Here is a 57671-nt window from a genome sequence, read left to right as displayed (position 1 = left end):
TTGCCGTTTTATCTTCAGATGTAGCTTCTGCGGCTTTTGCGGTCGTTGTCGGCTCGTAATACGTGCTGGCCTGGTCTAAACCTGTAACTCCGTTTACGCCCATATGAACTCCTTTTCTACGCCAAATGATCTGACGCCGATACGACTATGTATGCCTAGTGTTTTGTCTGGGTGACTTTTGATTTAATTACGAAGTATCATTCTCAATAGGCTAGGAATCTGAATGAGTCGTAGCGGTGGCTACGGCGATTGAAGATGACGAAGCGTATTGAGAATTAGACAAGTAATTTATCAAATTGTCATTCAGACAAGACACTAGACATACTTACAGTATTACTCATCTTATTTATCGTCTTATATCACTTTAACCTTAAGTAGTTTTTCCATACTTTTCAATTAAAAAAATATAAAATTAATGTTGCCTCTTTTCTTATAAATGTATCCTATAAATAATTTATAAACTCCGCCTGTTTTAACTATTTGGATCATTTTGTGCTATTATACAAACAGCTAAGATAATCTTTGGACATTAATTTTATACCTTTGCCGGGTATACTTTCTAATTAAAGATGCAGACCGGTCAAATATGGTTTCTTCTTTCCTAAGAAAAATTATGCCTTAGATGTCTTATCTGATCATGTTCTTATAATTAATGGAGGATAATAAATTTGATCACTAGAAACGCATATGCAAAAATCAACCTTGGCCTTGATGTCACAGGCAGGCGGGATGATGGTTATCACCTCGTAAGAATGATAATGCAAAGCATTGATCTATCTGATAAACTTAGTTTTTCTGAAAGAACAGACAGCAAAATAGTCATAGAAACTGATGATCCCAGGATTCCTACAGATGAGCATAATCTCATATGGAAAGCCGCTGACCAGCTAAGAAATTACTGCAATGTTCCGGACAAAGGCGCTACAATCCGTTTGGAAAAACATATTCCCATGGCAGCCGGAATGGCAGGTGGCAGTACAGATGCTGCTGCAACATATATCGCATTAAACGAGCTTTGGAATCTGTCACTTTCCATAGATCAGTTATGTGATCTTGCTATAAAAAAAGGTGCAGATATTCCCTACTGCATCAAGGGTGGCACAGCACTTTCTGAAGGAATCGGAGAAATTCTTACTCCGCTTAAAGACATGCCATCATGCCATATCGTTATAGCCAAGCCGGCGCTCGACGTTTCCACAGCCTGGGCTTATACAACCCTGGACTCCGCTCCTATTGAAGATCATCCTGATATAGACGGCATCAAAGATGCCATTGAAGCCCATGATCTTTCAGGGATAACAGCGCGTCTTGGCAATGTATTGGAGCCTATAACATCCGGAAAATATACTGTTATAGAAGAAATACGCCAAATTCTGCTTGCTAACGGAGCTATGGGGGCACGTATGAGCGGAAGTGGTCCTACAGTTTTTGGTATCTTCGATAATAAAGATCTTTCACATGCTGAAAATGCTGTAAAAGAACTGCAGAGCAAAGGTATTGCCCCGGAGTTATTCATCACAAAGCCACTTACAACAGTTTAATATATTAGAAAGGATTTACATGAACGGTACTATTAAAATAATTGGTGCCCACGACCACGGAACAGGAAAACCTGAAATCGTAAAACACGAGCAGAAGGCTTTCTGTGAATTTGATGGTTCAAATTATATAATTACTTATTCCGACAATAACGAGGAAGAGGATTCTGCCTCCGGCATATCAACTCACAGACTGGAGATTGGAGAAGGTTACCTGAGAATGGCACAAACAGGAGCCGTCACATCAGATCTTCTATTCAGACTTGGTGAGACATGGGATACTGATTATGAGACACCTTACGGATTAATGAAGATGACTGCTATAACCCGTAATCTCATGATGGAACTCAGTAAAAAGAAAATCACCGCCCATGTGCAATATGAACTGCAACTGGACGGTGAAAAGCTATCTGATTCCAAGGTACGTATATCATTTATGCCTGACATGACAGATTGACATTATTTAACTGCTCCTATCAGTTCGTTAATGTCATCAATTTTCTGTTCAGACATATATCTTTCTATTCCTTCAATTGTGTTTATGGTAGCATATGGATCATGAAAATTCATGGCACCAACAGCAATTGCAGTTGCTCCTGCAAGCAGGAATTCGATAGCATCCTCTGCATTAGCAATTCCTCCCATACCTATAATAGGTATATTTACAGCATGAGCCGCTTCATAGACCATTCTTACAGCTATTGGTTTAATTGCAGGACCGGATAATCCTCCGGTTCTGTTTGCAATTGCAAAGGTCTTCCTATAAATATCAATTTTCATTCCTGTGATTGTATTAATAAGTGAGATAGCATCGGAGCCTGCTGCCTCAGCTGCTTTCGCCATATCGGAAATACTTGTTACATTTGGGCTTAGCTTCATTATAATTGGCTTTTTGGAGTGCTTTTTTATCTCTTTTGTTATGTCATACAAAGCATCAGCATTTTGTCCAAAAGCTATTCCGCCTTCCTTAACATTTGGACATGATACATTGATTTCGAGCATATCCACAGAATCTTCATCAGAAAGACGTTCAACAACATCCACATAATCCTGAACACTTTTTCCGCATACATTAACTATAACTTTTGTATCAAAATCCTTTAAAAATTTCAGATCTCGCTCAATCATCACATCCACTCCGGGATTCTGAAGTCCTATAGCATTTAACATGCCTCCATAAACCTCTGCAACCCTTGGTGTTGGATTTCCTGGCCATGGCACATTTGCAACGCCCTTTGTAACGACGGCCCCAAGCCTGTTGAGATCAACAAATTCGGAGTATTCCATACCTGAACCAAAAGTTCCGGAAGCTGTCATAACCGGATTTTTAAATTCCACCCCTGCTATATTAACTGATGTTTTCATCGATTTTCACCTCATTATACTCTGTATCTATATTTTACCTGAATAATTTGAATCCGGACAAAGATCACAGTTCAAGATCATCTGCATCAAACACGGGTCCATCAGTACATATTCTTGCATTATTAACATGTGAATGCTCATCGACGTTTTTGGTCTTGCATACACATCCAAGACAGGCTCCAACACCACAGGCCATGCGTTCCTCAAGACTTAAATATGCCTTTGCAGATATTTCCTTTGCATAAGCTGCAATTCCTCTAAGCATTGGCATGGGACCACATGCGTAAATAACATCTGCCGTAATATTATTTTCTTTGCAGGCATCTATTACATTTCCTTTTGTTCCCACACTACCGTCTTCTGTTGCTATAAATAGCTCTCCATTATTCTTAAATTCATCCAAAAGAAACGTGTCTGAATTTCTATATCCCATAACCATGGTCACACTTTCAGCAGCATCATTTCCTTCTTTGCCTTTAAGCTCTTTTGCAAGTCCTAAAAGCGGCGGAACACCTATGCCTCCACCGATTATAAGCACTCTTTTGCCAGCTGCTTTATCAAGAGGAAACCCATTGCCTAAAATTCCTAACACATCTACGGATTCTCCCTGCCCGTATAGAGCAAACTCAGCAGTACCACTACCTGCTATTCTGTACACAAGCCTTAATATCTGCTCATTCTTATCATATTCGCAAATGCTGATAGGTCTTGGAAGAAGAGTTGATCTGTTATGTGTATAAACTCCTATAAACTGTCCTGGATTAGCATCCTCCGCAAGACAGGTCCTTAACCTTAAATCCATGATGTCGTTTGATAACATATGCTGGGATACAACCTCAGCAGTTATTTTTTTCTTTTTGGGCATGTTCTTCTTCCTTTCAATTCTTATAAACTATTTTTCCTGCACATATAGTGAAATGAATTTTCCCCGGTAATTCCTCTCCTATAAATGGTGAATTAGATGCTTTTGATGCAAAGCTTTCCACTTTCCAGGTTTCTTTGTCTGAAAAAATCACAATATCTGCCGGACCGCCTTCATATATTCTGCCAACCGGAAGTGCAAGATAGATATTCTCCATTGGATCCTCCATATCCGGTACAATGGCATTAAGGTTATAAATTTGGGCAGGCTGACAGGTCATTCTTGAAAGTAGTGTCATAATATCCATATGACCTTTACTTACAAGCTCTCTAAGGCCAAGCCCCAGAGATGTCTCAAGACCTATTATCCCGCTGGGAGCTTTTGTGATTTCTCTTTCCTTCTCCTCCTTTGTATGGGGAGCATGGTCAGTTGCAATGGTTTCGATAGTACCATCCACCAGACCTTCTATAATAGCCAGACGATCTGCCTCTTTTCTCAGTGGCGGATTCATCTTGGCCATGGTTTTATGCTCTATGACTGCAGAATCGGTAAGTGTGAAATGATGAGGTGTTGCCTCCGCATGTATCCCGGGATTAGTCTTTCTGGCTTCTCTTATCATCTCAACAGCTTCCCTTGTACTTATGTGCTGAATGGTAATCTCTGCGCCTGTCTCTTTAGCTATCTCAATATCCCTTTTTACCATTTCAATTTCAGCTTCTCTTGGAGATCCTTTTATTCCTAAGGCATCCGCAGCTTCTCCGGCATTGATACCGTTATCTGTAATAAAGGACGGATCCTCTTCATGAAGACTTAGAACTTTTCCCAGTTCCTTTGCCTTTAAACAAGCTTCTCTCATAAGTTTCTCGTCAATTACAGGCTTTCCATCATCAGTGAAAAGGACAACTCCTTCCTTTAAGAGAGCCTCCATATCCGTAAGTTCTTTTCCGTCCATCCCTTTAGTGATGTTTCCACAGGTAAAGACTCTGATACCTGTCTGTTCACCTTTTTTTAGTGCATATCTTATTGTCTCCGGATTATCCATGGACGGTTTTGTATTCCCCATCATTACAACAGATGTGAATCCACCTTTTTTTGCAGCTTCGGCTCCGGTATTTATATCCTCTTTATCGGTAAATCCGGGATCTCTGAAATGTACATGTGCATCTACAAGGCCTGGAGCAACAATCATTCCTCCTGCGTCTATTTCATCCAGCTTTGGTCCGCTAAAATTATCCGCATTAAACCGGTTATCTGCATTATCCTTATAACCTGCCTGCTCAATGCCCATCTGCATCATGCTAAGGTATGATAATGCTTCACTTGCCATGTCATCAAGTGTACCGCAAAACCCTATTTTGACAATTCTTCCATCGTTTATCAAAATGTCTCTGTAACCATCGATCCCACTTGCAGGGTCGATCAATCTTCCATTCTTTATTAGAAGCATATTGTTTTCCTTTTCTGAATTCTTATTCCTTATCGTATTGTGGTATAATATAACATCATACTATATGTTTGTCGGAGATTCATTCATGATACGTTTAATTTTAGTTTTTTTATTTTTGCTTGTATTTCTGCTTTGCAGTATTCTTATACAATTTGTTCTTTGGATAATTGGTAAGTTCAACATTGATATTAAGAAAAAAACATCCCTTCGCATAGTTAGTTGGGCTTTTAGATGTGTAGCATTCCTGGCAGGTGCCAAACTTACCGTAATAGGAGAAGAAAACGTTCCAAAGGATAAAGCAGTTCTATATGTAGGAAATCATAGAAGTTACTTCGATATTGTTCTTAGTTATTCCAGAGTCCCAAGACTTACAGGATATATAGCCAAAAAAGAAATCATCAAGGTTCCGGTTCTATCCCAATGGATGAAAAACATGGATTGCCTCTTCCTGGACAGATCTGATATAAGACAGGGACTCGAAGTTATCCTGTCTGCAATTGATAAGGTCAAGAATGGAATTTCAATCACAATATATCCTGAAGGAACACGAAACGGTACAGACGAGATGCTTCCATTCCATAAAGGAAGTTTTAAAATTGCTCAGAAAACCGGTTGTCCTATAATTCCTATGACCATAAATAATTCCAATGCGATCTTCGAGGATCATCTTCCTTTTATTAAGAGATCACATGTGGTTCTCGAATATGGAAAGCCTATATACATAGATGGCCTCTCTCCAGAGGACAAGAAGAATATCGAAACTTATTGTCACAATTTAATTCAGGAAACATATCAAAAAAATAAGGCGTTGGTATAACGCCTTATTTTTTCGCTCCTGGTATCTTGTCTTGATGACTTTTGATTTAATTACGAATCATCCAGCCAAGACACTCGTAAAGAAAATCACATTTTGCTTCCCTTAGAACCACCACCAAGCTTAACTCCTTCAAGAACGTTAGTCTCAAATGAGAATACAAGCTTATGGTTCTCACGATCCTGTTTAATTGCAATTTCTATCATATCATCAAGCAGCTGAGAATACTTCTTTCCAAGGGGCTCCCATAAATAGAAAGATAATGATCCCGGAATAGTATTGATCTCGTTGAGGTAGATTTTTCCTGTCTCCTCATCCAGCATAAAGTCTATTCTTGAAACTCCGCTGCAGCCAAGACACTTAAATGCATCTACAGCCATTCTGCGAACTTCAGATCTCTGCTCATCAGTTATATTTGCAGGTATTTTTCTCTTAAGGCTTGCCATACCCTTGGATCCGCCACTCTTTGCTCCGCCTGTCTTTGCTCCCTTTGAACCTGAGCCACCGATATATTTATCCTCAAATGATAAAATATCATCTGAATTTACAGGCTCTTCACATTCTGACGCCTCAGCATTTTCATAATCACCAAGGACTGAACAGTTGATTTCCTTAAGTTTAACGATAGCAGGCTCAACCAGAATTTTCTTTGAAAACTCAAATGCCAGCTCAAGAGCCTCGGTAAGCTGCTGTCTGTTTCCGGCCTTGGATATTCCGATACTTGAACCAAGATTTATAGGTTTAATGATCACAGGATACTTGAAATTCGATTCAATCTTATCCATCAAACCTTCAGCATCCTCATAATCTGTCCAGGTATAGCACTTGCAATCAAGAACAGATATTCCATTGTCCTTGAGCACTGTCTTCATTACATATTTATTCATTCCAACTGCTGAAGAAAGAACATCACAGCCAACAACAGGAAGTCCCAATGTCTGTAAAAATCCGGTAAGAACTCCGTCCTCTACGTTAGTTCCGTGTACGATAGGAAAAGCAATGTCCACGCTGGTAATGATATTATTACCAAACTTCTTCATTGGATAACGGACAAGATTGACTTTGTTTCCTTCTTTTATCCAGACAACCTTGGTGCTCTTGTTTAAAAGCTCCGGAATATGTGTATACTCCTCGATCTTATCCATGCTCTCACCAACATAGAAGTCATTATCCTTGGTCATGTATACCGGAATAACATCATACTTATCTCTATTTATATATCCTATAGCCTGAATAGCTGAGATGATGGAAATCTCATGCTCTGTACTTTTTCCTCCAAAGAGAACTGCAAGCTTTAATTTCAAAATTAACACTTCCTTTCAAAAACATCTTTTAAAGTCATACACCAAAAGTATAGACTTATCTGCAAAAATTTCAACTTCTTTTATTTTTAACCCCAGCCATGGCAAGTATGATCGGTGATGCGAATATCAGGCATAGCGCGTATCTACTGTAATTCATCGGACTGACAACCAAAAACAACACCGATACAAAAAGCGGTACCAAGATAATCAGCTCAGGTCGCTTTCTGCCATTTTTGTTTAGTACTTTTTCTCTAATAACCATATAATAAAATAAATAAACAGGTATCCAGAAGGAGTATAGTACCTGAGAGAAAAGCAGCCTTATTACCGGCAATAGTGAAATCTTATAATAAAGCGAGATCAGTCTGTCTCCCAATACTCTGGGTAATATATGATGTATTTCCCCAAAAACTCCTGCTGCCATAGGAATATCCCCAAAAACCTGTATTCCGGCTCCGGGAGAAAAGAAATTCCCACAGATAGAAAATGTAGCTCTCAGATATACTATAGGATGTCTCAGTCCCATCCTGAACCATAACTTTAAGTATTCACTTATGTCTCTGTCACTTGCACTGAGTTTAAATGTATCTTTTACAGGATCTGTAGCTTCAAAAGAGAAGTTCTCCTTTATTTTTTCATAATCCAGAACAGCATCAATAATTTTCTTATCTTCTTCTGTAAACTCCTCTTCGTTATCACGGACAAGTCTTGCAGTCTGATGGAAGATCGTTCCATAAAGTTCCTGCTTACCTCCCGGATAGACATTTAATGCAGGGTATACAACCTTTGGAAATATTACAAACCATACTACCATGCTGATCATTGAAACCAGAATTATTTTGTACCGGTTCCTGTCTTTAATAAAAAGTGTGGCAATGCCTGTAAATAGCACTACATAAACGCCGGTATTCAGAGTCACGCAAAGCATCAATAATATCAAAAGGAAAAGTATCCAGGATTTTGCTGGTTTACTATCCATCCCTGCAAAATATCTATAAAGACTATAGATGAAGAGAATAAACAGCAGACTATGCATAGTGTTTTTCAACATGCAGATCATGTACATCGGTATGAAAGGCATGAACATAAAAAATACTCTTACTGCTTTGATCAGATATCTTCCATTATTTGTCTCTGCATTATTGTACAAATCATCCAAAATACCGGAAATCAGAATTGCACCAAGTGCCATCTGACATAATATGTATAATAAAAATCCGGCTGTTGCGCTTCCGAAGAATCTCCCGATTCCTATAAAAAATGAAAAGATGAAAGTTGGAACTATCGGATGATGGGCATTAAGAAAGACATTTACAGTCTCCTGTCCTTCAATAAATCCAAACGGAACAGGTGCCACACCGTCAAAAAAGTCATTAACCTGATTTACTGTATCATAGTTCGCTACACCGGGAAGAAAAATTATAAGATATGGAACCCACGCCAAAAACATCATAACAGCCTGCTTTAAACGGGAGATCTCCACAGATGATGAAGCTGTTGCTTTTGATTTTTCATTACTAACCAGAAATTCTATTATTCTTACTGCCGCATAAAACATAGCTGTATACACAAAAAACAGGACTATATATCGACGTACAATAAACCTGTCCAGAAAAAGATGATCGTCTACAGCATTTTTGTTAAATACAGTTATCAGGGACATAATAACAGAAAAGGCAGCATCCAATGCTACCGCCTTTTCTCCTCCACCAAAGAGTGTCCTTTTTAAAATAAGACTTTTCTCCTGCTTCATTTTTATCCTTACTGTTCTAAAATTTTAGAGATAATTGTCCGGAAGATCATTTTCCAAAAGAATAACCTTTTGCTTACCTGCATCAATCTCATACATAAGATCTGTTGCTTCCTTAAGACCTTCCTTTACAAATAACTTATCTTCTGAAAAGCCTGCTTCCAAAGCGCCTTCCCTGATGGGCTTTGTGTGCTCACTGCCCACTAAGATTATATAGTCTGCGGCTTCTGCTGCCTGCTTTCCAAATTCCTTGTTGTATTCAGCTTCTTTTTCACCAAGTTCAACCATACCCGGTGTAACAAGAATCCTTACACTATCTTCAAATTTTGACAATGTGTCCAGAGCTCTCCTTGCTCCCATAGGATTTGAATTATATGCATCATCAATTATACTAATATTTCCATGCTTCTTAAGCTCTTGTCTGTGCGGAGCAGGTGTAATCCTTCGTACTGCCATTTTAAGTTTACCCATGGGAATCCCCATCGTATGTGCCATAGCAATAGCACCGGTAACATTTGTGACATTGTGCTCGCCTAAAAGCTTCATTGAAAAATCTGCCGTATCCCCGTTAGGAGCTGTAACGGTAAAGCTCGCGCCATCAGATGAATACTTAACATTCGTAGCCCTGTAATCACATACCTCACTAATACCGTAAAGGATGACATTTTTATGGCGAATGTTATTTCTTATCAGTTCATTATCACCATTAGCAAATTTTAATCCCTGGCTGCTCTTCTCCTGGACTGCGTCAAAAAGTTCGAGCTTCGTATCAACAATATTCTCTATAGAATGAAATGTCTCCAAATGCTGCGGTCCAATCGATGTAAGCATTCCATCGTCAGGATGAACTATGTCCGTGATTTCCTTTATATCATGAACATGTCTTGCTCCCATCTCACAGATAAATATTTCATGCATCGGTGTAAGCTGTTCACGTATAGTACGCACAACTCCCATGGGAGTGTTATAGCTCTCAGGAGTCATAAGAACTCTGAACCCCTCTGAAAGCAAAGTCCACAAGTAATACTTTACACTGGTCTTACCATAGCTACCGGTAATACCTATAATTCTGATACCGGGATGCTCTTTTAAAATTCTCTGAGCATCATGTATAAACCAGTCATTTACTTTCTTCTCAATTGGTTTGTTGATTAAATTAGCCAGCGCAACAACAAGCGGAAGAAGTCCGACATATATAGCAATAAGCAGGAAAGCCACTCCTCTTCTTCCATTCGTATCAAACGTGAAATTGGTCACACTATTCTTAGTCGCAATAAAGAAACCTGAAAGAGCTTCTTTTGATGTAACAAGAAGGAACACCGCTGATACTGCAAATATAATTAACAATACAGCATAAGTAACAAAAAGCCTCTGTACTCTTTTAGTAATCACAAACTTCTTCTTTGCCTTATGCGGAATATACTGGAATATAAGAAAGATCAGAAATACCAGCGACAGGATTCTTATTAATCTTGCAGTGCTGTTACTTCCCAGAAATCCGGCAATTATCGTAAGGAATAAAAATCCGACATGTAATCCGTATCGCTGCGGTTTTGACCTAAGATACCTGAAATATCCCTGAAACTGATAGGATGAAAGCTGTAGCATATGAGTATAATGTCTAAGTCCAAGTACTACCACTGCCAGATAGGCAACTAAATATATAACAGAAATAAAAATATTCATTTGTTTTCCTCGGTTCTACATTTCAATCTTCAGGAAGCTTCCCAAGATTTTGTTATACATATATTGATTATCTAAAAACGAATAATGCCCTGCTCCCGGTATAACGGCGAGCCCTGCTTCAGGCATAAGCTCCTCCATCTTCTTTCCATCAGAGAGAGGTGTTGCAGTATCCTGATCCCCCCAGATAAGTAAAGCCGGCATATTTACACTTGGCATATATTGGGTAAGGTCCTCATTAACAACCTTTACCAGACTTCCTCTCATCACAGGTGATGCAGCTGCATAGTCTGCTGATCCGAATTTCTTTTTCAGATTTTCCAATGTATTAGGGAATGCTTTGGCTATACCGGTTTTTATCAAAACATTTTTATAGAACTTATACCGTTTCGTTCTGCCTGACTGTTTTCCTGATGGTACAGGCTTTATACCTGCACTATCCGTAAGAATCACTCTCGGAATCCTAAATCCAAGCTCCTCTTCAGTCTTTGTTCCTATCATTTTTATTATGACTCTGCCGCCCATTGAATGGCCCAAAAACATTATTTCTTTCTCATCAGGGTAAAGCTTCTTAATAAAATGGATAACAAAAGTCACAAAATCGCTGACTTCCCATGAGTCTTTTGGCTCATCGCTTTTTCCAAAGCCTGGCATATCCATTCCAACTACATGGTATTTTTTTGAAGCAAATCTGAATATTCCGTCAAAAAGATCCACGTTTGAACCCCATCCATGTAGCAGAATAAGCAGCGGTCCCTCGCCTTCATCCCTGTAATATATTTTTAAACCATCTATTTCTGTGTTCATAATATTCCTCTGTGTATAAATAATATACCCTAAACGATATTGCAAAATCCGCGGATACAGCAGTTTTCATAAGAACATAATACAGTATTATTCTTTAATCACACTCAACATAAAAATAAATTTCGCATTAAGCAGCGGCTGGTTCATTATTCCCAGAGCTTCATCAGAGTCCTTATAGGTTCTCTCAGTAGTATCTGTTACATAATTAATAGCCTCGGGATTTCTACCCATAAGGTAATGCGCATGATTTTCTATAATAGTAGTATACTCATAATTATATATTATATGATCCGTAATTGTTATAGTTCTCATATCATCCAGAAGCTGCTCATGGTCTTCACTTGTTACCATATACTCAGAGCTCCTTGCAGCATCAACAATATCTGTGGTTTTTGCCATCAAAAGCTTCATTATTTTAGAACATACATCTACATTCACTTTCTGATTTGTAGAAATATAGGTTATGCCTCCAAGAAATATATCTTCATTACTTCTAAAAAGAGACTCAAATCCATCTGACCCAAAATAAGATGTAAGAACCTGCTCATAATTTGAAGCACCTGTGGCCCTATACAGCTGCGCTGCTGCATAAAAACCCTCAGCATTTTCTCTTACATTTTCTTTACCTGCATAAAGATTGTATGCTCTGTCAGCACATTTTAAACAATTGGTGGCAAAATCAGAATCATAGCTCTGATATAAATAACTAAAATCAGCCAACAGCGTGGCAAATCTTATTGTCGCTTCCATTGTAATGGGAGTTATCTCGACTTCTGCCTGCATTAAGTCATCAGATTCATCTCTTATAGTAAGGGCAGAGCCATAAACCCCGCCTGTTCTCTCATCCTGCATTTTGATGAGCCAGTCAACCTCATATTTTACCTCATCAAGAAGATCCGGTATTCCATTTCCACTTTCCGGTATTCCTGAATCATCTGTAATAGCATTTGGATTCATCTCATAAGCAAGAAGCAGATTTTGAGCTATCTTGCATCCAAGTACTGTATCTCTGTCAGCCTGAGAATTAAGGTGCCATCCCCCGGAAACATCCAGCTTCCTGGCCGGATTCTCCTGAAGATGAGCCTCTGTTGTATGGCATGCCGCATGTGCTTCTTCACCGCTAAATTCCTCAGAGATCAGCATCCCACATCTGTTTTTGTAATACTTTTTACAGGCTTCATTAAAAATGTCATCGTACAGATCATTCTGAATTCTAAAGGCATATGAACTTCCAATCTTATCAGCATAAATATAATAAGATCCATCCTCTATCAGGTCAGAAAAATAGCCTTCTTTAATTTCAACACCTTCATCATCGTGATTAGTTGTCCTCATCTGACCTGTATATTCAAGTTCATTATCCAGATTATAAACATAAAACTTATCAGGAAGATCATTACCTTTAAATATTACTGCCTTCTCGGCACCGGTTCTATAGCCGTTCTGATCCACTAAAGCACTTGGAATACTTACAGGAACATCATATACGACATTTAGAGCAGGCTCGCCTCCCTGCGTATCCTGCTCTGTCACCATTTTATCATTTTGATCAGCTTTGGCGCACCCACACAACAAAGCTGTCATCATCAGAGCCGCTAAAGGCCCTTTAATTCTATTAAAATTAATTCTTATCATTTCTTGCCTGCGCGATTGTAATTAATCAGACAGCCATCCAATATAATCTCGCGTTCGTTATCTGTAAGATCTCCAAGAGTCATTGTAAACTCTGTAAGCTTTCCTTCTGATACTGCTACTGCCTTGATCAATTCAGATTTTTCTTCAACCTCACTTCTGATATTCGGAAGGAATATGAAATCGAGATTTTTAAACGGAAGATCTCCTTCCTTAATAACCAGCGGAAGCATTCCCCAGTTGATAAGATTTGAACGATAGCGCTTTGTAGCATACTCATTAGCCACATTTGCCCATCCACCGAGAACCTTCTGGCAGGATGCTGCCTGTTCTCTTGCAGAACCATCACCGGGTTTTACAGCAAATATTGTTGATCCAATTCCTGTATTTGATGTAGCAACATCAGGATATGAAGCCAGTACAGCTTTTACAGCCTCTTGTACATCACTACTCATATCCTCAAAAGGAATATCCTTAAGTCTCTTCTCTTCCTGCTCATGAATTTCCTTTGCTCTTCCTACGTATTCAGGATCCTTTCTTGAGAGTGTAAACTCTGCAAGACCAATAGGATTAGATCTGTAGGATGATGTCTCTCCTGAAGGAATAAGCTCATCTGTTGTAGTAACAGGATCATGAATCTCAGAAACAACCTTAAGAAGAAGATTCTGAGGAAGCTCTGACATTTTAGGCCAATCCTTGATATTTGGTCCAAACTGCAGCTCTGCATTTGGATCTGCAACACCGTGAGAGTCAAATACACGGTTTGCATATATTTCCTTATCGAAATGATAAGTGTATTTGTTAAATTTACCGTCAAAAGCTGTAGCAGGTGTAAGAACGCCCTGATTTGCTGCTGTTGCGGCAATTGATCTGGCATCCATCAAAGCTACAGATGCAATCTGGCCATTCTGAACCTTGGATCCCTCACGGTTAGGGAAGTTTCTGGTTGAATGACGTATACTGAATGCGTTATTTGCAGGAGTATCGCCCGCACCGAAACATGGTCCGCAGAATGCAGTTTTTAATATTGCACCTGTTTCAAGAATCTTAGCAGCAACACCGTTCTTCACTATTTCCATGAATATAGGAGTGGAAGCCGGATATACGCTAAGTGTAAATCTGTCATTTCCCGTAAATCTGCCTTCGAGTATATCGGCAGCTGCACAAATGTTCTCAAAACCGCCGCCTGCACATCCGGCTATAACACCCTGATCAACCATAAATTTTCCGTTTCTGATCTTCTCTTTGAGTGAATACTGGATCTTGTCTCCAAAGCTTACTTTTGCACGCTTCTCAACATCTGCAATAATATCCTCAAGATTAGCATTTACTTCATCGATCTCATAGGTATTGCTGGGATGGAAAGGCATAGCTATCATTGGTTTGATTGTAGAAAGATCAACCTCTACAACTCCATCATAATATGCAACTTCTCCGGGCTTAAGTTCTTTGAAATCGCCGCTTCTTCCGTGAATTTCATAGAAATTCTTAATCTCATCATCTGTTTGCCAGATAGATGAAAGGCATGTTGTCTCAGTCGTCATAACGTCGATTCCAATACGGAAATCAGCGCTGAGATTTTTCACACCGGGACCTACAAATTCCATTACCTTGTTTTTAACATAACCATCGCCAAAAACTTTTCCGATAATAGCAAGTGCCACATCCTGAGGTCCTACCCCATGCATCGGTTCACCGCTAAGATAGATAGCAACAACACCGGGCATTGAAATATCATATGTCTGGCTAAGAAGCTGCTTTACAAGTTCCGGTCCGCCTTCACCCATGGCCATTGTTCCAAGTGCACCATACCTTGTATGTGAGTCGGAACCAAGTATCATCCCGCCTCCTGTCGCAAGCATCTCTCTTGCGAACTGATGAATTACTGCCTGATGAGGCGGTACATAAATTCCGCCGTATTTCTGGGCAGCTGTAAGACCATACATGTGGTCATCTTCATTTATTGTTCCACCAACTGCACAAAGAGAATTGTGACAGTTAGTAAGCACATATGGAATAGGAAATTTCTCCAGTCCTGACGCACGCGCTGTCTGAATAATGCCTACGTAAGTAATATCATGGCTTGTAAGCTTATCAAATTTGATTTCAAGCTTATCCATGTTTCCTGATGTGTTATGCTTTTGTAAAATACCATAAGCAATTGTGTTTTTCTTTGCTTCTGCCTTATCAATCTGCTTACCAAGCTTTGCGCTAACAGCTGCTCCGGCACCATCTGTATCCGGTATCAGATCCGTTCCGTTAACTAAAAATGCGCCAGTTTCATACGTCTTAACCATTAAATCTCCTACCTTTCTGCTTAAATTATCTACTCCCACGTATTATACTTTAATATGCTAAATTTGTGTACTTTTTTATTACTGTAGTGTCATGGTTTCTGTTCATAAAGCTATGAGCACCGTAAGGTGTGAACAGCCTTACCAGGTACTCTAAAAAGAATTAAGCCGGCTGGATAACCAACCGGCTTATTTTACCCTTTGTTTCAGCTCTTTGATAAATCAAGCTTATCAATGTGCCAGATTTCATCAACATACTCCTGAATTGTTCTGTCAGAAGAGAATTTTCCACATGATGCAGTATTAAGTATTGCCATCTTAGCCCATTTTTTCGTATCTCTGTAAGCTTCAGAAATTGCTCTCTGGGCTTCGATATATGACTCGAAATCCTTGAGGATAAAGTACTGATCAGCCTTGTTTGAATTATAGGTATTCAGAAGTGAGTTAAACAAAGGTCTGAAAAGTTCTCTATCATTTGAGAACGTCCCGTCAACCAAATGATCCAATGTCTTCTTTATATTTGGATCTCTTTCATAAATCTCTCCGGGATTGTATCCTCCATTCTTTTCAAATGCAATTACTTCTTCTGATGTGAGACCGAAGATAAACATGTTCTCATCTCCAACCTCCTCAAGCATCTCTACATTTGCTCCATCAAGCGTTCCAAGTGTAATGGCGCCATTTAACATCATCTTCATGTTACCTGTTCCGGAAGCTTCCTTACTTGCGGTAGAAATTTGCTCTGAAATATCAGCTGCAGCAAATATCAGTTCAGCATTTGATACTCTGTAATCCTCTATAAATACAACTTTCAGCTTGCCATTTATTGAAGGATCGTTATTAATTACATCTGCAACAGAATTTATAAGCTTGATCGTGAGCTTCGCAGTCTGATACCCAGCTGCTGCCTTGGCTCCAAATATATATGTCTTTGGAGTGTAATCCATATCAGGATGTTTTTTAAGCGTATCATACACATACATAACATGAAGTATATTAAGAAGCTGTCGCTTATACTCATGAAGTCTCTTAACCTGCACATCGAATATAGAATTGGGGTCAACATCTATACCGTTGTGCTCCTTAATATATTTAGCCAGACGTATCTTATTGGCATGCTTGATCTCCATGAATTCCTTCTGGGCTTTTTTATCATTTGCAATATCCTTAAGCCCCTCAATAAGTGATAAATCTGTAATCCAGTTTTCACCTATTTTCTCAGTAACCCAATCCGCAAGGAGAGGATTTGCATGCATAAGGAAACGTCTCTGGGTAATACCGTTTGTCTTATTGTTGAACTTTTCGGGATACATCTCATAGAAATCCTTAAGTTCTCTCTTTTTCAGGATTTCTGTATGGAGTCTTGCAACACCATTTACCGAATGTCCGCCCACAATGGCAAGGTGAGCCATCTTTACCTGATTATCATACAAAATGGCCATACTTCTAATCTTACCCTGCACATCGATGCTTGGAAGATTTGAATACTGTCTCATGATCTGATCCACAAATCTTCTGTTTATCTCATCAACAATCTGATAAATTCTTGGAAGCAGTCTCTGGAAAAGGTCTATCGGCCATTTCTCCAATGCCTCAGCCATAATAGTGTGGTTAGTATAGCAGCAGGTTTTCATTGTAACGTCCCATGCTGTATCCCATGAAAGGAAATACTCATCCATAAGAAGTCTCATAAGCTCTGCAACTGCCACAGTCGGGTGAGTATCATTTAACTGGAAAACTGCTTTTTCATAGAACTTGCTGATATCATCATGGCGTCTCAAATATCTCTTAAGTGCAGTCTGAACTGATGCAGAAATAAAGAAATACTGCTGCTTAAGTCTCAGTTCTTTTCCGGCTATATGATTGTCATTGGGGTAAAGAACCTCGCAGAGCTGACTGGCAAGATTTTCCTGCTCAACCGCTTTCTGATAATCGCCCTTGTCAAAGGAATCAAGCTCGAAGCAGTTGATTGGCTCAGCATCCCATATTCTCAAGGTATCAACCACACCATTGCCATAACCAACTATAGGAAGATCGTAAGGAATCGCACGTACTGACTGATAACCTTCCTGCCTGAATACATTTCTGCCCCTGTCATCAACGAAAACATTTACATACCCGCCAAATTTTACTTCCTTGGCATATTCAGGTCTTCTCAGTTCAAACGGATTACCATTTTCAAGCCAGTTATCAGGCGCTTCAACCTGATATCCATCTATGATCTTCTGTTTAAACATTCCATATTTATAACGTATTCCACAGCCATAAGCCATATATCCCAGTGAAGCAAGGGAATCCAGGAAGCATGCTGCAAGTCTGCCAAGACCGCCATTGCCAAGTGCCGGATCAGGTTCCTGATCTTCAATAACATTAATATCAACCCCCAGCTCATCAAGAGCTTCCTTAACCGGTTTGTATGCCTGCAAATTGATGAGGTTATTACCAAGTGCGCGTCCCATCAAAAATTCCATTGACATATAGTAAACAATCTTTGGATCCTGTTCGTTTGCCGCCTTCTGGGTTGTCATCCAATGATCAACAATCGCATCTTTAATTGCATAGGCAGATGCCTGGAAAATTTCCTGAGGTGAAGCCTCTTCGATAGTTTTACGATACAACGTTTTTACATTATATAAAACGCTTCTCTTGAATAATTCTTTGTCGAATGCTAATGGTTTTTTCTTCATCATTTCCCTCCTCTAAGAAAAGAACAATACATTGACATTATAACGTAATATCGCTCACTGGTGTAGTTGTTTTTACATTTTCCTGAATATATTGCTCATATATAACTAATTATCTTTTGCATTATCATGCTTACAGTGTAAGGCAGATAGTACAAAAAATCATAGTGCAACTTGTGAAAAATATAATATATGATTATAATGTAATTTAGGATTGTATGTTTTCTTGCATACAATGATTCTAATGTTTAGTTTTTATTTAAAGAAAGGGAGAAAAACATTATGAAGAAGTTACTTGCAATGGTGCTTACAGCATCACTTACTTTCAGCCTTGTTGCTTGTGGCGGATCTGCTTCCACTACAACCGATACAGCTGAAACCGCTGTAGAAGAGACATCTACAGAAGAGACAACAGAGGCAGCTGCTGAGGAAGAATCTACAGAAGCTACTGAAGAAACTGCTGAGACTGCTGACACAGCAGACACATCTGACAAGAAAATCGCAATGATCACAGACTCAGGAGACATCACAGATATGTCTTTCAACCAGACAACATATGAAGCTTCAAAGGCATTTGCAGAAGCTAATGGTGTTGATTATCAGTACTACAAGCCCACAGAAGATTCTGATGAAGCTCGTATCGCAGCTTTCAACAACGCTGTAGCTGATGGCTACAATGTAATCATCGTTCCCGGCTATCTTTTCGCTGGCATGATTGCTAACGTTGCAGAAGCTAACCCTGATGTAACAATTATCGCTCTTGACTGCTCAGAGTTCGATTTCACAGACGCTGGAATGCCTTCACTTCCTGAGAACGTTTGCTCATTCACATATCAGGAAGAGCTCGCAGGCTACATGGCTGGTTATGCTGTAGTTAAGGAAGGCTACAAGAAGCTTGGCTTCCTTGGCGGAATGGCTGTTCCCGCTGTTATCCGTTATGGTTTTGGTTTCGTACAGGGTGCTAACGATGCTGCTAAGGATCTTGGCAACACTGATGAAGTAGAAGTTAACTATGTATATGGTGGTCAGTTCTACGGTGACGAATCCATCACAGCTACAATGGATACATGGTATCAGGGTGGTACAGAAATCGTATTCGCTTGCGGTGGCGGTATCTTCTCATCTGCTTGCGAAGCTGCTATCAAGGAAGGCGTCAACGGCAAGGTTGTTGGTGTTGACGTTGATCAGTCAGGTACAATCGAAAGCCAGTACGGCGTTGAAGGTCTCTGCGTAACATCAGCTATGAAGGGTCTTGGTGCAACAGTTAATTCTACACTTACAGATCTCTTTGCTGGCGACTGGTCTAAGCACGCTGGTAAGATTGAGAACCTTGGTCTTATCTCAGGTGATGATGTTTCTGTTAACTATGTACAGCTTCCTACAGAGACATGGTCAATGACAAACTTCACAGTTGATGATTATAAGACACTTGTTGCTTCTATGTATGCTGGTGATATCACTGTTTCAAGCGATATCGAGGCTATGCCTGCAACAGATATCAAGGTTACTGAGTTTGATAACATCCACTAATATATAGAATTTCTTAATTTTCTTAGAGATTCCATCTTATAAAATAACCGACTATTATTTTTGGAGCTGACGTACGAAAATACGTCAGCTTCTTTTTTTCTATAAGCAGTATTTAATTTTAAAAAAACTTGCAGTAAAATATAGTTTCGGCCATGAAGTCATAGCAACCTAAATGTACTACTTAAGCGTGTTTTATGGTATTATAAGACTGTAAATTAATTACTTTAATAGAAAGGTGTGCCACTATGGAAGATTATGTAATTGAAATGTTGCATATCACTAAAGAATTCCCCGGCATAATTGCAAATGACGATATTACGTTGCAATTGAAACGCGGCGAAATCCATGCACTGCTTGGAGAGAACGGCGCAGGGAAATCCACTCTTATGAGTGTACTTTTTGGTCACTATACACCTGAAAAGGGTGTAATTAAAAAAGATGGCAAAGAAGTAAAAATCAGCAATCCAAATGATGCGACCGCACTTGGTATAGGAATGGTTCACCAGCACTTTATGTTGGTTGATATCTTTTCTGTACTTGACAATATCATTTTGGGTTCAGAGCCAAATAAATTTGGCTTTCTTACAAAGGCAGCTGCCAGAAAAAAGGTATTGGATCTGTCAAACAAATACAATCTCAAGGTTGATCCCGATGCTTTGATTGAGGATATCACTGTTGGAATGCAGCAGCGAGTTGAGATTCTCAAGATGCTCTACAGAGAAAATGAAATCCTTATCTTTGATGAGCCAACTGCTGTTTTAACTCCTCAGGAGATCGACGAGCTCATGAAAATCATGAAAGAGCTCGCAGCAGAGGGTAAATCCATTCTTTTTATCACACACAAGCTTAATGAGATTATGGCTGTCGCTGACAGATGCTCAATTCTCAGAAAGGGCAAATATATCGGAACAGTAGATGTAAAGAACACTACAAAAGAAGAGCTTTCTTCCATGATGGTAGGCCGTAACGTAAAATTTGCTGTTGATAAAGCACCTGCACAGCCAAAAGAAGAAATCCTTAAGGTTGAAAATGTTTGTGTAAAGAGCAAACTTCACAACAACGATTCTGTCCACAATGTTTCATTCAATGTACGTGCCGGCGAGATCGTATGTATAGCAGGTATCGACGGAAATGGTCAGACAGAATTTGTAGGAGCTCTGACAGGTCTTGATGATATCGAGAGCGGCAAAATATCTCTTTGCGGCGAAGATATAACCAAGAAGTCCATCCGATATAAGAGCACACATGGCATGAGCCATATTCCTGAAGACAGACATAAACACGGCCTAGTACTTGATTACACCCTTGAGGAGAACATGATACTCCAAAGATACTTTGAGCCTCAGTTTTCAAAGAATGGAATTTTGAAAAAGGGTGAAATGAGAAAATACTCAGACAAACTTGCTGCTGCCTTTGATGTCCGCTCAGGTCAGGGGGCTACCACAATAGTTCGCGCAATGTCCGGTGGTAATCAGCAAAAAGCTATTGCTGCCAGAGAAATGGACAGAGATCACAAGCTTCTGATTGCTGTTCAGCCAACCAGAGGTCTTGATGTAGGTGCCATAGAGAATATCCATGAAGCAATCGTTAAGGAACGTGACGCAGGAAACGCTATCCTGCTTGTTTCATTGGAACTGGATGAGGTAATGAACCTCTCCGACAGAATTCTTGTAATGTATGAGGGTGAAATTGTCGGTGAAGTTGATCCCAAAACTACTACCCTTCAGGAACTTGGACTATATATGTCCGGCGCTAAACGCGATACGAGAAAGGAGGCATAATTGTGAAGGAGAAAAAAAGTCTTTTTCAAAATCCCGGATTTCAAACACTTTTAGCTTCTATTCTCTGCGCAGTTTTTGGAATAATTCTTGGTTTTATCATTCTTTTACTGATGAATCCGGAACATGCGACTGAAGGAATGTTTGCTATCCTCAAAAACTTTTTCAAATATGCAAATAATAAAACTAATCTGATGTATTACTTCGGATCTACACTTGTAAAGTCAGTTCCCGTAATACTTTGTGCAGAAGCCATCCTCTTTGCATATAAAACCGGTCTTTTCAACATTGGTTGTGCCGGTCAGTATACAGTAGGCATCATTGCAAGTCTATATACTGCCCTCGCCCTTCATTGGAACTGGTTTTTCTGCCTCTTATCAGCTATTGTGGCAGGTGCTGTATGGGGTGCAATCTGCGGATTCTTTAAAGCATATTGCAATGTTAATGAAGTTATTGCAGGTATCATGCTTAACTGGATTTCGCTCTACATCTGTAACATTGTACTTGGTAATAAGATTTGCATGAATACCACAAAGTCTGAAACCTATGACATAGCAGGTAAAAATCCTTCCGGTATACTTCCGGCATTTCTTGCAGACTTTTTTGGTCAGAATAAATATGTTACTATTGCCGTTCCGCTGACAGTTATAGTTGCCATATGTATTCTTTTTGTTCTTAACAAAACAACTTTTGGTTATGAATTAAAAGCAACCGGTCACAGCAAGGATGCTGCTAAATACGCAGGAATGAATGCAAAAAGAAATATCATACTCAGCCTTGTAATTTCCGGTGCAATCGCCGGTCTTGCAGCTGGTCTGTACTATCTGACAGGAATTGAGCATTACAAGATTGCTTCCTCAGTACCCGGCATGGGCTTCTCAGGAATAGCTGTTGCATTCCTTGGAGGACTTAACCCTATTGGTTCAATATTTGCAGGCTTCTTTGTAGAATACATAACACTTGGTGGTCAGTATCTCAACACTAACTACTATAATCCTCAGGTTGCGGATCTGATGATCGCTATCATCATTTACCTTTGCGGTTTTGTTCTTTTCTTCAAGACAATAATGACAAAGCCGGTAAGCAAGCTGGGTACAGCACCATCACCCACACCTGACAAAAAAACTGATGCAGCTGACAATACAGCTGACAAGAAGGAGGTGTGAGTATGGGATTACTTATTCAGTACACACTAATTTTCTCCGCTGTATTAATACTGGTTGCACTTGGAGGTATGTTTTCCGAACGAAGCGGAATCATCAATCTGGGACTTGAAGGTATAATGGTATTTGGAGCCATGTCAGGCGCTATGGTAATGGTACTACTTCCTGCAGATGCTTCAAAAATAACTGTTATCTTCCTGACATTGCTTGCTGCTGCCGCAGCCGGAATGGTTTCATCCCTACTGATTGCAGTCGCTTGTATTCATTTTAATGCGGATCAGACACTTATTGGAACCGCTCTTAACATGCTTGCAACTGCAGCAGCTACAGTTATTGTAAAAGCATTTAACACAGCACGCTCAAATGGCACTGATTTCTCAGCAAAACTTGATTATGTCAAAGGTCATGATGCTTTTGTCTTCAACGCTTTTGGCATTCAGCTCAGCTGGTTTATTATAGTAGCCGCATTATTACTGATAATCTCTATCGTAATGTTCTATAAAACCAAGTTTGCTCTTCGTCTGCGCGCCTGCGGTGAGCATCCTCAGGCTGCTGAGTCTGTTGGTATCAGTGTATATGCAATGAGATATTCCGGCGTACTGATCTCAGGATTTTTAGCTGGTATTGGTGGAATTATTTACATTGCTGCAGCAAACTCAACATGGCATTTCGACTATGGTGTTGCAGGTGCAGGTTTCCTCTCACTGGCAGTTATGATCTTTGGTCAGTGGAAACCTGAAAGAATTGCCTGGTCTGCAGTACTTTTTGCAGTATTCAGATCACTTTCTAACGTATATATGGGTATTGATTTCTTACATGCTCTGCCCATATCCGGAACTGTATACAACATCATGCCTTATGTGATTTCACTCCTTGTACTTGCATTTACTTCCAAGAATTCCAGAGCACCTAAGGCAGAAGGAATTCCTTATGATAAGGGACAAAGATAATTTGAAAGGATATAATTATGGATATTAAAGAAATTCTCAATCATTGCGATCACACACTTTTAAAGCAGGAGGCAACCTGGGATCAGATAAAAGAGATTGCTGATGATGCTATTAAATACAACACAGCTTCTATTTGTATTCCTCCATGCTATATAAAGAGAGCTAAGGAATATGTTGGTAATAAGGTTCAGCTTTGCACAGTTATAGGTTTCCCCAATGGAAACATGACAACAGCTACCAAAGTATTCGAGACAAAGGATGCTTTAGAAAACGGAGCTGATGAAATTGATATGGTAATCAATATCGGTGAGTTAAGAGCTAAGAACTATGACTATGTACTCAATGAGATAAAAGAGATCAAAGCTGCATGCGGCGACAAAATCCTAAAGGTAATCATTGAAACCTGCCTACTTACTGACGAAGAGAAGATTAAGATGTGTGAGCTTGTTACAGAAGCAAAAGCTGACTACATCAAAACATCCACTGGTTTCTCTACTGCAGGTGCTACTTTTGATGACATCGCATTATTTGCAAAGCACATCGGTCCCGATGTTAAAATGAAAGCAGCCGGCGGAATCGGAAGCATTGCAGATGCTGAAAAATTCATGGAGCTTGGCGCTGACAGACTCGGAACAAGCCGTATCGTAAAAATAGTCAAAGACGAAAACCTTCTTTAAAAACATAAAGCTGATGGATGATCATTACTTCATCCATCAGCTTTTAAATTACTGGAAAAAAATAGTTAATTACCGAATAACACTAATTGCCTCTGTACTGTCTTTATCAGACTCTTCTACAAGACCGAATTCATCAACCTTTTTAATTATCTGATTCACAGTATAATTCCAGAGTCTTACTGTCGGATTTGGAACATAGTGAACACCATTATTATCTCTGGCAGCTATATGCTTCTTAGTATAAGAATACAGATTTATGGTTTCAACATCATTCTTCTTTGCCCATTTATTAAGTCCCTGGTTAAATCTCTGCATGATTCCATCATTATAATAGAGACAGTCTCCAAGGTCTCCAAGCTTGCTGTTATCAGAGTAGCCAATGGTACATAGAACCAAATGCAGATCTTTCTTCTTGTTCAGCTTTTTATAATATGAAGAATACTTTGAGAAATCGCCATGATCATTGGCACCCATCCAGGATACTACTACATCAAAATTATTCAGATTGACTTTTTTCAATGTGGATTTCATATATCCATATGTAGCACCGTCTTTAGCATAAACAGTAATATTGTTATATACTTTACCTTTGATCTCACTCTTTTTGGCACTAAACATGTCCACTGTTCTTGAATCTCCAATGAACAATACCCTGACACTATCATCTATACAAGTTTCACAATACTTATCAGAATGTGCTGCTTTTGAAACAAGCGCAAAATCTGCATCTAGTACAACGAAAGAGCTTGCAAGCATAATAATAGATAAAAAAATAGATACTTTTTCCCTGATCTTTGAAATAGAACTGTTCTTACTCATATATCTTCTCTCCCACCACTTAGAAAACCGCAAATAGACCATTTGCTATGAATAATTACTCTAATAAAAGTGTATAGGATAAAAGTGAAGATATACTTTACATACCCTAAAGTATCAATTAAAGATAATAAAATCTTTTTGAACAAAAATAAATATTAAGTTTATGTTTTATCCAATTTCTTAATATATACATATATGAAGAGTATTGCCATCAAATATCAGCTGTTCATCTGAATAAGTATCCCAATTTAAGCTACCAAAATAATCCGTCAGCTCCGACTTTGGTTCTCCTTCTGTGTAATCAGTTCCAAGATAATAGTTCAAAGAATATGTCCTGCTCCAGCCGGTAGCCTGGGCTCTTGTACTGCTTTCGGTTTTTTCAAAGCCTGTATCCTGCCAGGTCCTTGCCATATCGCTGTAATAACATAAAGTATCTACAGTATTTCCCGTCGCTGTTTCGTACTCTTTAATTTTCTCGCCTATTATATTGCACAGATACAAATCTGCCTGATTGCATCTATATCTCTCAATAAAACACTTATGGAAAATAGTGTATTCTGATATGCAGATTATCCCTATTAAAGCAAATGAAAAAACTTTAATCGCATAATTCAGTCTGTCTTGTCGCTCACCCTTCTTTAACTCTGCAATAACATAGATAATGATGATACCAAACAGTGATGCATAAGTATAAACAACCCTTGGTGATATTTCAGAGTCATTAAGGAATACTATGGCAAAACTCATTACAATACAGCCAATCGTCTCATATGTAATAAGTAAAAAGTGCCTTATAAAGTCTCTTCTTTCGTAGACAAGAAAAAGCACAATGATCACCGCAAGTATCATCAGCCAGGTGCTAAAGGAGCCTCCTCCCAGATATGAAAACTTTTCAGTGCTTACACTTTTAATTGATCTGAAAAAGGCTGAAAATGACTCTGATAAACTACCTCTTTGAGATAATCGCTCTACCGGAAAAACGAATTTAGCCAACAGGAATGCAATCATCATCGGGATCAGATACATACATGCAACATATATGTTCTTTTTAATGAATTCTTTTGTATTAAGAGCAATAAAGGCCAGACAAAGCACCACATATAAGGCTATCAGTGTCTGATACATTAAAACCGATATCAGCAATGATATGAGAACCAGCACCGACCGACCAGCATTTCTTCCGGTTAAAAGGCCTTCCGAATCATCCCTGTCCCCACGAAAGATCCTTTCTGTCAAATACAAAGCATATACATTCAATAAAATGACAAAACAGAACATTCCTTTTTCAATAAACAGAAAAAACTCCACAAAGAACGGATTTACAATAGTCACAAACGCTGTGACAACAGAAAGAATGTCATTCTCAAAATATCTGTTAATGACACGTGAAAGGAGGAAAATTGAAAATCCCAAAAATATAAATGCAGATAAATAGGATATCTGATACTTTATTCCTGAGGACAAATGTAATTGCTCAATCAGATAATACAGTGCTCCCTGAAGAACTCTTCCATTGTCATATATCTTCACTTTCCAGTTATCATCCATCATGAGAGCTGCATAAGAATCTGTTGCATATTCTATTGTTCTGTCTATTCCAAAATAAATCAGCACTAATAAATATGAGCATATAATACCAACTCTGGAATTTTTAACTGCTTTTATAAAATCCATAAATCCTCCCATTGCGAACAAAACTGTTTACCATGTACCTGATTGTAAAATGAAAACACTATTTACGGTTTTCTTAAGAACATGCTTCATAATATTTTGTAACACAATACCTCTATAAATAACAAATGATCCCTTCCTGTACTTAACATTTGTTTCATACAAAAAGAGATCATTTGTATTAATTAAAGTTTTTCAACACCGATTGTAACTTTTTCGCCGTTGATATCCCATTCCTTGGCATTTGCAACATCACTGTCATAAACAATTTCAGTAGCAAGTACCTTTGTTGAAATGGATTCAGCATTATCTTTTACGATAGCTGCAATCTTGTCGTTACCATTTATTGATAACTTGATGTGATCCATTACTTCAAATCCGGAATCCTTACGCATTGTCTGAACCTTACTGATAACTTCATACATGAAGCCTTCGTTTAAGAGTTCCTCAGACAGATTTGTATCAAGAACTACTGTAATTCCATGATCCTCTGTGCTCTCAAAGCCTTCCTTCTGAGCCATATCGATAAGAAGATCATCCTCAGTAAGCTCTACCGCTACGCCATTAACTTCGAACTTGAGTGCTCCATTAGCCTTGAGCTCATCCATAGCATTATTTCCATCGAGACTGCCTAAGTATTCTTTTATTCCGCCGAGTACTTTACCATACTTAGGTCCTACTGTCTTGAGCTGGGGCTTAAAGGTATATGTTGTGAAGTCTCTTACATCATCTGCAAAGATAACCTTCTTAACATTAAGCTCTTCCTCAATTATCTCCTGATAGAACTCAGATACAGACTTTTCAGCTTTAACGTACATCTGTCCGATAGGCTGACGATTCTTGATTGCAGCTGCGTTACGGCATGCACGACCAAGCACAACTATCTGAAGTACCTCATCCATGTTCTCCTCAAGATCCTTATCAATAAAGCTCTCATCAACAGCAGGGAAATCACAAAGGTGAATTGACTCCGGTGCTGATGCATCACTGGTTCTGACAAGATTCTGATAGATAGACTCTGTCATGAAAGGAACCATGGGAGCTGCTGCCTTACATACATTTACAAGAGCTGTGTAAAGTGTCATATATGCAGAAATCTTATCCTGCTCCATTCCTTTAGCCCAGAAACGCTCACGGCTTCTTCTTACATACCAGTTAGAAAGATCATCAACAAAAGCATCCAGTGCCTTTCCTGCTTCAGGTATTCTGTAGTTCTCAAGGTTCTTATCCACTTCACCGATCATGGTATTCATCTTGGAAAGAATCCACTTATCCATTACAGTAAGCTTATCCTTTTCAAGGGTATACTTGGAAGCATCAAAACCATCAATATTTGCATAAAGCACGAAGAATGCATAGGTATTCCAAAGAGTTCCAAGGAATTTTCTCTGTCCTTCCTGTACTGTCTTTCCTGCAAATCTTGAAGGAAGCCAGGGGGCACTGTTTGTATAGAAATACCATCTGATAGCATCTGCTCCGTATTTCTCAAGAGCTTCGAAAGGATCAACCGCATTACCCTTTGACTTACTCATCTTCTGTCCGTTTTCATCCTGCACAAGTCCAAGAACTATAACATTTTTAAATGCAGGCTTGTTGAAAAGAAGTGTTGCTTCAGCATGAAGTGAGTAGAACCATCCTCTGGTCTGATCCACAGCCTCTGAAATAAACTGAGCAGGGAACTGCTTCTCAAAAAGCTCCTTATTCTCAAAAGGATAGTGGAGCTGTGCAAAAGGCATTGCTCCTGAATCGAACCAGCAGTCGATAACTTCCTTAACTCTGTGCATCTTCTTGCCACACTTAGGACATGTGATCTCATACTTATCAATATAAGGTCTGTGAAGCTCACAGGTCTCTGCTGAAGGATCTCCTGAAAGCTCAGCCAGCTCTTTTCTTGATCCTACGGAAAGCTGATGTCCACAGTCATCACATTCCCAAATATTAAGAGGTGTTCCCCAATATCTGTCACGGGAAATTCCCCAATCCTGAATGTTCTCAAGCCAGTCACCGAAACGTCCCTTACCAATTGATTCAGGAACCCAGTTGATCTCCTTGTTATTTCTTATAAGATCATCCTTAACTTCTGTTACCTTGATGAACCATGAAGAACGTGCATAGTAAAGAAGCGGTGTTCCACATCTCCAGCAGTGAGGATAATCATGTTCCATCTTAGGAGCTGAGAAAAGGAGCTGTCTTGAATCCAGATCCTTAAGTACTACGGGATCCGCACTTATAGCACCTTCGTCCATCTCCTTCTGTGTAGGTTTGCAACGCATTCCTGCAAACGGAGTCTCAGGCTTAAGTCTGCCTTCACCATCAACCATCTGTACAAGAGGAGCATCATATTTTCTACCAACACGGGCATCATCTTCACCAAATGCAGGAGCAATATGTACGATACCTGTACCATCTGACATGGTTACGTAGTTATCACAATAGATAAAGAATGCCTTTTTATGCTGCTTCTCAGTCTCATCAGCTGCACACTGGTAAAGAGGCTCATACTCTTTGTATTCAAGATCTGTTCCAACATAGGACTCAAGTACTTCGTAGGGCTTTTCTCCCTCTTCCTTAGCAAGTCCGCCAAGAACTGTATCAGCAAGTGCCTCTGCAAGATAATATGTATATCCGTCAGCTGCCTTAACTTTAATATACTTTTCATCGGGATTCACACAAAGTCCGATGTTAGAAGGAAGTGTCCAGGGAGTTGTTGTCCATGCAAGGAAATATGCATCCTCACCCTTAACCTTGAACCTTACAACCGCTGTGCGCTCCTTAAGTGTCTTATATCCCTGTGCGACTTCATGAGATGAAAGAGGTGTGCCACAACGAGGACAATAAGGAACTACCTTGAATCCCTTATAAAGAAGACCCTTCTTCCAGATTTCATTAAGAGCCCACCATTCTGACTCTATGAAATTATCATCATATGTGATGTAAGGATGATCCATATCTGCCCAGAAACCAACTGTGCCTGAAAAATCCTCCCACATTCCTTTATATTTCCATACAGATTCCTTACATTTTTTAATGAAGGGCTCCATACCGTATTCTTCGATCTGCTCCTTGCCATCAAGACCAAGAAGTTTCTCAACTTCAAGCTCTACAGGAAGACCATGAGTATCCCATCCGGCTTTACGTGGAACTGTGTAACCTTTCATAGTGCGATATCTCGGAATCATATCCTTTATGGCACGTGTAAGCACATGTCCGATATGAGGCTTTCCGTTAGCTGTCGGCGGTCCATCATAGAACATATACATATCGCCCTTGCTTCTGGTGTCTACACTCTTCTGGAAGATATCCTGATCTTTCCAGAATTTCTCGACTTCTTTTTCACGAGCGACAAAATTCATGTCTGTATCAACCTTCTTATACATAATTACTCCTTTCAGGAAAAATAAAAGCCCGTCCTTTGTAAAAAGGACGAGCCACAACTCGCTATACCACCTGTTTACACATACTCCCCTTTTCAGGTTTTATATGTTTCTCCATTACGGGGAGATTCCGACACAACTTACTTATCTGCCAAATTCAATCGACATACTTCTTTCAGTCATGCAGCTCAGAAGTGATTTTCTGTGTTCTGTACTTGCACCTGTTCGCACCACACACAGGCTCTCTGTAGCGTTCCAAAAATACATACTGTCTTCGTCATAGCTTTTATTATGCAATTTAAAAATAATTTTATTCACACAAATATAAAAAGTCAATAGGTTACCATAATTTTTAATATCTCAGTTCTATACATTGTACAATTTGAAAACAGAAGGAATGAGCCATAATAACCTATAATTAAGCTTTCTTTTTATTCACCAGTTTAAAAGCCAGAGGATACACTCCAAACATCACAAAAATTATTATTGCATACCTTAAAAATCTTACCACAAAGGCACCCATGGTGTATGATTCAAGAAATTCTTTTGAAAACGGCAGCTTAAGCAGCATATTTAAAACCAGATATATTAAGAAGCCGCCTGCGAATCTCATGACTATACTCAGTGGCTTTTTTGTCCCTTCAAATTTTACATATCGCTTTTCAAACTCTATCGCTGGGAAAAAACCTGCCATCAACCCCATTCCTGTATAATAATCGGTAGTTTTACAAAAGAAAAATCCGGTTGCAAACACTACGAAAATAATAAAATTAACGAGTGTCCTTTTCTCCTCACCGGCCTTTTCATATATAAATGGAAGAAGAAAAACTAAAATTGCTCCAACTCCCCATCCAAACATAACATCTGAAGGATAATGAACACCTACCACAATCCTTGAGATACCAATAAGAAACGGAAGAAGAAATGCTAAAATCGTAAAAATCCGGCCTTTTGTATATCTTGCAAGTGAACCATATATAATCGTCGAATTCATCGAATGTGCACTGGGAAAAGAATACCCCTGTGCTGCAACATCATAAATATCAGCACTTTTATCCTGCGGTCTGTAGCATACGATCTCTTTGTGAACTATATATGGTCGCAGCCTTAATGCGATATTCTTAATAAAGCCGTTAAACACAACTCCTGTTATCACATTAGTAGCTATATAAATTCCAAACTGCTTATCATAGCACCAATAAAGAAAGCCTATTATCACAATAGCTACTGCCTCTTCGCCTAAAGCGGATAGATGTGAAATAGCCAGCGCCCCTTTTTCTCCAAGCATATTTTGTAACCAGATCATTAAATGTGGCTCGAATTCAAAATAAAAAGCATTCCCCATAACATCCCCCTTAGAATAAATGTAAGTCTATATATTTTAGCAAATACTCCCATGTTTTACCATGTTGCAACCTACCTGATAACCTGTCAGAAACAATTATGTTATACTTTTTAAATCAATACTATTGGAGAAAAGATATGATACATATAAGAAATACTGATTCCTTAGACACTGCTGAGCTTTCTATATATAATGAGCAGTCAGAAGTACAGCTTTACCGTATAAATGAGCCAGAACCCGGAATTTTCATAGCCGAGAGTCCAAAAGTAATAGAAAGAGCATTAAATGCCGGATATGAACCTATTTCTCTACTTATAGAGAATAGCCAGATAAAAGGCGAAGCTGCTGAATTACTTGCGAAATTTGACTCTTTTCCAGAAGAAGTTCCGGTGTTTTCAGCAGATGACAACCTTCTGACATCAATCACAGGTTTCCATCTGACACGTGGCGTACTCTGTGCGATGAAAAGAAAGCCTCTACCTTCAGTATCTGATGTATGTGCAAATGCAAAAAGAATTGCTGTTTTGGAAAATGTTACCAATCCAACAAATGTCGGCGCAATAGTCAGAAGCGCTGCTGCACTTTCGATAGATGCCATACTTTTTTCTCATGGATGCACTGATCCGCTCTATAGAAGAGCAATACGCGTTAGTATGGGAAATATTTTTCAAATTCCCTGGACATTCCTTCCCAAAAACTCAGGCACTGATTTGCTCAAAGATATGGGATTTTCTACCGTAGCCATGGCTCTTAGAGACGATTCAAGATCCATAGATGATCCGGAAATTTCTTCATCCGACAAAATTGCAATTTATCTTGGAGCAGAAGGTGACGGTCTCTTGGCAGAAACAATTGACAGCTGTGATTTTTGCGTAAAAATCCCCATGTCTCATGACGTGGATTCTCTTAACGTAGCTGCTGCCAGCGCTGTAGCATTCTACGCCATCTCACATTAGATTTAACTGAAAAAACTCGCTAAGTACTCAAACAAAATAGCCTTCTGTTTTTCTGTTTATTGTATTCAGGACATTCTTTTTGTTCAGGCTCCAAAGTGGTTCTACCAAAAGCTTCCTTGGTCCATCTCCGGTCAACCTGTGCACAACAATACTCTCCGGAAGAATACGAAGGCTCTCCACCAAAAGATCGGAATACTCTTCAAGACTAAGAATATGAAATTTATTTCTTTCATATTCTTCATACATCTTAGTCCCTCTCAAAATCTGCAGATTCTGAAGCTTTATTCCATCAAGCGGAGGCTCAAGCTTTGACAGATAATCTATAGTACGAAGCATATCCTCCCTTGATTCATGCGGAAGGCCAAAAATCACATGTACAATTACATCTACCCCTATCGCCTTCAGCTTACTGTATGCTTCCTCAAAAACATCAAGAGCATAACCTCTGTGAAAATTCAGTGCCGTTTTTTCATGAATTGTCTGCAAACCAAGTTCAATCCATACAGGCTTTATTGCCCGAAGCTCCTTTATCATTTCCACTGCTTCATCACTTAGACAGTCAGGCCTTGTCCCCAGTGAAAGAATAGCGATATCATCTCTTTTTATCGCCTCAAGATAGAGTTTTTTTAATCTGTCTATATCACCATATGTATTTGTATAAGACTGAAAATAGGCAATAAACCGTTTTGCATCAGTTTTGCCCTGTATCCGCCTTTTGGCATCCTCTATCTGAACATCTATTGGAGCGATATCTGCGGCAAATTCTCCGGATCCTCCCTCTGAGCAAAAAGTACACCCCCCTGTAATCGGAGTTCCATCAGGAAACCTCACACTTCCATCTCTGTTAGGGCATGTACACCCGGAAGATAAAGATAGCCGGTAAACCTTCTCACCATATTCTTTTTTCAAATACTCCGATAGCCTTATTGCCATGTAAATACCTTTCAAATAAGCAAGCCTAATTCGGCGCTGTAAACGACATCAGGCAAAACCTAATGCCGTTACGATAACTCATTTCACAAAATATTTGCTTTAGATTACACTTAATTCCAAAATAGTTCATCCAATGTCTTGTCCAGTGCCTTGCAAATAGCAATACATAAATTAATTGTGGGATTATAATCCCCCTTCTCTATAGCACTGATAGTTTGGCGTGATACATCACAAAGCTTTGCCAGATCCTCCTGTGACAAATCTTTTGCTGCACGGGCGGACTTCATTCTCAGATTTTTCATAATGTCCACCTCATTCCTTACTTGCAATATTTCTTCTTATAAAAATTAAAAGCGAAAGACCTGCAAAATATATTCCCATCAGAATGTAGAAAAGTTCGCCCTCAAATACTTTGATTCCTTCCTCTAAGGCTTTAAGATCATCAATAACACGATATACTCCGGTCAGCAGATATATAGTTCCTAATACGCCCCATGTTAAGCAAAATCTCTTCCAGCGATTCTCATTTGACAAGTCGAAATATGAATCATGTAAAACTGCGTAAAACGTATCTACAATAAGTCCTACATAAATAACCAGTATAACAATGGAAGAAGTATCCGGTGAAAAGGGCAAAGGAATATCTAAGGCATCTATTACAAACCATGCAGACAATAATAACATAATTGAATAGAACCCATACCTGTCCCCTCTAAGCCTGTACAACTCCTGCATTTCATCATAATGCTGTTCACTACTACTCTTTTTTGCCATAAAAACAAATATGGCAATGAATAATATCATAACTAAAATATTCATAACTGATGATGTTGACATAATTGTTCCCTCCTTATCTATAAGTGACCGCCGGTTACCTCTTCATTCCCACCGTCCTTATAGCATCATTATATCTGTTGATTTTATAATAGAATCGAATATGAATTATGTCAAGTATATTTGACATAATTCTATAGACTTTTGTATGGTATATTTTACATATCGACTTTATAAATTTTGATAAAATTCTTGTTGACAATAAATATATCTTTGTGTAATATATTTATTGCGTTGTTAAATAATTTATAACTTTGCGATAGTAGCTTAGTTGGTAAAGCGCCACCTTGCCAAGGTGGAGACCGCGGGTTCGAGCCCCGTCTATCGCTCTTTGAAACCCCAGATGTTTTCTGGGGTTTCAGTTGTTTTAGGCAAAAATAAGTGGTCTTTTAGTGGTCTTTTTGGTCTTTTAAGCAAAGCATTCCCTGATTTTCTCAGCCTGTGTGTCACTCTGAACCGCTCTGATATAGTGCAGAGTAGTGTTCTTATCAACATGTCCTGCTGCATACATCACCGTCTGAATATCTCCTCCAGTTGCCCTTGCAAGGGCTGTAACACTCCAGAACCTGATCTTGTGACTTGAAAGATAGGGAATACCTACTGCTTCCGTTACCTTTTTCAGGTGCTTATTAAATTTGTTTCCGTCAAGTGGACTTCCGGCTGCGTTGCAACAGATGTGATCTGATACAACCTGCTGTTCCCTTAACGTTTTCAGTGCTTTTTCAGCCCTTTCAGATAAAGGAAGTACTCTCGCTCCATGTTCGCCGCCTTTGGTGTGATTAACTTCAATGAAATGGTTCTTTCCATCATCACCCTTTCGGAGAACTATCTCTCTTGAGATTGAAATCGTATGTTTTCTGAAATCTACATCCGACCATCTGAGAGCTCTCAGCTCACCGATTCTCACACAGAGGCAGAACATAAGCTCAATACCGTATTCATAACCCGTCTTTTCTGCAAGTCCATCAAGATAGGCTAGTATCTTGTCTCTGTCTTCATCCGTATATCTGATGTTTTCATTGTCCACAGCCTTGAATTTTAAGTCCTTGCAGCTGATATTTCTGCTCAGATTGCTTGTAACAATGTCATTATCAACAGCTATATCGAAGACTACATTGAAGATACTCTTGATATTGACGAAGTTCTTTCTGCTCATGACGCGACCAGCGGTTAGATCCTTGAAGAACTGCTTAAGGTCTGATGCCTTGATCTCTGATATAGACATATCTGCAAGCGGAGCATCTTCATAATACTTGTTCCAGATCTGGCGGTATCTCGATACTGTAAGAGAAGATGTGTCAGCATCATGTTCCTTGTTGTTCATTACCTCTTCGAACAGTGACCTTACTGTATATCTGTCATCTCCAAACAGATATATATACATCCTCTCATAGACTTCCTGCTCACTCTTGGCAGTAATCTTACTTCTGTCATCGTTCCTGAGCGCCTTGGGAATCCTTATCTTGTAACTTTTGTTGGTCTTGTCATAGACGACGATCTTACTTCCTTCCCTTGTATAAGGTAGAAAAGCCTCCTTTACTCTTAAAACACGTTTCCGTGCCAAATACTGCATCTTCATATTTGCAATCTCGGCACTCTCCTCTAGGAAAAGTGTAGCACCGCCGTAATCTGACTGTAAAGCAAATAGCGATCTGTTTCTGTTGTCTTTCCCCATATTCTCCTCATAAAAAGAGCCGGCAGCGAAGTGTAAACGCACCTCGTAAACCGACTCTAAAACTTTATTCTTATATCCTTTCTGTGATTATTTTTTTATTTCTTCCGTTTACCGTTTATCCGTTTATAGATAAAGATCAGGTAAAAGGTATTTCCATCTGTTCAGGAACAGGGACAAATCCGTCCGGATCCTCGACCACTGGCGGAGTACCTTCCCTTCTCCATGCCCTCTGTTTGCCATACTCAAAGAAGTTGTGAGATGAGACATATTCCCATCCTGGCATGTTGTTCATGATTTCAGCGATTATCTTCGATTCACCCATCTTTGGTCTGTCAAAGAGCTTGCTGTGACCAAGTGCTTCGTAATAGAGCATGTTTCCACAGACATAGTTCTCTTTGGTAGCATCAAGAAAGTCTCTTATTGATGTTTCCATGGGATCCTCAGGTACAAAGTCTTTCTGAAGCTCCTCCAGCTCATTCTCCATTTCTTCTGAAAGCGTCAAAGAGAAATCACCGCTTCTGTAGACAACCATCATTTCAGCCCACATCTGCTCGATATACTTTCTTGACGACTCCTCATCTTTGAGGATGTGAACCTCCGCCAGATAAGCATTGCACTCAACAGGGATAAATCGTCTGTTGCCTGATTTGTCAGGTGGTAGGAACTGCTTTTTATTTGAAGTTCCTGCAAACACACACTTTCTCGGATGTTCGGAAGAAAACTTATCATAGCGGATTCTGTAAACATCAACCTGTCTTGTAATGAAAGCCTTTATTTCCTCTTCATTAGCAGCTCTTATGGCAGCTATCATCTCAGCCATTTCTACGATCAAATGTCCCTGAAGCTTTTCAAAGACATCCTCACCATCCAGCTTTTTTACATCATCGGTAAAATATCTGTCCCTGACTGCCAGGAATCTTAGGAAAGTTGACTTTCCGGCACCCTGACCGCCAACAAGGCAGAGCATATAGTCAAACTTGTGACCTGGATCATAGACTCTTGATATTATTCCAAGCATGAACAGCTTCAATGCCTGATAGTTTAGCTCTGTTAATGACGCTCCAAGGAAATGGTGCAGTGCATATCTGACCCTTTCTTTGCCATCCCAGACCAGTGACTCCCAGTATTCTTTGACAGGGTGGTAGGGATTATCAAATGACACAGTCTTTATTGCCCTTTCTATCATCCTGTCAACCTTAAGCCCGTAATAGGTCTCAAGGTAGGTGATAAGATTAGCCTCATCCACATCAGTCAGTGGCTCGGAAGTTCTTCTCCATGGCATGGGCTTTATGATATCTATTCTTTCATTTAGCTCATTGTATCTGATGGCATCCTTTAGAACAGGATCCTCTCTAAGTGCTATCTTACAGTTGATATTGGACTGCTTAAGATTTCCCTTCATATCTGTTTCAAGCATTCCTCTTACAAGCTCACGCTGTCTTGTGACTTCATCCGTGGCTTCAGTGGACTCATTTTCTTTGTTTGCTGCGTACTGCTTGGCAAGTTCGTTCATGAATCCTGATTCTATAAGGACCTGCGCCATCTTTGACAGTTCATCATTATTCAAAGTTTTTAATTCGTTCCCCAATACTCTTTATCTCCTCTCCATAAATCTCCAACACCTCGATCTGCTTGCTTCTTTCTCCAAAGCAAAGGTCATCAAGAAGCTCATTTATAAGATCAAGTTTGTTTAATGCCTCCACGAAAAAGGGATGCCAGTCGGCATCCCCCATATCTTTTGGTTCATATTCCTTTTTCCAATCCCATAAAAGCCTGTGATACTTTGACAGGGTATTGATTGCATCCCGTCTCAGAATATCGAAAGCTTTGACTACCTCTCGACTGAATTCCAGTTTCTTTTCCTGACGGATCTGCTCTGGTGTTTTTGCTAAAGATTTGCTATCATATCCAAACTGTATTCCTAAGAAGAAATCTTCATTCAGCTTCTTTGCTGACTCTATAGCGGACAGTCCGTAATAGTTGGATACAAAATCAATAGCATCACCATCAGCCCCGCATCCGAAACAGTGATATCTGGTATCGACTTTCATGCTGGGATTTTTGTCATTATGGAAAGGACAGCAGCACATTCCTTTGCTGCCTACCTTTATTCCATAGTGGGTAATTACATCCAAAGCAGTTACTTTTTCCTTTATCTCATTGAATACACTCATCCTGATACCTCCCTCACAGGCACTGCTCGTGCCTTTTGTTTCTTGCAGGAATTTCCAGAGTCTTTTCCTTTTTATCCCTCTGTATAGCATCATTTTTAAGATGAAGAGCTTCCAAAAGGCTGGGCTTAGCTTCCTCTTTAATCTTTTCAATGAGCCGTTCTCTCTTGGCTGTAGATGAAAAGGTCTTCTTTAGTGTGTCCACAACATTTCTCTTAACACCATGAAGCCTCTGCTGAAGTTTTGTAAGCTGATCCACCGCAAACTTACCAAGAGTCTTGGTTATCAGGTTATCAGATTCTGTGATCTCACTTTTGAGCTTGCCTATCTCTTTTGATTCTTCTTTCCGCATGATTTCGGCAACTTCATCAATGACTGTCACACAGGCTTTGTCGTATATAATTTCGGTCACATCACTTATAAACTCATCTACAGAAGCAAGTTTTATCTCTTTCTTAAGCTTTTCATCATCCAGCTTTTCGATATCGCAGGTAAGTTCCTGCTTCTGTTCTATAAGAGCACTGTTATTAAAAAGTAACTGAGTGTTTTCCGTCCGAAGCACCTGGTTCTTTTCGTTGATCTGACTATTGATATACTCCTGCTTCTCAAGATATTTTCTTCCGCCATATATGGGTTCCATCTCAATCTGTAGACCGTGCTCTTTGCAGATTTCAATGAAGATTTTTCTGCATTCTGCATCGAAGCTCATCTTTCGATTGTTATATTTTCCTTCTTTTTTGTTCGGATCCGGCAGCTCAAATCCGAGCTCCCTAAGTGCCTGTTCCTGCTTTGGCTGCCTTTCGCCATACTGATTGATTACATCGAAGACATGTCTTTCATGAATGTGGGGAGTCGCCTCATCAAGATGGAGCGCCCAGTTTAAGGTATGGTAATGATCACCATACCTTTCATGGATTGTTTCAAAAAACTCCGTTGCACACTCCAGCAGCACATCCGAATCAACAGTTCCATTGATATTACCGATCTGATACAGACTTTCTTCAGGACAGGTCTTTTTGCTTTCACGAAGCTGATCCATAGTCCTGCATCTTTCCTTATGCCTTGCTTCAATGTTCCGCTTATTCTGACCGTCAAGGTAATCCTTGTATGCATTCTCATAGAAAATTTTCTCCACCTCAGTAAAGGAGATGCTGTCATCGTCCCTTTCACCATGACGGACTATTTCCTGGTCAATGCAGTTCCAGTAAACATTCTCATCTGTCATTTCTTTGTTTAGTTCTTCATTTTTATCAAGATCAAACTCTCTGTCATTATGCTTGGGATTATAACTTCCACATTTACCAGAGCGTCCGTTGTGTCTTGAACATCTCATCATTTAAAAAACCTCCATTTGTGAAAATCATTTTTAGTTTCGCTTCTTTTAAAGAAGTTTCAGCCGGGGAGCACCGCCTTCAAAGGCATTTAAGTGCCATAAGCGACTAAAAATACCCAGTACGATGTGTCGCACACGACCACATCTACTGGGCGGGGTTTCACCCTCGACCTGACAAAGGAGCTTCGCCCCCTTGACCCCCTTTCCGCGAAAATGCGTGCACTCATTTTCGCTGGCATCTGCTTTTGGCAGCTGCATGCCTTTCCAAGCTTTGCTGTTTGCCCTCATCAAAGTTTGGAAAAGCAAATGTCTTTGTTCCTGCGCATGGAACAAAGTCCATAATGGGCAAATCAAAAGTCACCAGCCTGATATAGATAAACTGGTGACCATTCATTTGCTCATTATCAAAAGATAATCCGAGCTTGCTTCTTTTTGTTTCTTTCTCACTTAAGCATTTGCTTAAGGTGTCGTCTCACCGCCTGAGTTCCTGACAAGTCCTCTCTAGATCCATGTTAGCCATTTAGACTTTTTTGAGCTTTGTCGTTTTCTACCCTTGGCCCGCTCCACCTGTTGGTATCATCGCTTGGCTTCCCCGAAATAGTATTCATTTGGAACGCTCATTCACTTTTTCTATACTGATTGTCGCAAAATGAGCCTTTCCATCCCGTATATCCAAAAGGTTGGAAATTTTATCGCAACGATACTTTTTCCACTTTCTTGGAAAGAACTATTTAAGTCTCTATGCTAATTGGATGCTTACTTTATTTCAGAAAGTCGTTATACTTATAATTGATTTTTAAATGATTGGGAGATCTAAGATATGAGGTGCAATCTTACTACACAGGAGAAGTTAAGAGACCTGCGTGCAAAACTTGGATACAAGCTGCAGCAGGTAGAAATGGAGTCAGGTGTTTCCAGCTCCACCATAAGCAACTATGAAAATGATGATACGAAAGACTTTCAGGTAGGAACACTGAAAGCTTTGGCGAAATACTATAATGTATCTCTTGGTTATCTGCTTGGTCTTACTGATAATCTGACAGAGAACGGAACTCCTATTGACGAACTCCATCTTGATGATGAGACCATAAAGATCCTTAAGAGCCAGAAGCTTAACAATAGACTTTTATGTGAAATGATCAAGCATCCTGAGTTTGAAAACCTGCTATGTGATATGGAAATATATGTGGATAACCATGCAGGTACCATGATCCATCAAGTGAACAGCTATGTGACAGGACTTAGACGCCTCATCATGGAAAAAGCAAATGTTCCGGCAGATTATATTTATATGAGGACATTTGAAAAAGCAGTGATCGATGACTCCGCATACTTTGGCGATCTGATGGAACGAAGCCTTAAAACTATCGCAAAGGATATAAGAGAAGCTCACAAAGATGATTGGGATACGGGAGATGAAGAGAGTATTGCAGATAAATACATTGAATCAATAAAAGAACTTGCAGAAAATCTGAAGAAAGGTGATTCAACACCTACCCCAACCATAGAAAGCGAAGATGATGAAATGTCCATTGTAGATAAGGCTACAGTTATTCAGTGGGGAAAGAAACTGGATATCAATTTTGCCAAGCTATCTCCAGAAGAAACAAGAACCTTAATGAATTTAGTTACAAAAGCTTCTCGTAATCCTCTTATCAGGCAGCCTTCAAAAGGAAGAGGGAAGAAGAAATAACTCTAAAAATGAACGCCATCATATCTCTCTAAATTAGATATGATGACGTTTTTGTGTATAACTTATCTTATTTCTGATTTACGATATATCTGATAAATAATAGGTATCATAAGACATACAATTATAGGATATGAGATAAACAAGATTGGCAATGCGCCAAAAACCTTACTTCCAATTTCATATGTATTAAATAATCTGACTGCCACTCCTATCTGCAATAATTGATCCGGAAAAAGCCCTAGAAATTCTGAAAGACGATCAATACCCCCGACAAATGATGGCAGAAACAATATTACAAATGGAAACGTGATTGAAATAACAGCAGATCTGGTGATTACTGACAACAACATTTCTGCAAACAGAATAGCCAGATTACCAATATATCCACCTATGATTGTAAATAAATAGTCCTCAAAAAAGGTAATGTTATAAAGGCTCTTCCAGCCATATAGGCTAGTTTGTATAGGACAATTCCAACCACTTGTACCTAAAATGCCTAATACTACTAACGAGTATATAATTACCATTCCCCAATATACTATGGTTATCATTACAAGTCCTGCCAGTATTTTGGCTCTGATTCCTTTTCTTCTGCCCTCAGCAGTGGAAAAGAATACTGCATCAGCCTTTAGTTGATATTCTCCCGAAAAAATGCCACACACAAGAAAGCTTAAGATTAACATGGTCAACATTATAATTGTCTGCGAATATTCCAGCAAAGCTTTCCATCCATCAGCATCTTCGTAGTATAAAGGAGTATCCAACTCTTGATATTTTTCCAGAAAAAATTCTTTTTGACTGGCAGAATACCTGTCTTTAGCTTCATCCGAATTAAGCCACTCCTGAAGAGTCGAAATTCTTCTCTGATAAACATATTTAGAATCATCTACGTTTGCACCGTCAATCAAATAGTAATTGTATTCCCTAAAAGAACTGAGGGAGCTGTTAATAATATCACGTATATCAGAAAAACCTTGTTTCTTTGCATACGCTTTATTATTTTCGTGGAAATCCTTAGACTTTGCTTCGGGAGTAGCTTCAATGGCTGCATTTTCTTTTATGACTGCAGCAAATACATCTTCTGTAAGATATCCGCTCCATTCACTTTTTCGTTCTCTTAGCAATCTTACGGCTTGAAACCCATAAGTATTATTTCCATTTTCATCTGTGTAATCCACATATCTAACAGCAAAAACACTAACTATTACCAATATTATAAAAAGAAGCAGAAGAGCAAGCTTACCTCCGGCTCTTGAAAAGATTTTCTTAACCTCAAATCTAACCATCTATGTCACCTGCTTTCTCTCCAAATTCATATAGGAACAGATCTTCCAAAGTCATTATTTCTTCACAAGCCTCTGGGCAAGGTCTTTCTTCCGAAACTATGCGTAATTCTACTCCGCCACGTATTACTCTGCGATTGGAAACACAAAAACGATTTTGTATTATATCAGCTTCATTTGTTGACAGCGTACATTCCCATGCCTTTGCTGGGGTAGCCTCAAGCAATTCATCTGCCGTTCCCGATAATTCAATTCTGCCATCCCTCATGAAAAAAATCTGGCTTGCCACGCTTTCGATATCTGAAACTATATGCGTTGAAAGAAGAACCAGTCTGTCCTGTGACAGTTCACTTATTAAGTTTCTAAATCGTATCCTCTCATTTGGATCAAGTCCTGCTGTAGGTTCGTCCAACACTAAAATCTTAGGATCATTTAGCATAGCTTGCGCAATGCCGACTCTTCTCTTCATTCCACCAGAAAGCTTTTTCATTTTTTTGTTTTTGCTTTTTTCCATTCCAACCTGCTGCAAAACATCATTTATACGCTTTCTTGCAAGTGCAGATGACAGCCCCTTGATTGAGGCAATATACCTCAAATAGTCAAATACTGAAAAGTCAGGATAAAACCCAAATTCTTGTGGAAGATACCCCAGCAGCTTTCTGTATTCTCCATCCATTTCAAAAATATCTTTTCCATCACAGAAGATTTTACCTTTTGTTGGGTGTATAAGTGTGCAGATCATCCTCATAAGTGTAGTCTTTCCTGCTCCATTTACCCCCAGAAGACCATACACTCCATTATTCATTTCAAGGTTGACATTGTCTACCGCTTTAAATCCGCTATAATCCTTTTCTACACTTGATATTACAAGTTCCATATCACATTTCCCCCATAAAGTTGTAAGCCAGAATTCTCCCAGAATCTTTCATAATTCTGTATATGCAGTAACATAGGTAAGAAACCGATATTACCAACAATAATCCCCAGGCAAAACCAGATACACGAGTAAAAACATCTTCTCTCAAAACAATAAATAGCCATATTGTCATCCATAAAAGACTTACTGTAATTGACGGCACAATTCCTCTCAAAAGCCTTCCAGAAAATGCCCTGAAGCAAATACAAGATGTAATCAGCATAGGCAATAGAAACTGAACTATAAGATCCGTCATTGGCACTTCGGTAGAAGATACGCTTACAATTACAAATATAGTTAACATCATAAGATCTACTAACCCGAACACTATCATCCTGGCTGCCATTATCTTTTGAAATGAATAATAAGACGCTCCTTCTATTTCAATTGATCTGTTACTGACATTTTTCCAAAGCTCCGGCAGCACCAGAATTATAAATATAGGCGCAAGAATTCCCATGCATCTTTCTGAATAAGGACCACTTCCTGAAACCTTAAGAAGAATCCATATAGCAAATAGCACACCAAATTGTATTAACCACCATGTTTTTCTAATATAGAACAACTGTTGGTACATAAATTCCATCCATGATATACATCTTGAGGATTCTTCATCCCAATATGCATCTTTTGCTGTTTTTATAGTAGATAAAACAGCCTCTTCCCTGGGGATTACTGTATTATTATCATGTGAACATAACATCTTATCTAAATTCATAGATCCTCCTTACCAAGGATACCTTTAAGCAAAGTTCGTCCTCGTTTCAAGCGGTATTTTACTAATGGAAGGCTTATACCTTCAGCCTCAGATATTTCTTCAAGTTTCATTCCAAGGAAAAAATGCATCCAGATGACTTCCCTTATTTCCTTTGGCAGTTCCATCACTGCTGTTTCAATATCCATTTTTTCAGTAACATCACACTCAACTGGCATATTCTTAATTGTTTCTGTCAGTTCTACCTTTTGTATTTTTTGTTCAACCTTCCAATAGTCTCTACAAAGATTGCCTGCTATTGAATAAAGATAATTTACAAGCTTTCCTCTATGGTTATATGTCTCGAAAGCCCTGAAAAACCTATAAAAAGTTTCCTGTGTCAAATCCTCTGCTTGCTGAACATCCTGAAGCCGATACTCACAATAAGAGAGAACTTTTGCGTAATACTTTCTTACAAACGCTTCAATAGCCGCTTCATCCCCAGCTCTAATTCTATGGATCAAAATCAAATCTGAATCCATTTCATCTCCTCCAATCAGATCCTTATAATATGTATAACGATGTTGACCCTAAAAAAGATAGTACCCTTTTTAATAAATAAAAAAACCGTAGGATTCAGTCCGGCATAATGGGCTGTAATTCTACGGTTTGCATATTCTCTTGTCCAATATTATTAGTACAATTCATCAATCAGAGTTACAAGTTCATGTACTGGATAATCTTTATAATTACGAGTGATAAGCTTAGCATTAAGGCATTTTGCCACATCAAAGAATACCCTATCCTTTTCATCGCGCATTTCCACGTAATCATTTGTTGATGGCCTTGGTTCAATATAATAGCCATGCTTCTCAACAAGAGCTATTACAGCATCTGCATCTTCAGGATTGATATTCAAATGCGGTCTGTGCAAAACATCCCGGTATTCCCTTACTATCTCAGATGACAAACCAATTTCATACTTTCCTCTGAAAACATCTTCCAAAAGCAGAACCGATTTGGCATCATCATTTTGGGATTTCAAGGCATTAACAAGTATATTAGTATCAATTACGATTTGTTGCATAAAGCTCCTTCCTGGCTTCAGCAACCTCTGCCTCGACTTCGTCCTCTGTCATTGGATTTTGAGATGTCCTCTTTCTAATCTGTCTGAATGTCTCAAGATCATTATTAGTATCCTGTGATACGCTCAGTCTATCAATCAGACTTACGATCATGTTAAAGTCTTGTTCATTAAGTGAATCCAGTTTGCGGAGTGTTTCAGCTGTAGCTGTCATATCGCTCACCTCCTCAATACGTATATCGGTTGTTACTTCTAACTGTATTATAAAATATCACTCCAGCCTTTTACAAGCCACTTCATAGAAGTGAAAATCTGTGGTCTTGGAAGTGGTCTTTTTTAGAATTCTCAATATTAGAAGTGGTCTTGAAGTGGTCTTTTTTGAAGAGGAGAGTGCCGAAAACCTCCTTTCTATGCGGTTTTCAAAACGGGCTATTACTTCGAGCCCCGTCTATCGCTCTAACCTTTAGATTCCGAAATGTCTAGTATTTATAGGCTTTTCGGAATTTTTATTTGTCCAAAATTCACGATTTTGGTGTGTGTATATGTGTGAATGGTACTAGTGTCTTGTCTGAATGACAATTTGATAAATTACTTGTCTAATTCTCAATACGCTTCGTCATCTTCAATCGCCGTAGCCACCGCTACGACTCATTCAAAAAATCCTAGCGATCTTTCAAAATTTGCAGTTTTTCTTTGATTCAGTGATAGAAAATCTAAAAATGTAAGCAAATTCAATAAAACATCCGCGAGGCGACTTACAATCAGTAAATGATTGTAAGCCCCTTTTTAGTCGGGTATAATCTAAATTATCCTCTCAACCAACGGTTGTTTCGATAACTCAACCAATGGTTCGTGTTCAAATTCCACAAATAGAAATAAGCTATGCATGAAGGAGGCATATTTAATGGATCAGATAAAGACAGGAAAATTCATTGCCGGTTTGAGAAAAGAGAAAGGTTTAACTCAGGCACAGATTGCTGAAATGTTAAACATAACCGACAGAGCAATTTCCAAATGGGAGACTGGTAAAAGCATGCCGGATTCATCTATTATGCTTGAGCTTTGCGGTATTTTGGGAATTACGGTAAACGAACTATTAAGTGGAGAGAGGATTGAAATGAAAGATTTTGAGAACAAAGCTAATGAAAACCTATTGGAATTAAAGCGTAATGAAGAAAGACGCTATAAACTTAGCACAGTGTTATCAATAATATACACGACGTTGTTGCTTGTAGGTATTGTAGTCTGTGTTATTTGTAACTATGCAATATCAAGAAAGCTGACATGGTCACTGATTCCTGTCGCAACAATCTTTTATGCATGGGCAATAACTATTCCTATGATTTACCACGGCAAAAAAGGTATTCGAGAATCATTGGTATCATTAAGTATAGTCACATTACCATTCCTATATATACTGAGTCTGCTTGTGAATGCTAAGGCCGTGTTCAGCATTGGTGCAGTTATGGCAGTTGTAGCCTTAGCTTATGTATGGCTCGGATTTGTTCTGTTCATACGATTTCAAGATCGTAAGCTCTTTGCTGGAGGAGCACTGTTTTTGATTTTTATCGTTCTTGAAATACTCATTAATATTGTTTTGTCCAAGATGCTAGACATACCTGTCTTTGACATTTGGGATGTCCTGTCAGTATCAATTTTTCTGATTGGCGGACTTGGGCTAATTTGTGGCGACATTTGCATGAATAAAGCAAAGAGAAAATCCAGTGAAAGTAACTGATTGCAGGAGCCTTACTGCAAGGCCTGCATGCCACTTGACTTTATAGATTATTCTGAATCCATCTCAACTATACAAGGTTATATCTATAAGAACTGATAAACAGAATAAATAAGTGAACAAAAAAGAACCCGACACGCCTCTCATTATGATGCGGACCACGTCGGGTCATTTTTTTATAAGGAAGTACAACATGAAAGAGACATTTTAAAAATATCTACATGTCTTGCAGCATACATTCAGCAGAAGGACGAGAAGAAAAATAAAGAACAACTACAACAGTAATAATTGGAATTAACCAAAACTTCCGGCTTTTTTGTAAATAGTGTGTTAGGTTTTGGCATCTTGAATTGTATTATATTTAGAAGGCCTTCTAAAAGATATCAGAAAGTGAGTGTATTCATGGAGGAGAAAGAAGCAAGACGGTTGGTGGAGAGCTATACAGATATGATCATGCGCATTGGCACCAACTACCTTAAAAGTACTGTAGATGCAGAGGACATATGCCAGGCAGTTTTAGTTAAATACATTACATCGAGTCCGCATTTTGCCAGCCCCCAACATGAAAAAGCATGGGTTATCAGAACCACTATTAACATGTGCAAAAATGAATTGAAGAGTTCGTTTTTCAAAAAGACTACATTGTTGGAGGAAGCAGATGACATAAAAGCTGCTACTTCACCAGACCTTGGTATAACTGAAAAGGTCATGAAACTGCCCAGAAACTATCGCATTAGTATCTATCTTTTTTACTATGAGGGATATTCGGCAAAGGAAATAGCAGACCTGCTTGGAAAAAAAGAATCTTCTATAAATATGTACCTATCAAGAGGAAGAAAGAAACTCAAACTCTCCATCATGAATGATTTTGAAATGTCGAGTAGTATAAACGGATAGGCAGACAAGGAGAAACCGAAATGAGCGAATACAGAAACAAAGAATATATTGAATCCATGCGCCTTATTAAACTTTCTGATTATAAAAAGGAAAAGATGATATCAGACTTAACGAAAATTAGTCCGATTAGAAAGGAAGGCACGATGAAAAAAAGAATGGGAGTAAAGAAAACAGCGATAATAGCTGCTGCATGCGTTGCAGTTTTTGGAATCTTAGGATTTGCCTATAAAATGGCTGGTGGAATTGTTAGTCATTCTATACGTGATCAATATAGAAATTTTTCAGATCTGGCAAAGCTTGAAGAAGAAGCCGGAATAGATGTAAAAGCATTGGATGCCTATGAAAGCGGATATACATTCAGGTCAATGTCCATAAATAACATAACAAGCTATGATGACAATAATGAAGCTACCAAATACAAAGGGATAAGCATTTCTTATGAAAAGGAAGGACTTTCAAAGCCTATAGGTCTGTATATGGAAAGTAGCATCTATGCATCCGACGGTAAGATGGATTATATTGAATGCAGAAATATTGATGGCGTTGATGTGTACTATAAACTGACACAATATAAGTGGGTTCCCAGCGATTATGAACTTACTGATGAAGATAAAAAACGTATGGATGAAGGCAGCCTCCAAATATCAGTGGGGAGCCAGAAAGTATCAGAGACAACTGTTACAAATCTAACATGGACCTTAGATGGGGTATATTATGATATTGTTTATACTGAAGGTGCGATTCCTTCTGATGAATTATATGAAATTGCTGAAGAGATAATAAACGCAGAATAAGTTTAGGCGGCATACAATCACAATTGTGATTATATGCCGTCTTTTCAATTGACAATATATGGTGTCCATTTTTAATTATTATAAGGATTACACTGATACTGAATGGCCTGAAAAGAGTGCGTGCAAATTAAAGCTCATTATCCTTCAAATACTCCTCTAAAGATTTTATGAGTTCTTCGCCATCCAGATTGTAGAATGTTTTTGTGAAGCACCCGGCGATCATTGGATTTAAATCCATGTCAAGTTCAAGGCTTCTTGCATCGGACTTAAAGCCGTAGCATCTTTTCCCACTGGCATAACCTATGCCCAGTTCAACACACGCACCTTCGTCAGGTACTCTGCCATCCATCACAAAAAATAGTATATCTGACTTCAGAATTTCCTCTCTGTCCTTAGCAAAAATTTTCTCTATCTTCTCTGCTTCTGTCTTTCCCTCAAGTTCAGAAGCAAGAAAGCCATCCCGTTGCGGAAGGAACACATCATAACCGTGATTTTCAAGGATTGTTGCTATTTTGAGGTTATACTCTCGCTCTGCTTCACTAAAAAGCGGCGCTGCAAAATATATTCTTTTGCCCGTTGTGGACACATCAGCCTGTGCATGTACCACAGCTCCGCCATTATTGGTATTACTCTCCTTTTGTGCATGCTGCCCACAGCCGGTCGTTGCCGCCAGCATGATTACAGTCAAAGCAAGTGCTAATAATCTGTTATATCTCCTAAAAGTATTTTTCACTCTTATTAAACTCATAAACGCACCCCCTTTTATCTCACATTTATTTTATCATTTTTCGTTTATTTGTTTTGTAAAAAAAGAATTAAAAAGGATGGAATAAATTCTGCTTCGTGTTGAGGAACGTAAATGGGATAAGACCATCTGAGCGAGGGAAAGGTTATGGAAAACAGCGTAATCAAGCAGCATTATGCTATTGATTTATTTTGAAAAAATCTGTAACTTTTGAATAAACAAACCATTCTCCATAGAGGTCTCGGTAAAAGTATTATCGTATTTAGCAAGAATTGTGGCTACGTTGTACAGACCAAGCCCACGATCTTCGCCTTTTGAAGAAATGCCCTTTTTATACATCTGAGAAACAGATATTCCATGATCAATAAACGAATTAGATATCATAAAAAGGATACCATTGTCTATTGAGCAGGAATGCACATTCAAAGCAGGGTGGTCAGTTTCTAAAGCTGCTTCAATTGCATTATCAAGGTATATTCCAAGTATTCTCGATAAATCCATCGCATCTATATTGGGCTTTTCAATTTCGTCCGGGATATCAACGGTTATTTCTATGTTTTTGCTGGTAGCCAAAAGCAGCTTGGAATAAAAAATACTCTTAAGTTCCAGATTTTTTATCCGGGAAAGATTGGCAAGTGATGCATTGTTTTGCGTTAAATCCCTGGAAAGCGGCATTATATTCTGATGGAAAAAAGTATCAAGTTCGTCATATCTTTTTTCATCTATAAAAACTGCTAACGTAGATAAAATATTTACATAGTCGTGCTTGAATGAACGCAGGTTATTATAGGTTGCCTCCAGAGTGTCAGTGTATTCTTTAAGCGTATTAAAATCCTTGATTTTTTGCAGCTGTTCGAAATTTTTCTTAGTTGAGACAAGAATTATTGTGACAGAAACAATTGTCAGAACCATATATAGCGCGATCAGACCCACAAGCGGATAATAGCGATCTTCATCTATCCCCGCAGCTAAAGTCATAACTCCATATATGAAAAAAGCACAAAACGCCAATAAAAGTGTGATGAAAAGAAATAGCTTCTCATTTATTTGGTCAAAAATTACCACAAGATATTTTTGGTATAAATGCTTAAGAACCAGGATTATAGGCACATATAATATTGCTGCAGTTACAATGAGTTTTATAGCACTTGTAAGTTCAAGAGTTGAAGAATCGGATATATGCCTTGCATATGGGTCAACGATAGCAGACGACAATAAAACCGAAAGTCCAATGATGATATATAGAATAAAAAATAAAGTTGAAGACTCTTTCCTGCCGGTAATCCATCTTAAAAAGATTGAAGGAGCTACAATGAAGATAATTATTACAGGCCGAATATCAAAGAAAGCTCTAATAAACGTTATAGAAAATAATAAACCAAAGAATAATATATAATCTTTTATCCTCAACAAGCGATTATAAAATGTAAATAAGCCTATAGTAAAAAGTATTGCAAGGCTAAAAGAATTAATTAAAGCCGCTTCCAACATAGCTACTCCTTGTAAAACCGGGTATTTAGATACTATTATAATCTATATCCATTCAATTTTGAGAGGTTTTCAGAATGATGAAGGTTTATTTATGTGAAGACAATTCTGAGCAAAAACTTCACTTACAAAAAATAATTGAAAATGTAATTCTGATGGAGAATCTGGATATGGAGTTTTCCCTTGCAACAGAGAATCCCTATATTCTTATTGATCAGATAAAAGCAGATCATAGCGTTGGTCTTTACTTTCTTGATATAGACTTAAAGACTGACATGACCGGTCTGGAACTTGCCAGGGAGCTCAGAAAATACGATCCCAGAGGTTTTATAGTTTTTGTCACAACCCATTCAGAAATGAGTTACATGACATTTATGTATAAGCTCGAAGCATTGGATTTTATTATTAAAGACGATCCGGAAGCACTTGGAAGAAGGATATCTGAATGCATTCTTAAAGCTAATGAGAGGTTTTCATCCAAGAATAACAAAACCGGGAATATTTATACTATAACAGTTGGCGATAAGGTATACACTATTGGCTATGACGAGATATTGTTTTTTGAAACATCTACTAATGCTCATAAAATACTACTGCACTGTAAAACGAGGCAACTGGAATTTTCAGGAAAAATAAAAGATATTGAAAATGCCCTGGACAACAGATTCTTTAGATGTCACAAGTCCTATTTAGTCAACACAGATAATATAAAAGAAATAGACACAGGTAATAATATTATCCGAATGGTTACAGACGATGAATGTCTTTTATCATTTCGAAAAATCAGGGGATTAAAAGACAGGTTTAATGGCAAATAACGGCATAATCCAAGATTTACGTTCATGAATCTTAAACGTATAATACCTCTTGTTATTCTGACGAAAAAGATTCTATGGATGCATTTTAGTACATAAATGCGTATATTTTTCTTTCTTTTGTAGAATCATATTAGTAATAAACTATCGGAAAGGGAGGAAAATATTCTATGAACAATATTGTTAAGGGAGCTGTTATAACGATAGGAATTCTTATAGCGCTGATTGTAGTTAATATTATCTGTAACAAAACCGGTCATGAATTGGATTCACTATACACCGGAGTTGTAACATCAATATTATCAATGGCAATCTATGATAGAGTATCTGATGCCTCAGCAAAAAAGCAAGCCTGATTTACCGGCTTTAGCATCTCACAACAAGAGCTTAATATCACAAAATCAAATATGCTTTATCATGACAAATCCGCGTAAATCGCTCTTTTATTGTAAAAACCTCAGATGATGTCTGAGGTTTTTGTTATATATCTACTATCTTAAATTAGATGATTTGTAGTCTATAAAGAATATACCTGATCCATAGACTGTCTAAAGAATAAGATCAGAACATTGTCTCTACCTCATAATATGTGGGATATACTATTTGTTAACGCATAAATTTATTCATTTTCACTTTAGTTTTCATTATAACAAAATTTTTTTAAAAAGTTATTGACAAGACAATTTAAAAAGGGTAATATGTGTTTTGTCGTCACGAAGACGGCTTCACATATACGCGATAGTAGCTTAGTTGGTAAAGCGCCACCTTGCCAAGGTGGAGACCGCGGGTTCGAGCCCCGTCTATCGCTCGCTGATTTAAAAACCGGAAAGTCTAGTATTCATGGACTTTCCGGTTTTTTTTATTTGTCCAAAATCTATTATTTTGGTGTGTGTATATGTGTGTATAGCTTCGTTTGATGCATCTGCTGCACCATTTGTCTGGCATTCTCTTGCCGGTCTTGTTCATCATAAAAGCGTAGCAGTTATTATCCTGCTACGCTTAACATAAACAAATTCCTGATGGTTAAAGTAAAAATAATCCCACAAAATCACTCTTTTACAACAGTCGCGAAATCTATAACCTCACCACTGGTCATTTCTTCTATTAGTCTTTCAAATATTTTCTCATATTCTGCTGAATCAAGATTACTATGATCCTCGCCATCATTATTCTCATAGTAATAGGTTTCGTTTCCGGATTCGTCATAAACAACATGTATTGATTCCATTACTGTCAATTTATCATCTGCAACAGTATATTTACTTACAAAGTGATTGCCTCCGCAGTATAAATATCCATCATTTAAAGTTATCGGGTATGCTGTTCCACCGCTGCTTATACTGCCAACCTCTAAAATGGCATCACCTTTATACTCAAACCCTGTAGCATCAATTGCTGCCATCTTTCCATCCATATTGTCAAAGGTTCCGCTGCTTACAAGAAGTAAAGATGTGCCTTGTACTGTAGCATTTGCATACCCCATGCCGTTCTCAAGCTTTTTATCAACTATCTGTGTAAAAGTATCACACCCTGATATATCTATTTGGGGAGCAACTATTTCTTCTGATTCTGCCTCATCATCAGGCATATTGGCACCTATCTGCTTTGCCGGATCATAAATCTGAGCAGCAACTCCTTCTATATCAAATCCATCAAGATCCTTATCTTCAGCGGAAAGTGAATATGCATAGCCCGTCTCAATATCAAACCAAAGGCATAAATCAACATATCCGTCATCACCGATATATCTGCTGGTTCTGCAAGGCATATTACCATCTGCCCAGTTCTGTAACGTTCCCTCATCGGTGACAGTCCATTCATAATTCATTCCGGAAATATCTACAATCTCTTCTCCGGAAACCGGTTGTTCTCTTGCTACTAATTTGGTACCATCCATCTCAAATGACATCTGTACCATTGTTCCGGGAAGTGCTGTCTCACTCTCTGCTTCCATAATGCTCCATTTAACATTTGTTGCTCCTTCAGGAGCACTAAAGCCATTTGGGCCATACTGATAAGCCTCTTCTTCAGTACATTCTCTCCATGGATTTGCCAGCCCTGTGTTTTTATTTGTTTCTGAATCCTCTTCTACAACCTCAGCATCATCTGCTTTTTCTTCAGTTGACACTGCTTCTTTTTCTATTTCCTGATCATCACTTTCTACCGGTCCACTCTCTGATGCCTCAGTCTGAGTTTCGACATCAGTCATATTAGTAGATGAACTATCGGAATTACCACCACATGCAATTAAAGATAAAGAAATTGTTCCTATCAGGATAAGCGATACTAATTTGTTTTTCATTTTCTTCCCCCTAATTAGTGTCATTATGAATACCGCTACAGCAGTTCCATATAACTGTCCATTATTCTACATAAATCACTTTATGATGTATTTATGCGTGATAATTGATTCATTGCGTACTAATAGTATCATTTGTTGTCCAACATATGTCCAACATAATACTTAATTAGTTAAAAATCAGCAAATCGATTCGATAAAACCTGCAAAGTCAGCTTTCATTACTCTCACTAAGTTAGTGCTACTGTCATCAAATAAGTCGACTTTATACTTGTCTAAATTGTCTTCTGCTGCGTTGGCGTCAATCGCCGTACCGCCCGGTACGACTCATTCCTCCGCCTTGCAGAAGAACAATTTATACTTCGTAAAAAGTCGAGGTATTTAATGACAGCAGCACTAGTGGAATCCCTCACAAAAACTCCGTGTAAATAATTACCCCCGGTCCTCATCATTAGAGAAACCGGGGGCAATCATCACTATTCTATTTCACTATACTCAAATTACTGAGCTGCCTTTCTTGCATCAAGCATAGGCTGATATTTTTCTGTATCAAATGTTACAAGATCAGCAAATCCAAGACCCTCAAGCTGAGTTGTCATTTCATCCCACTGTGCATCGAAATCAGCATCATCCTTTGCGAATACCATTCTCCAGGAAGAATCTTTGATTACGTCACCGCACTGCTTACGGATAAGGCTGATATCTGTTGTATCAATTGCAAGAGCAATATTGATTGAAGGAACAACTGTCATCATGCCATTATTCTTAAGATATTCAACATCATCAGCAGCACCAAACTTTTCTGTCCATTCCTTAGTTGTCTTTGTCTGGTTCATTTCAATTGATGTAGACCACATATCTGAAGCATAAGGTTCACCTGTATCAGGATTTACGTCACAAGAAGCTACAATCCACTGATTGATCTGGTTGTTACCATCATTCCAGTTACCGCCACCCATTTCATCGGGTACGATTACTTCTGCTGAGAATCTGTTGAGACCATCTTCTGTCAATGTGTACTTACCATCTTCAATTGTGTATGTAAGTCCTTCTGTACCGGCATGCTGAATCTGAACACCTTCAGGTGATGCATACCAGTCAAGGAACTCCATAAGTCTGTTAAAGTTTTCATCTGAAACCTGAGAACCTACGCAAAGTACACGCCCATCTCCATAATAGGTATCAGAAGCCTGGTAAAGGTTTGTATCAGCTACGGGAATCTCTACATAGTTTGTTCCCTCTTCACCTCTTGCAGGGCTGTTCCAGAATCCATACTGCCAGCTATACCAATAGAGGTATACTCTCTTATCCTGCATCTTGGAAACGATTGCATTCCAATCCTGTGTTGCAGAATCAGGATCAACAAGACCCATCTGGTTTGCTTTGTAGAAGAACTTAAGCATCTTGTAATATGCTCCGTCCTTATCGATGATAGGAGTTATGCTGTTATCTGTTCCAATAAGAACTGAACCGTTAACTTCCTGTCCATACCATTTTGCGATCTGTGCTACATTTTCCATGTACTGTGAATCCCAGTCTTTCCACATGCTGATAGCATATGCGGGATCACCATTTTCATTTGTCGGATGTGCATCCTGAATCTTCTTGAGGCAGTCAAGAAGGTCATCTGTATTCTTAAGTTCAGGTGCTCCTACTTCGTTATACATATCCCATCCCATACGAGGATATGAGTAAACATGAAGCTGCTTATAATCTGTAGGACCATTGTTGTTCATTTCGAGCGGAATAGCATAAATCTTTGAGCCATCACCAATCTGTGAATTGAACTCTTTGATCTGCTTTTCATACTTCATAAGGTTAGGATATTTGGAAAGTGCATCTGTAAGATCATGGATAAGTCCTGATTCAACACACTCCGTTGCATCAGCATTATCAAGAATGATCAAATCTCCAAGTGCGCCAGCTGCACATCTTGTCTGATAAAGAGCTGCACCATCGCCTGATACCTGAGGTGCGATTATGTTAAGGTCCATATTGAACTTGTCCTTAACAATCTTTCCGTACCATCCAGGCTGGATACCCTGGAAGTTTGCAGCCACGTCATAAAAATCTACTGTGTATGTCTCATCATGGTTAGCTGCAGGTGCTTCCGTAGCTTCAGCACTATCAGTAGCTTCTGTGCTTTCTCCGGAATCTGTTGCCTCTGTCTTTGTTTCTGTGCTGCTGTCCCCACCGCCTGAAGTAGTGTCAGCTCCTGTGCTTCCACCACATCCGGCAAGCATGCTTACAGAAAGTATAGCTGTAAGTGCCAGAGATGAAAGTTTCTTTAGTTTCATTTTCATTCCTCCTTCTTTAACCCCTCAAAAGGGTAATTTACTTGATTAGTTGTTTCTGCTGGTAATGAATATGTAATTTTGTTCGAGCCTCTCTGGGATTCTCACTAGGCTCGAAAGTACCTCGCCAAGTGTTCACCCATGGCTCGCACTAAGCTCACAAATACTTCGCTAAGTGCTCTGCTCAGCCCTTTACTGCTCCGATCATGATTCCCTTTACAAAGTATTTCTGGAAAATCGGATAAACCAACATAATAGGAAGTACTACTATCACTGTAATTGTCATACGAACACTGGTCGTAGTCTGCGTTGTTGCTGCTGCCGCTGCCAGTGAAGCCGTACTTGAAGTGCTTTGTGCAAGTGAAGCGAGTGAACTTGCCTGATTAAGATACTGATAAAGCACGAACTGTAGCGGATAAAGCTTTGTATCTGTCATCAGAAGCAGTGTATCCTGGAAAGCATTCCACTGGCTTACAGCAGAGAAAATTGCAACTGTCGCCATAATAGGCTTTATAACCGGAATAATTACTTTGAAAAATACTGTAAGTACTCCTGCACCATCCATTTCTGCAGCTTCCTGTAATTCCTTCGGAACTGATTCAACGAAGGTCTTTGTAAGAATCAGATTGAAAGGTGATACGATTGCAGGAAGTATATATCCCCAGAAATTGTTGGTAAGATGCATTGATTTCATTACCAGATACCAGGGAATAATACCGGCATTAAAATACATGGTTGCTACAACAACTCTGTACCAGAATTTTCTTTTCCACATCTTTTCCTGAGTGAACATAAATCCAAGAAAAGCAGAGGCAAAAACAGTTAATCCTGTTCCAAGAATTGTTCTTAAAAGTGATATCTTAAATGCCTGCGGAAGTCCTTCAATCCTGAATGCAGAAATATAATTATGGAAGTGTATCTGCTGAGGCAAAAACAATATATCGCCTCTGGCACTGATATCATTAGCGCTAATCGTATTGATGATTATGTAATAGAAGGGATACAAACATAAAAATGCAGCTATCGAAAATACAATGTAGCAAACAATTTCAACTGCCCTATCCCCTGCACTTACATGCATCTTGGTTCTATTTGTAGTCTTAGAATTATTTGTAGATGTCATACTATCCACCGTCTTTGTCATAGAATGTGTAATCGCCATAGTTTTCACCTCCAATTACAGAATGGTAGTGTCAAATTTACTACCTCTTTTTTGTTCTAAAGCCTTGATTTATCGGGAGTTCAAAATAAAATGAGCATTGACCTCCCTTTTTGGTATAATGTCAGCGACCAAACTCACAAAAAACCAGGAGACAATGCTCGTGAACATTATACTTTATTTACTTGAAATCATCCACCAACTCTATCAGCAGAATTGCTGGCTGGTAAACTTCATATGCAGATATATACCGCTAAAACAGTGGGCTTTCGACGATTCCCATTCTCCCAAATATCAAAAGTTCAAAGTTGATAAGCTTCCCGTCATCATAAAAGTAGAGCCATGGGATTACCGTGATTTCATGGCTTATCTTAAATGGCGCTACC

At 38.8% G+C, this 57671-nt stretch carries 49 protein-coding genes, 2 tRNA genes, 1 pseudogene and 1 other annotated feature (1 of these 53 running past the window's edge); of the genes and pseudogenes, 19 read left to right on the top strand and 33 right to left on the bottom strand.

From position 1 onward, the window contains the following. Positions 1-103: the 5' end (the start) of a hypothetical protein gene (locus G622_RS22745; RefSeq protein WP_044957595.1), read on the bottom strand. Its footprint begins 545 nt before the window's first position; 103 of the gene's 648 nt are visible here — the first part of the coding sequence; it begins with the start codon at positions 101-103; its stop codon lies beyond the left edge, outside the window. 565 nt (positions 104-668) lie between these two features. Between G622_RS22745 and ispE the strand changes: the two genes are divergently transcribed. Together ispE and G622_RS0112130 are read left to right on the top strand one after the other, a co-directional pair. Further along, on the top strand, positions 669-1541 hold the full coding sequence (ispE, locus tag G622_RS0112135; RefSeq protein ID WP_242832997.1) for a 4-(cytidine 5'-diphospho)-2-C-methyl-D-erythritol kinase: 873 nt from the start codon (positions 669-671) through the stop codon (positions 1539-1541). 19 nt (positions 1542-1560) lie between these two features. Continuing rightward, the gene (locus G622_RS0112130) at positions 1561-1995 is read left to right on the top strand and encodes a DUF1934 domain-containing protein (protein WP_026510948.1); all 435 of its coding nucleotides are present in this window, start codon (positions 1561-1563) and stop codon (positions 1993-1995) included. A 2-nt stretch (positions 1996-1997) separates the two neighbouring features. Here the strand turns inward: G622_RS0112130 and G622_RS0112125 are convergent, their stop codons facing one another. The 3 genes from G622_RS0112125 to G622_RS0112115 all read right to left on the bottom strand — a co-directional run bounded on the left by G622_RS0112125 (position 1998) and on the right by G622_RS0112115 (position 5212). After that, positions 1998-2903, bottom strand: coding sequence for a dihydroorotate dehydrogenase (locus G622_RS0112125; RefSeq protein WP_026510947.1), 906 nt, complete (start codon positions 2901-2903; stop codon positions 1998-2000). A 64-nt stretch (positions 2904-2967) separates the two neighbouring features. Continuing rightward, entirely contained in the window at positions 2968-3768 is an 801-nt protein-coding gene (locus tag G622_RS0112120) for a dihydroorotate dehydrogenase electron transfer subunit (protein ID WP_026510946.1), read from the bottom strand. 13 nt (positions 3769-3781) lie between these two features. After that, a complete protein-coding gene (locus tag G622_RS0112115; RefSeq protein WP_026510945.1) occupies positions 3782-5212 on the bottom strand; it encodes a dihydroorotase in 1431 nt (476 codons plus the stop codon). 85 nt (positions 5213-5297) lie between these two features. On the opposite strand from G622_RS0112115, the gene G622_RS0112110 reads away from it, so the two are divergent. After that, positions 5298-6029: a lysophospholipid acyltransferase family protein gene (locus tag G622_RS0112110; protein ID WP_026510944.1), complete on the top strand. Its 732-nt coding sequence runs from the start codon at positions 5298-5300 to the stop codon at positions 6027-6029. Positions 6030-6115: 86 nt separating this feature from the next. On the opposite strand, the gene G622_RS0112105 is transcribed toward G622_RS0112110, so the two are convergent. The 7 genes from G622_RS0112105 to G622_RS0112075 form a co-directional block, all read right to left on the bottom strand. After that, the gene (locus tag G622_RS0112105) at positions 6116-7330 is read right to left on the bottom strand and encodes a D-alanine--D-alanine ligase family protein (RefSeq protein ID WP_026510943.1); all 1215 of its coding nucleotides are present in this window, start codon (positions 7328-7330) and stop codon (positions 6116-6118) included. 70 nt (positions 7331-7400) lie between these two features. Beyond that, positions 7401-9083: a DUF6020 family protein gene (locus tag G622_RS0112100; protein ID WP_026510942.1), complete on the bottom strand. Its 1683-nt coding sequence runs from the start codon at positions 9081-9083 to the stop codon at positions 7401-7403. Positions 9084-9107: 24 nt separating this feature from the next. After that, positions 9108-10766, bottom strand: a complete 1659-nt coding sequence (locus G622_RS0112095; protein WP_026510941.1) for a Mur ligase family protein — start codon at positions 10764-10766, stop codon at positions 9108-9110. 15 nt (positions 10767-10781) lie between these two features. Then, positions 10782-11570 carry an alpha/beta fold hydrolase gene (locus G622_RS0112090; RefSeq protein WP_026510940.1) on the bottom strand — a complete coding sequence of 263 codons (789 nt, stop codon included), beginning with the start codon at positions 11568-11570 and terminating at the stop codon, positions 10782-10784. Positions 11571-11657: 87 nt separating this feature from the next. Next, positions 11658-13205 (bottom strand): glycoside hydrolase family 9 protein, encoded by a 1548-nt coding sequence (locus tag G622_RS0112085; RefSeq protein WP_026510939.1) that lies wholly within the window; start codon positions 13203-13205, stop codon positions 11658-11660. Next, the gene (locus G622_RS0112080) at positions 13202-15499 is read right to left on the bottom strand and encodes a hydratase (RefSeq protein ID WP_026510938.1); all 2298 of its coding nucleotides are present in this window, start codon (positions 15497-15499) and stop codon (positions 13202-13204) included. The genes G622_RS0112085 and G622_RS0112080 overlap by 4 nt, the downstream gene beginning before the upstream one ends. A gap of 203 nt (positions 15500-15702) precedes the next feature. Next, entirely contained in the window at positions 15703-18183 is a 2481-nt protein-coding gene (locus G622_RS0112075; protein WP_026510937.1) for a glycogen/starch/alpha-glucan phosphorylase, read from the bottom strand. 279 nt (positions 18184-18462) lie between these two features. On the opposite strand from G622_RS0112075, the gene G622_RS0112070 reads away from it, so the two are divergent. From G622_RS0112070 to deoC, 5 genes are all read left to right on the top strand, one after another. Next, positions 18463-19710 carry a BMP family lipoprotein gene (locus G622_RS0112070; RefSeq protein WP_081675297.1) on the top strand — a complete coding sequence of 416 codons (1248 nt, stop codon included), beginning with the start codon at positions 18463-18465 and terminating at the stop codon, positions 19708-19710. A 245-nt stretch (positions 19711-19955) separates the two neighbouring features. Further along, positions 19956-21491, top strand: coding sequence for an ABC transporter ATP-binding protein (locus G622_RS0112065; RefSeq protein ID WP_026510935.1), 1536 nt, complete (start codon positions 19956-19958; stop codon positions 21489-21491). A gap of 2 nt (positions 21492-21493) precedes the next feature. Beyond that, positions 21494-22654, top strand: coding sequence for an ABC transporter permease (locus tag G622_RS0112060; RefSeq protein ID WP_026510934.1), 1161 nt, complete (start codon positions 21494-21496; stop codon positions 22652-22654). 2 nt (positions 22655-22656) lie between these two features. Next, positions 22657-23601, top strand: a complete 945-nt coding sequence (locus G622_RS0112055) for an ABC transporter permease (protein ID WP_026510933.1) — start codon at positions 22657-22659, stop codon at positions 23599-23601. A gap of 17 nt (positions 23602-23618) precedes the next feature. Continuing rightward, the gene (gene deoC / locus G622_RS0112050) at positions 23619-24278 is read left to right on the top strand and encodes a deoxyribose-phosphate aldolase (RefSeq protein WP_026510932.1); all 660 of its coding nucleotides are present in this window, start codon (positions 23619-23621) and stop codon (positions 24276-24278) included. A gap of 69 nt (positions 24279-24347) precedes the next feature. On the opposite strand, the gene G622_RS0112045 is transcribed toward deoC, so the two are convergent. From G622_RS0112045 to G622_RS0112030, 4 genes are all read right to left on the bottom strand, one after another. Then, positions 24348-25097: an SGNH/GDSL hydrolase family protein gene (locus G622_RS0112045; protein WP_026510931.1), complete on the bottom strand. Its 750-nt coding sequence runs from the start codon at positions 25095-25097 to the stop codon at positions 24348-24350. Positions 25098-25277: 180 nt separating this feature from the next. Beyond that, positions 25278-26771 (bottom strand): glucosyltransferase domain-containing protein, encoded by a 1494-nt coding sequence (locus G622_RS0112040; protein ID WP_026510930.1) that lies wholly within the window; start codon positions 26769-26771, stop codon positions 25278-25280. 182 nt (positions 26772-26953) lie between these two features. After that, positions 26954-30145 (bottom strand): isoleucine--tRNA ligase, encoded by a 3192-nt coding sequence (ileS, locus tag G622_RS0112035; RefSeq protein ID WP_026510929.1) that lies wholly within the window; start codon positions 30143-30145, stop codon positions 26954-26956. A 39-nt stretch (positions 30146-30184) separates the two neighbouring features. Continuing rightward, positions 30185-30432: a binding site (T-box leader), on the bottom strand. 128 nt (positions 30433-30560) lie between these two features. After that, a complete protein-coding gene (locus G622_RS0112030) occupies positions 30561-31487 on the bottom strand; it encodes a phosphatase PAP2 family protein (RefSeq protein WP_026510928.1) in 927 nt (308 codons plus the stop codon). 137 nt (positions 31488-31624) lie between these two features. Between G622_RS0112030 and G622_RS0112025 the strand changes: the two genes are divergently transcribed. Next, positions 31625-32443 carry a TrmH family RNA methyltransferase gene (locus tag G622_RS0112025; protein ID WP_026510927.1) on the top strand — a complete coding sequence of 273 codons (819 nt, stop codon included), beginning with the start codon at positions 31625-31627 and terminating at the stop codon, positions 32441-32443. A gap of 27 nt (positions 32444-32470) precedes the next feature. On the opposite strand, the gene G622_RS0112020 is transcribed toward G622_RS0112025, so the two are convergent. From G622_RS0112020 to G622_RS0112010, 3 genes are all read right to left on the bottom strand, one after another. Then, positions 32471-33376, bottom strand: a complete 906-nt coding sequence (locus tag G622_RS0112020; RefSeq protein ID WP_026510926.1) for a TIGR01212 family radical SAM protein — start codon at positions 33374-33376, stop codon at positions 32471-32473. A gap of 110 nt (positions 33377-33486) precedes the next feature. After that, positions 33487-33678 carry a helix-turn-helix transcriptional regulator gene (locus G622_RS0112015; RefSeq protein WP_026510925.1) on the bottom strand — a complete coding sequence of 64 codons (192 nt, stop codon included), beginning with the start codon at positions 33676-33678 and terminating at the stop codon, positions 33487-33489. A 10-nt stretch (positions 33679-33688) separates the two neighbouring features. Beyond that, on the bottom strand, positions 33689-34213 hold the full coding sequence (locus G622_RS0112010; RefSeq protein ID WP_026510924.1) for a hypothetical protein: 525 nt from the start codon (positions 34211-34213) through the stop codon (positions 33689-33691). A gap of 253 nt (positions 34214-34466) precedes the next feature. On the opposite strand from G622_RS0112010, the gene G622_RS0112005 reads away from it, so the two are divergent. After that, positions 34467-34539, top strand: a tRNA-Gly gene (locus G622_RS0112005). 80 nt (positions 34540-34619) lie between these two features. On the opposite strand, the gene G622_RS0112000 is transcribed toward G622_RS0112005, so the two are convergent. From G622_RS0112000 to G622_RS0111985, 4 genes are all read right to left on the bottom strand, one after another. Further along, positions 34620-35885 carry a tyrosine-type recombinase/integrase gene (locus tag G622_RS0112000; protein ID WP_026510923.1) on the bottom strand — a complete coding sequence of 422 codons (1266 nt, stop codon included), beginning with the start codon at positions 35883-35885 and terminating at the stop codon, positions 34620-34622. Positions 35886-36021: 136 nt separating this feature from the next. After that, positions 36022-37302, bottom strand: a complete 1281-nt coding sequence (locus G622_RS0111995) for a VapE domain-containing protein (RefSeq protein WP_026510922.1) — start codon at positions 37300-37302, stop codon at positions 36022-36024. A 142-nt stretch (positions 37303-37444) separates the two neighbouring features. Further along, positions 37445-38059: a CHC2 zinc finger domain-containing protein gene (locus G622_RS22740; protein ID WP_044957593.1), complete on the bottom strand. Its 615-nt coding sequence runs from the start codon at positions 38057-38059 to the stop codon at positions 37445-37447. Between the two features lie 13 nt (positions 38060-38072). Continuing rightward, positions 38073-39392, bottom strand: a complete 1320-nt coding sequence (locus G622_RS0111985; protein ID WP_049945827.1) for a hypothetical protein — start codon at positions 39390-39392, stop codon at positions 38073-38075. A gap of 817 nt (positions 39393-40209) precedes the next feature. On the opposite strand from G622_RS0111985, the gene G622_RS24665 reads away from it, so the two are divergent. Continuing rightward, the gene (locus G622_RS24665) at positions 40210-41082 is read left to right on the top strand and encodes a helix-turn-helix domain-containing protein (RefSeq protein ID WP_049945826.1); all 873 of its coding nucleotides are present in this window, start codon (positions 40210-40212) and stop codon (positions 41080-41082) included. A 62-nt stretch (positions 41083-41144) separates the two neighbouring features. Here the strand turns inward: G622_RS24665 and G622_RS0111970 are convergent, their stop codons facing one another. From G622_RS0111970 to G622_RS0111945, 6 genes are all read right to left on the bottom strand, one after another. Next, positions 41145-42368, bottom strand: coding sequence for an ABC transporter permease (locus tag G622_RS0111970; protein WP_026510920.1), 1224 nt, complete (start codon positions 42366-42368; stop codon positions 41145-41147). Next, on the bottom strand, positions 42361-43242 hold the full coding sequence (locus G622_RS0111965; RefSeq protein WP_026510919.1) for an ABC transporter ATP-binding protein: 882 nt from the start codon (positions 43240-43242) through the stop codon (positions 42361-42363). The genes G622_RS0111970 and G622_RS0111965 overlap by 8 nt, the downstream gene beginning before the upstream one ends. A 1-nt stretch (position 43243) precedes the next feature. Further along, positions 43244-43999: a hypothetical protein gene (locus G622_RS0111960; RefSeq protein WP_026510918.1), complete on the bottom strand. Its 756-nt coding sequence runs from the start codon at positions 43997-43999 to the stop codon at positions 43244-43246. Further along, positions 43996-44517 (bottom strand): RNA polymerase sigma factor, encoded by a 522-nt coding sequence (locus tag G622_RS0111955; protein ID WP_026510917.1) that lies wholly within the window; start codon positions 44515-44517, stop codon positions 43996-43998. Before G622_RS0111955 ends, G622_RS0111960 begins: the two co-directional genes overlap by 4 nt. A 152-nt stretch (positions 44518-44669) precedes the next feature. Continuing rightward, positions 44670-45062 carry a putative toxin-antitoxin system toxin component, PIN family gene (locus G622_RS0111950; protein WP_026510916.1) on the bottom strand — a complete coding sequence of 131 codons (393 nt, stop codon included), beginning with the start codon at positions 45060-45062 and terminating at the stop codon, positions 44670-44672. Beyond that, positions 45043-45273 (bottom strand): hypothetical protein, encoded by a 231-nt coding sequence (locus G622_RS0111945; RefSeq protein ID WP_026510915.1) that lies wholly within the window; start codon positions 45271-45273, stop codon positions 45043-45045. The genes G622_RS0111950 and G622_RS0111945 overlap by 20 nt, the downstream gene beginning before the upstream one ends. Positions 45274-45963: 690 nt before the next feature. Between G622_RS0111945 and G622_RS0111940 the strand changes: the two genes are divergently transcribed. The 3 genes from G622_RS0111940 (at position 45964) to G622_RS0111930 (ending at position 48485) form a co-directional block, all read left to right on the top strand. Continuing rightward, positions 45964-46797, top strand: a complete 834-nt coding sequence (locus G622_RS0111940; protein ID WP_026510914.1) for a helix-turn-helix domain-containing protein — start codon at positions 45964-45966, stop codon at positions 46795-46797. Between the two features lie 399 nt (positions 46798-47196). Beyond that, positions 47197-47691: an RNA polymerase sigma factor gene (locus tag G622_RS0111935; protein ID WP_026510913.1), complete on the top strand. Its 495-nt coding sequence runs from the start codon at positions 47197-47199 to the stop codon at positions 47689-47691. A 20-nt stretch (positions 47692-47711) separates the two neighbouring features. Further along, on the top strand, positions 47712-48485 hold the full coding sequence (locus G622_RS0111930; protein WP_026510912.1) for a hypothetical protein: 774 nt from the start codon (positions 47712-47714) through the stop codon (positions 48483-48485). A 127-nt stretch (positions 48486-48612) separates the two neighbouring features. On the opposite strand, the gene G622_RS24660 is transcribed toward G622_RS0111930, so the two are convergent. Continuing rightward, a complete protein-coding gene (locus tag G622_RS24660; protein ID WP_049945825.1) occupies positions 48613-49233 on the bottom strand; it encodes a nucleoside 2-deoxyribosyltransferase in 621 nt (206 codons plus the stop codon). A gap of 183 nt (positions 49234-49416) precedes the next feature. Beyond that, entirely contained in the window at positions 49417-50208 is a 792-nt protein-coding gene (locus G622_RS26180) for a sensor histidine kinase (RefSeq protein ID WP_049945824.1), read from the bottom strand. A gap of 10 nt (positions 50209-50218) precedes the next feature. Between G622_RS26180 and G622_RS26175 the strand changes: the two genes are divergently transcribed. The 4 genes from G622_RS26175 (at position 50219) to G622_RS0111905 (ending at position 52341) form a co-directional block, all read left to right on the top strand. Further along, positions 50219-50626, top strand: a complete 408-nt coding sequence (locus G622_RS26175) for a hypothetical protein (RefSeq protein WP_196814213.1) — start codon at positions 50219-50221, stop codon at positions 50624-50626. A gap of 169 nt (positions 50627-50795) precedes the next feature. Beyond that, entirely contained in the window at positions 50796-51536 is a 741-nt protein-coding gene (locus G622_RS0111915) for a LytR/AlgR family response regulator transcription factor (protein ID WP_026510910.1), read from the top strand. A gap of 167 nt (positions 51537-51703) precedes the next feature. Continuing rightward, positions 51704-51889 carry a hypothetical protein gene (locus G622_RS0111910; RefSeq protein WP_026510909.1) on the top strand — a complete coding sequence of 62 codons (186 nt, stop codon included), beginning with the start codon at positions 51704-51706 and terminating at the stop codon, positions 51887-51889. Positions 51890-52268: 379 nt separating this feature from the next. Then, positions 52269-52341 (top strand) — tRNA-Gly (locus G622_RS0111905). Between the two features lie 240 nt (positions 52342-52581). On the opposite strand, the gene G622_RS0111900 is transcribed toward G622_RS0111905, so the two are convergent. The 3 genes from G622_RS0111900 to G622_RS0111890 form a co-directional block, all read right to left on the bottom strand. Then, on the bottom strand, positions 52582-53835 hold the full coding sequence (locus G622_RS0111900) for a hypothetical protein (RefSeq protein ID WP_026510908.1): 1254 nt from the start codon (positions 53833-53835) through the stop codon (positions 52582-52584). A gap of 497 nt (positions 53836-54332) precedes the next feature. Beyond that, a complete protein-coding gene (locus tag G622_RS0111895) occupies positions 54333-56129 on the bottom strand; it encodes a sugar ABC transporter substrate-binding protein (RefSeq protein ID WP_026510907.1) in 1797 nt (598 codons plus the stop codon). A gap of 181 nt (positions 56130-56310) precedes the next feature. After that, entirely contained in the window at positions 56311-57249 is a 939-nt protein-coding gene (locus G622_RS0111890; RefSeq protein WP_081675305.1) for a carbohydrate ABC transporter permease, read from the bottom strand. A gap of 199 nt (positions 57250-57448) precedes the next feature. Here G622_RS0111890 and G622_RS26320 point away from each other — a divergent pair. Next, a pseudogene (locus tag G622_RS26320) lies at positions 57449-57671 on the top strand (transposase); the annotation flags it as partial.

The sequence above is a fragment of the Butyrivibrio sp. LC3010 genome, assembly GCF_000424385.1.
Taxonomy (GTDB): Bacteria; Bacillota; Clostridia; order Lachnospirales; family Lachnospiraceae; genus Butyrivibrio.
Note: the sequence above shows the minus strand (reverse complement) of the source record. Positions and strands in the feature narration are given on the sequence as shown.

Bases quoted from the DNA above. Each gene is read 5' to 3' on its own strand.
- G622_RS0112070 (WP_081675297.1), top strand. From the start codon at position 18,463: ATGAAGAAGTTACTTGCAATGGTGCTTACAGCATCACTTACTTTCAGC.
- ileS (WP_026510929.1), bottom strand. From the start codon at position 30,145: ATGTATAAGAAGGTTGATACAGACATGAATTTTGTCGCTCGTGAAAAA.
- G622_RS0111970 (WP_026510920.1), bottom strand. From the start codon at position 42,368: ATGGTTAGATTTGAGGTTAAGAAAATCTTTTCAAGAGCCGGAGGTAAG.
- G622_RS0111910 (WP_026510909.1), top strand. From the start codon at position 51,704: ATGAACAATATTGTTAAGGGAGCTGTTATAACGATAGGAATTCTTATA.
- G622_RS0112125 (WP_026510947.1), bottom strand. From the start codon at position 2,903: ATGAAAACATCAGTTAATATAGCAGGGGTGGAATTTAAAAATCCGGTT.
- G622_RS0112055 (WP_026510933.1), top strand. From the start codon at position 22,657: ATGGGATTACTTATTCAGTACACACTAATTTTCTCCGCTGTATTAATA.
- G622_RS0112045 (WP_026510931.1), bottom strand. From the start codon at position 25,097: ATGAGTAAGAACAGTTCTATTTCAAAGATCAGGGAAAAAGTATCTATT.
- G622_RS0112025 (WP_026510927.1), top strand. From the start codon at position 31,625: ATGATACATATAAGAAATACTGATTCCTTAGACACTGCTGAGCTTTCT.
- G622_RS0111935 (WP_026510913.1), top strand. From the start codon at position 47,197: ATGGAGGAGAAAGAAGCAAGACGGTTGGTGGAGAGCTATACAGATATG.
- G622_RS0111900 (WP_026510908.1), bottom strand. From the start codon at position 53,835: ATGAAAAACAAATTAGTATCGCTTATCCTGATAGGAACAATTTCTTTA.
- G622_RS0112080 (WP_026510938.1), bottom strand. From the start codon at position 15,499: ATGGTTAAGACGTATGAAACTGGCGCATTTTTAGTTAACGGAACGGAT.
- G622_RS24660 (WP_049945825.1), bottom strand. From the start codon at position 49,233: ATGAGTTTAATAAGAGTGAAAAATACTTTTAGGAGATATAACAGATTA.
- G622_RS0112065 (WP_026510935.1), top strand. From the start codon at position 19,956: ATGGAAGATTATGTAATTGAAATGTTGCATATCACTAAAGAATTCCCC.
- G622_RS0111895 (WP_026510907.1), bottom strand. From the start codon at position 56,129: ATGAAACTAAAGAAACTTTCATCTCTGGCACTTACAGCTATACTTTCT.
- G622_RS0111955 (WP_026510917.1), bottom strand. From the start codon at position 44,517: ATGGATTCAGATTTGATTTTGATCCATAGAATTAGAGCTGGGGATGAA.
- G622_RS0112115 (WP_026510945.1), bottom strand. From the start codon at position 5,212: ATGCTTCTAATAAAGAATGGAAGATTGATCGACCCTGCAAGTGGGATC.
- G622_RS0111940 (WP_026510914.1), top strand. From the start codon at position 45,964: ATGGATCAGATAAAGACAGGAAAATTCATTGCCGGTTTGAGAAAAGAG.
- deoC (WP_026510932.1), top strand. From the start codon at position 23,619: ATGGATATTAAAGAAATTCTCAATCATTGCGATCACACACTTTTAAAG.
- G622_RS0112130 (WP_026510948.1), top strand. From the start codon at position 1,561: ATGAACGGTACTATTAAAATAATTGGTGCCCACGACCACGGAACAGGA.
- G622_RS0112090 (WP_026510940.1), bottom strand. From the start codon at position 11,570: ATGAACACAGAAATAGATGGTTTAAAAATATATTACAGGGATGAAGGC.
- G622_RS0111985 (WP_049945827.1), bottom strand. From the start codon at position 39,392: ATGATGAGATGTTCAAGACACAACGGACGCTCTGGTAAATGTGGAAGT.
- G622_RS0111930 (WP_026510912.1), top strand. From the start codon at position 47,712: ATGAGCGAATACAGAAACAAAGAATATATTGAATCCATGCGCCTTATT.
- G622_RS0112010 (WP_026510924.1), bottom strand. From the start codon at position 34,213: ATGTCAACATCATCAGTTATGAATATTTTAGTTATGATATTATTCATT.
- G622_RS0112085 (WP_026510939.1), bottom strand. From the start codon at position 13,205: ATGATAAGAATTAATTTTAATAGAATTAAAGGGCCTTTAGCGGCTCTG.
- G622_RS0112120 (WP_026510946.1), bottom strand. From the start codon at position 3,768: ATGCCCAAAAAGAAAAAAATAACTGCTGAGGTTGTATCCCAGCATATG.
- G622_RS0112110 (WP_026510944.1), top strand. From the start codon at position 5,298: ATGATACGTTTAATTTTAGTTTTTTTATTTTTGCTTGTATTTCTGCTT.
- G622_RS0111995 (WP_026510922.1), bottom strand. From the start codon at position 37,302: ATGCTTGAAACAGATATGAAGGGAAATCTTAAGCAGTCCAATATCAAC.
- G622_RS0111965 (WP_026510919.1), bottom strand. From the start codon at position 43,242: ATGGAACTTGTAATATCAAGTGTAGAAAAGGATTATAGCGGATTTAAA.
- G622_RS0112030 (WP_026510928.1), bottom strand. From the start codon at position 31,487: ATGGGGAATGCTTTTTATTTTGAATTCGAGCCACATTTAATGATCTGG.
- G622_RS22740 (WP_044957593.1), bottom strand. From the start codon at position 38,059: ATGAGTGTATTCAATGAGATAAAGGAAAAAGTAACTGCTTTGGATGTA.
- G622_RS0111960 (WP_026510918.1), bottom strand. From the start codon at position 43,999: ATGAATTTAGATAAGATGTTATGTTCACATGATAATAATACAGTAATC.
- G622_RS26175 (WP_196814213.1), top strand. From the start codon at position 50,219: ATGAAAAAAGCACAAAACGCCAATAAAAGTGTGATGAAAAGAAATAGC.
- G622_RS0112000 (WP_026510923.1), bottom strand. From the start codon at position 35,885: ATGGGGAAAGACAACAGAAACAGATCGCTATTTGCTTTACAGTCAGAT.
- G622_RS0112040 (WP_026510930.1), bottom strand. From the start codon at position 26,771: ATGGATTTTATAAAAGCAGTTAAAAATTCCAGAGTTGGTATTATATGC.
- G622_RS0112100 (WP_026510942.1), bottom strand. From the start codon at position 9,083: ATGAAGCAGGAGAAAAGTCTTATTTTAAAAAGGACACTCTTTGGTGGA.
- G622_RS24665 (WP_049945826.1), top strand. From the start codon at position 40,210: ATGAGGTGCAATCTTACTACACAGGAGAAGTTAAGAGACCTGCGTGCA.
- G622_RS0112075 (WP_026510937.1), bottom strand. From the start codon at position 18,183: ATGAAGAAAAAACCATTAGCATTCGACAAAGAATTATTCAAGAGAAGC.
- G622_RS0111945 (WP_026510915.1), bottom strand. From the start codon at position 45,273: ATGACAGCTACAGCTGAAACACTCCGCAAACTGGATTCACTTAATGAA.
- G622_RS0112015 (WP_026510925.1), bottom strand. From the start codon at position 33,678: ATGAAAAATCTGAGAATGAAGTCCGCCCGTGCAGCAAAAGATTTGTCA.
- G622_RS0111950 (WP_026510916.1), bottom strand. From the start codon at position 45,062: ATGCAACAAATCGTAATTGATACTAATATACTTGTTAATGCCTTGAAA.
- G622_RS0111915 (WP_026510910.1), top strand. From the start codon at position 50,796: ATGATGAAGGTTTATTTATGTGAAGACAATTCTGAGCAAAAACTTCAC.
- G622_RS26180 (WP_049945824.1), bottom strand. From the start codon at position 50,208: ATGACTTTAGCTGCGGGGATAGATGAAGATCGCTATTATCCGCTTGTG.
- G622_RS0112020 (WP_026510926.1), bottom strand. From the start codon at position 33,376: ATGGCAATAAGGCTATCGGAGTATTTGAAAAAAGAATATGGTGAGAAG.
- G622_RS0111890 (WP_081675305.1), bottom strand. From the start codon at position 57,249: ATGACATCTACAAATAATTCTAAGACTACAAATAGAACCAAGATGCAT.
- G622_RS0112095 (WP_026510941.1), bottom strand. From the start codon at position 10,766: ATGAATATTTTTATTTCTGTTATATATTTAGTTGCCTATCTGGCAGTG.